Here is a 47,976-nt window from a genome sequence, read left to right on the forward strand (position 1 = left end):
GTGTATAAGAGACAGGCCCGCGGGTGCGCCGCGGCGCGCGCTGCTGGCGGCCTGCGTGCGCGGCGACGGCTCGCTGTGGGTGTGCGTGGCCGAGGGTGGGCGCTGGCGCGTGGCGCAGCTCACGCCGGGCGGCGAGCTGGCCGGCGGCTGGCAGTTGGGCGAGCCCGCTTCGGCGCTGGCCTGGGACGCGCGCGGCGGGCTCATCGCCGCGGCGCCGCAGTCCGGCACCTTGTACCGGCTGGAGGAGAGCGGCCTGAGTGGGGCGGGCGGCGGCGTGCGCCGGCTCACCACCGTGCCGCGCGCCTCGGGGCGGCTGTCGGGGCTGGCGCTGGATGCCGAGGGCGGCATCTGGTCGGCGCTGCGCGAGGGCTGGAGCGTGGTGCGCTTTGCCGAGGACGGCAGCGTGGACCGCGTGTTGGGCGTGCCCGTGCCCAGCCCGACGGACGTGGCTTTCGGCGGCCGCGGGCTGGGCACGCTCTACGTCACCAGCGCGCGCGACGGCGTGCCGCTGGAGGCGCTGTCCAACGCCCCGCTGTCGGGGCGGCTGTTCCAGTGCCAGCCCGGCGTGGCGGGGCTGGCGCTGCACGAGCTGGGCTGGCCGGCGCTTTGAATCGCCGATCGTGAGGCCGCGCCCGCGCGCGGGCATTCGGTCCCCTTGCAGGCCGAATTTCAGCCAGGTTGCAGCCGTGTTGCAGTCAAGCTGCAGCAGCTTTGCAACCGAACTGCAGCCGAATTGCATCCGGTCAATGGTTCAGCCCGCCAACGGGCTCAGGGCGAAACCCGCCGGCTGGCCGGGTTCTCGCGCACCGGAGACCGCGCAACGCGTGGCGGACAGCGCCCGGCGCTTGGATGGCGCCCGCGCGGCGCGGCATCATCGCGGGCATGCGTTCAAGCTGCGGCCGGCAGCGGCCGATGTCTTGTCACAGGCGGCCCGCGCCGCCGTCGCGGTGAAGTGCGGCCGCAGCCGGCGCTCAGGCGGACTGTTTTCAGCCCCGTGTGAACCATGCCCTTTTCCGTCCTGCCCCTGTCCGCACGCCTGACCCGTCCGCGCCCCGCGCGGCTGCTGGCGTTGGGCGTGCTGGTGATTGGGCTGGCGGTCTCGGCGCTGCTGGCGGCGTGGCTGCATCGCGGACTGGTCCTGCGGCTGCAGGAGCGCTTCGACCGCCATGCGGCGGAGCTGGAGGAGGACATCCGCCAGCGCCTGGAGCGCGCGGCCGACGGCCTCATCGACCTGCAGGCGCTGTTTGCCGCGCGGCCGGATGCCGACGAGCAGGCCTTTGCCCGCTTCGTCGAAGTGCAGTCGCGCATGGGCGCGCTCGAAAGCGGCGTGCGCGGCTACGCGCTGGCGCTGCCGCGTGGGCGCCTGGGCCCCGGCGCCGCGGACGGCGCCGTGCCGCTGGTGGTGCGCGACGCGCAGCCGCGACAGGCCCTGCAGCCGCTGCTGGGCCTGGACCTGGCGGCGCAGCCCGTGCTGCGCGAGGCCCTGGAGCGCTCGCTGCGCGACGGGCGCCCGGCGCTCACCGGTGCACTGGCGCTGCCCGGGGACACGCGGCTGTCGCTGTCGCTGCTGCTGCCGCTGTACCGGGGCGACGCCGCGCCGGCGTCCGAGCCGCGGCGCCGCGCGGAGTTGGCCGGCGTGCTGCTGGCGCCGCTGTCGGTGAACGAGCTGCTGGCAGGCATCGCCCAGACCTCGCCCGGGCGCGGCGACCTCGACTTCGACCTGCTGGACGGCACCCGTGCGCCCGCGCCGCACCTGCACGCCGGGCTGCAGCCGCCGCGCGTGCCGCGCTTTGCCGTCACGCGACGCCTGGAGGCGGGCGGGCGCGTCCTGGAGCTGCGCGTGGCCAGCAGCGCCCGCTTCGACGCCGACGCCGCCCTGGCCGTGCCCTGGTGGGTGGGCGGGGGCGGCGCCGCGCTGAGCGTGCTGCTGGCCTTCACCATGTGGCTGCTGGCGCGCGGGCGCGCCCGCGCGCTGGCGCTGGCCGGGCACATGACGGCCGAGCTCGACCGCCTGGCGCGCGTGGCGCAGCGCACCAGCAACGCCGTGCTCATCACCGACGCCGCCTGCGGCATCGAATGGGTCAACGAGGGCTTCACCCGGCTCTTCGGCTACCTGCCGCACGAGGCGCGGGGCCGCACCCCCATGGAGCTGCTGGGGGGCTCGGTGGAGGACATCACCGCGCTGCGCGCGTTGGCGCGCGAGGCGCCTGCCAGCGGGCGCGAGCTGTCGCTGCAACTGCGCCACCGTGACGGCTTGCCGCGCCCCGTGGCGCTGGAGCTGCAGGCCGTGCGCGACGCCGTCGGCGCGGTGCAGAGCTTCATGCTCATCTGCCACGACCGCAGCGCGCAGCACGCGCTGGAGCGCGAGCGGCTGCGGCTGGCCAACGTGCTCGAAGGCGCCGACGTGGGCACCTGGGAGTTCTCGCTGGGCGACCGGCGGCTGCACATCGACGAGCGCTGGGCCTCCATGCTGGGCCGGCGGCTGCAGGAGCTGCTGCCGGCCGACGAGCGGACCTGGCTGCGCCTGACGCACCCCGAGGACGCGGCGCGCGCGCTGTCGCTGCTGGAGCGCCACATCGCCGGCGAGCTGGGCTACTACGACGTCGAGATCCGCATGCGCCACCGCGAGGGCCACTGGGTGTGGATGCTGGCGCGCGGGCGCGTGGTCACGCGCGACGCGCAGGGCCGGCCGCTGACGGTGGCGGGCACGCACACCGACATCACGCGGCGCAAGCGGGCCGAGCAGGCGCTGCGCCGCGCGCGCGACCAGGCGCTGGCCGCTTCCAGCGCCAAGTCGGCCTTCCTGGCCAACATGAGCCACGAGATACGCACGCCCATGAACTCGGTGCTGGGCATGCTGGCGCTGCTGCGCCGCGGCGGCCTCACGCCCGTGCAGGACGACCGCGCGGCCAAGAGCGAGGCCGCGGCGCGCTCGTTGCTGGCGCTGCTGGACGACATCCTCGATCTCTCCAAGGTCGAGGCCGGGCGGCTGACGCTGGCGCCGCAGCCCTTCCGCCCGGCGCAGTTGTTCGAGGAGCTGCAGGTGCTGCTGCAGGGCAGCCTGGTGGGCAAGCCCGTGGCCTTGCGCATGGCGCTGGACCCGGCGCTGCCGCCGGTGCTGGTGGGCGATGCGCTGCGGCTGCGCCAGGTGCTGCTGAACCTGGGCGGCAACGCGGTGAAGTTCACGGCCGGGGGCGAGGTGGAGGTGGCGCTGCGGCTGCTGCAGCGCCGCGGCGGCTCGGTGCAGGTGGAGCTGTCGGTGCGCGACACGGGTTTGGGCATTGCGCCGTCGCAGCAGGCGCAGCTCTTTGAGCCCTTCACGCAGGCCGAGGCCTCCATCACGCGGCGCTTCGGCGGCACGGGTCTGGGTTTGGCGATCTCGCGCCGCCTGGTGCGGCTCATGGGCGGCGAGCTGCAGCTCGACAGCGCCGCCGGCGTGGGCAGCCGTTTCCATTGCCGGCTGGAGCTGGCGCTGGCCCGCCCGGAGCAACTGGCCGCGCTGCCGCCGCCCGCTGCGTCCGGCGCGCAGCGCGCGGCGGGCGCCGCGGGACAGGCGCTGGCGGGGCTGCGGCTGCTGGTGGCCGAGGACAACCCGCACAACCGCGAGGTGGCGCTGGAGCTGCTGCGCGGCGAGGGCGCGCTGGTGGAGCTGGCGGCCACGGGGCTGGAGGCCGTGGCCGCGGTGGCGGCCGGGCAGTTCGACGCCGTGCTGATGGACTTGCAGATGCCCGATATGGACGGCTTCACGGCCACGGCCCGCATCCGGCAGGCGCTTGGGCTGGATCGGCTGCCCATCATCGCCATGACGGCCAATGCCGCGCCGGCCGACCGCGCCGCCAGCCTGGCCGCGGGCATGAACGACCACGTGGGCAAGCCCTTCGAGCTGCGGCAGCTCGTGGCCGTGCTGCGCCGGCACACGGGGCGGGAGGGGGCGGCGCCGGCGGCGGCACCGGGCGCGGACGATGGCATGGACGCCGGCACGGACGTGGCCGCGCTGCCCGCGCTGGACCTGGACGGCGCGCTGCAGCGCTTCCAGGGCCGCGCCGGCCTGTACGCACGGCTGCTGGGCAACGCCTGCGCGCAGTTCGAGGCGCTGCTGCCGCAGTGCGCCGCGCTGCTGGGACAGGGCCAGCGCGATGCCGCCGCGCAAGCCCTGCACCGTTGCCGCAGCCTGGCCGGCACCTTGGGCGCGCGGCGGCTGGCCGCGGCGGCCCACGCGCTGGAGCGGCCCCTGTTGGCCGGCGAGGACGCGCCGGCGGCGCTGCTGGCTTCGCTGGAGGCGGCGGTGGAGCACACGCTGGCCGAGGCGGCGCTGCACGCGCCGTCGCTGGCCGGCCGCGGGCAGCCGGGGCTGGCGCAGGACGGCGGCGATGTGCCTGTGCCGGCGCTGAGCGAAGCGCCTGGCCGGGTGCACGAAGCGGGTGAGGCGGGCGATACGGCCGCTGTGGGCGAGGCGGGCGTTGTGGACGGCAGCCCTGCGGACGGGGCCGGCGCGGCAAGCCCGGCAGGCCTTGCCGCGGGGGCGGACGGCCACGCCGAGGAGGCCGGGGCCGCCGCAAGCCTTCCGTTGCCGGCATCGGCGCAGGGCCTGCTGCGCGAGCTGCTGGGGCTGCTGGCGCAGTCCGACCTGGCGGCGCTGCAGGCGCATGCGCGGCTGCAGTTGGCGTTGCCGGCGGCGCAGCGCCGGGAACTGGACGAGGCCATGGCCGTCCTGGACTTTCAGACCGCGCTGGCACACTGCCGGCGTCTCTTGGCGACCGAATGAACCACGACTTGAACCTACCCTTGCCGGGGCTGGCTCCGGACGCGCCGCCGCCCCGGCTGCTGCTGGTGGACGACCAGCCCGCCAACATCCATGCGCTGCACCAGGCGTTCCTGGGCAGCGGCTGGCAGATGCTGATGGCCACGCAGGGTGCGCAGGCCGTGGCCCTGTGCCGCGAGCGGCGGCCGGACCTGGTGCTGCTGGACCTGTTCCTGGCCGACCTGGACGGCTACGCCGTGTGCGCGCAGCTCAAGGCCGACCCGGCCACGCGCGACATCCCGGTGATCTTCGTCACCGCCTACGAGGACGCGCAATGCGAGATGCGGGCGCTGGAGGCGGGGGCGGTGGACTTCATCGTCAAGCCCTTTCACCCCGGCGTGGTGCGTGCGCGGGTGCGCTTGCACCTGTCGCTCAAGCTGCAGGCCGACCAGTTGCGCCACCAGGCGCTGGTGGACGGCCTCACCGGCGTCTACAACCGCCGCCATTTCGACGAGCGCTTCCAGCAGGAGTGGCGCCGCGCGCAGCGCGAGGGCAGCACGCTGGCGCTGCTGCTGGCCGACGCGGACCACTTCAAGCGCTTCAACGACCGCCACGGCCACCAGGCCGGTGACGAGTGCCTGCGCCGCGTCGCGCAGCAGTTGCACGCCGGCTTGCGCCGCCCGGCGGACCTGATCGCGCGCTGGGGCGGCGAGGAGTTCGCCTGCATCCTGCCGTGCACCACGGCCGAGGGTGCTCTGTACTTGGCGCGCGCGCTGGAGGAGGGCGTGCGTGCCCTGGCCATCGCGCACCCGGACGCGCCGCACGGCGTGATGACCATCAGCCTGGGCCTGGCCGCCGCCAGCCCCAAGCCCGGCCATGACGGTGTCGAGCTTTTCAAGCGCGCGGACGCGCAGCTCTATCGCGCCAAGTCGCTTGGGCGGGCGCGGGCCTGCGCGGAAGGGTTCAACTAGGCGGGCTTCACCCCGCGCCGCGCGGCCATGTCGCGCCCCATGTCCAGCCGCCGCTGCGCGGCGTCGGGGGCGGCGGCCTGCAGGTCGCGCGCGCCGGGGAAGGCCAGGCCGTCCTCCAGCTCCAGGTGGCCGTCGTGCACGTCCACGAAGTCCTGCGCCGCGGCGTCCAGCCCCGGCGGCATTTCGCCGGCCTGCAGCGCCTGCAGCAGCGGCTCCAGCGCGGCCCAGCTCGCGCGTATGCGCGTGTGGTCGGCCAGCATGCGCTGCGCGGCCTCGCGCAGCCGCGCATCGGCGCTGCCCAGCAGCGGCGGGATGACGTGGCGCTCCTCGTCCTCGTGGTGGGCGGGGGCGGCGACGTTGAAGTAGCGCGCCACGTCGCGCGCGGCGTCGCGGGCCTGGGTGTCGGCGCCGTGCGCGCGCACGTGGGCGGCCAGGCGCTGCAGCAGGTCCAGGCTGCGGCGCACGCGGTCGTGGCAAGCCGACAGCACCTCGAAGGGCTCGTCGAATCCGGCAGCCGGACTGTGCAATCCGGGAAAAGATGTATTGCGCATGCCGGAATTGTCGCGCCGCACCCGCCCCCCGGGCGGTTGATCTGACGCAAGCCCGACTCGCGAGGGCTGGGAGACCATGCATCCAATCCCGAGAACCCCACGACCGCATCCAACGGCCATGTCATCCCTTCCCGCTTCTTCGCTGGTCACGCCGGGCCTGGCCCGCAATGCCGTGCGCGCGGCCTCCCGTACCGCGGCTTCGCGCCGCCATTGGGCTGCGCTGCTGGACGCGCCCGCGCTCGGCACCTCCGAGGCGCAGGCACTGGACGCCATCGCCCAGGTGCGCAACGTCGCCGCCGGGCAGCTCATCTACACCCGGCGCGACACGGCGCAGACGCTGGTCGCGCTGGTCGAGGGCGACGCCGCCCTGGGCCTGCGCCAGTCGTCCGACGGCCAGTTCCGCATCGAGCGCATGCTGCACGCGCCGGGCTGGCTGGACCTGGCCTCGGCCTGGCTCTCCGGCACGCACTCGCTGGACGCGCAGGCCGTCTCCGACTGCACGCTGGTGGAACTGCCGCGCTCGGCGCTGAGCGCGCTGCTGGACGACGACGCCAACCTCGCCGGCCTGCTCATCCAGGCCCTGGCGCGCGAGGTGCGCACGCTCACGCTCAACACCCACGAGCTCATGCACAAGGACGCCCCGGCGCGCCTGGCCGCGTGGCTGCACCAGCGCTGCGCGCCCGTGCCGGAAGTGCCCGGGCAGGCGCAGGTGCTGCTGCGCGAGCGCAAGCGCGACATCGCCTCGCAACTGGCCATCACGCCGGAGACGCTCTCGCGGCTGATGCGCAGCTTCATGACGCAGGGCGTCATCGACGTGGCCGGCTACAACGTGCGCGTGCTGGACCTGAGCGCGCTGCGCAAGCTGGCACAGGACGAGATGGCCGCGGCCTGAGCCCGGCGCCTTCGCTGCATCCCGATGCGGCCCGCGCACTGCAAGGTGCACGGGCCGCTGTCTTTTCAGCGCGGCTGCGCAATACCCAGATTCCACAGCCGCAGCGCCATGTGAATTTCCAGGGCCCGGGTCGCCTGGCCTAAATGCCCGACCAATTCTTCAACTGTCGCCAACCGCTGGCGGACGGTATTGACGTGAATTTTCAGCCGCTGTGCCGTGGTGCGCGCATTCTGGTTGTTGTCAAAATAAGTCAACAGCGTGCGGGTGAGTTCCGAGCCGCGCTTCTGGTCATACGATAACAGCGGGCCCAAAGTGGCCTCCAGGAAATTGTCCAGGCTTTCGCGGTCGTGGGTTTCAAACAGCGTTGAATACAATGCCATTTCATTTTGGGCAATGATGCTGCCCTGGACGCCAATACGGGACAATACTGCCATTGCCCGCCTCAGCGTGGCGTAAACCGCCGGAACGCCTTGCGGACTGGATACGGGCTTGGAAATGACGCCCCGGTACGTTCTGCCAAATTCCGGTTGGCCCAGCGCCTGGAGGGTGCGCAGCTTGTCCTGCGCCTGCGTGGCGGCGCACAAGATCACGAGCAGGCCGTCGATTTCATCAAATATGGTATGGGCCAGCTCCGGCCGCGCCCGCAGCCGCCGGGCGGCATAGGCGGCCTTGGTCTCGTCCATTTCAATGGCGATCAGGCAAACCGGCTGTTCCAGGTCCAGGCCGAATCTGCGGGCCTGGTCGAGCAGCAAGGCCGGCGGGTCCTGCCGCAGCGAAACCAGGGAGCGCAGCAGTTGGGAAACGTCCCGGCTTTTTACCGCCTCGCTGCGTTCCTGGGACAGCAGGACAATGGCCATCAGATTGGCGCTGCGCTCCAAAATGCTGACGGCAGTTTCGTCCAGGATTTGCCGGTGAAACAGCAATACCGAGCCCAGCACGTCGTTGCCGCCCACCACGGCCATGACGGTGCAGGTTTCTCCCTGGGACTGGTAAGCCTGCCGCGAACGCCCGGCCAGGCGGCTTTGCCGCAGCGCCTGCGTGATTTCCAGGCTGTGCTCGCCCTGCAGCACAAAATGCCCGCCGGCCTGGCTGCCTGGATATTCGGCCGCACGCCCGTGGCTGATGACCTGGGCGCCTTCGTCCCAGACCACCACACCGGCATTCAAAGATTGGGCCAGTGCCTGGCACAGCGCGGACAACGGGGCGCCCTGGGCCAGCAGTGCCGTCATTTTCTCGTGCGCCTCCGCGGCCGATTTTACGCTCAATATATGCCGCTCCAATTCCAGGCGGGCCCGTCCCGCCTCGGCCAGGGCGGATTGCGCCTGCTCGAAGGCGCGGGCATTCTTGATGGCCACGGCGGCATGGGCAGCCAGCGCGCTCAATATCGAGGTATTGAGCGCTGTATGAGTGCGGTGATAACGGTCGGCCACGAACAGCAGGCCAACAATTTCCTCGTTCCATATCAAGGGTACGCCCGCCAGCGCGACAATGCCTTCGCCGCGCAGCGTGGCGTCCAGCTCCGGATCGTGCGTGAACCGGTTGTCATGCAAATAGTCGGGTGTTGAAAATGGCATGCGCGTGGCCATGATGACGCCGACCACGCCCGCTTGTTCCCGTGCCACCATGTGGGTCGTGTCCTGGAGCAGGGCGCCGTCATTGACGAGCACGTGAAATTCATGTTTCTCCGGGGCATAACTCGACAGCCACGCCAAATGCGCGCCCAGGAGATTGCGGGCCCGTGAAACGACGGCACGCAGCAAACCCGGCAAGTCGAGGTGGCTGGACAAGTCCTGGGCCGATTCGATCACGGCCCGCATACCCTGTTCGCGCTGCTGCAGCAAATCGAGCCGGTTTTGAATGGCCATGGCCATGCGGACCATTTCCGCGAGCGTGGATTTTTGGGGCAGGCCGGCGGGGAGTTTTTCCACCTGCGCCAGGCGGCTTGCGAATTCGTCCGCCGGCGCACCGCGATGCAGCAGTTTGACCAAATCCCGAACCATGTCCTCGGCACCGTGATTCTGGACAGCAAGCTTCATCGCACTTCCCTACTGACGACTGCGTAACCCGGACAGTATCCCGGCACGCCGGGCCCGCTTGAGCGTCGCGGGCGATGGTCAGCCCACACCGGGCCACTGCCGGCGGCATCCGCCGGGGCATCGCCCCCAGGCCGCACGCCGTATTCCCGCACCGAGCAGGGCCATGCTCAGGGTTATCCCGGCGTGCGGTGCTCACATGGATAGGGCGCGGACGATGTGGCCCGGCCACATAGGTTCCCGCCGGCACGCCGACCAAACTGCCGTCCAAGCACCACGCCCGCCGTATTGGCGAGCTGGGCATGAATATCGGGCCCCTGATCGAAATTTGGGCCCAAACAAGGACGGTTATTCCATGAGCATTTTGGATTCCCTGCGCCCGGCCGTGGGCCTGCGGGTATTGGTCACGGCCGGCGGCAGCGGTATCGGCGCCACGGTGGCGCGGGCATTTGCCGAAAGTGGCGCCCGCGTGCACGTTTGCGATATAGACCAGGCCGCGCTGCGGCGGCTGGCCAGCGAGGCCCCTTCCATGACCTCCAGCGTGGCCGACGCTTCAGTGCCCGGCGACGTGGACCGGGTTTTCGACGACGTGCGAACCACCTTGGGCGGCCTCGACGTGCTGGTGAACAACGCCGGTATTGCCGGCCCCACCGGGCCGATAGAAAACCTGGACGTGGAAGGCTGGGAGCGCACGGTTTCCGTCAATCTCAACAGCCAATATTACTTTGCACGCCGCGCGGTGCCGCTGCTGAAAAAATCGCAGCTCAATCCCTGCGTATTGGCCATGAGCTCCGTTGCGGGCCGGCTCGGGTATGCGCTGCGCACGCCTTATGCCGCGACCAAATGGGCCATCGTCGGCCTGATGAAATCGCTGGCCATCGAATTGGGGCCGCAGGGCGTGCGCGTCAATGCCATTTTGCCGGGCACGGTGGAGGGTGAGCGCATGAGCGGCGTGATCGGGGCGCGGGCCGCCGCCGCGGGTATCAGCGCCGAGGCCATGCGCGAGGAATACCTGCGCAAGATTTCCCTGCGCCGCATGGTCACGGCCGAGGACGTCGCAGCCATGGCGCTTTTCCTGTGCTCGCCGGCAGCCCGCAACGTGACCGGCCAGGCCATCAGCGTGGACGGCAATATGGAATATCTGTGAGCAACGGATTCACCGAGGAGACCAGCATGGAAAAACCCGCGAAAAAATCCCAGGACAAGGTCATCATCACCTGTGCGGTGACCGGCTCCGTGCACACGCCGACCATGTCGCCGTATTTGCCCTTGACGCCTGATGAAATTGCACGGCAATCCATCGAGGCGGCCGAGGCCGGTGCGGCCATCATTCACCTGCATGCCCGCGATCCCGAGGATGGGCGGCCGACGGCGGACCCGAAGATATTCGACCAGTTCGTGCCGCGCATCAAGGCTGAAACCGATGCGGTGATCAACATCACCACCGGCGGCAGCACGCGCATGACGCTGGAGGAGCGCCTGGCTTATCCGCTGCAAGCGAAGCCGGAAATGTGCTCGCTGAACATGGGGTCCATGAATTTTTCCATCCATCCTGCAGCGCGCCGGATTTCCGAGTGGCGCCACGACTGGGAAAAGCCGTATATCGAAGGGATGGAAGACCTCATCTTCCGCAATACCTTTCGTGACATCAAGCATATTCTTCAGGTATTGGGCGAGGGTTGCGGCACGCGCTTCGAATTCGAATGCTATGACGTCGGCCACCTTTACAACCTCGCCCATTTCGTGGACGAGGGTCTGATCCAGGGACCGCTTTTCATCCAGACGATTTACGGCGTGCTGGGCGGGCTGGGACCCGACCCGGAAAATCTGGTGCTGATGCGGACGACGGCGGACCGGCTGTTTGGCCGCGAGAATTACCGGTTTTCCATTTTGGGTGCCGGCCGCCATCAAATGCCCTTGTTGACCATGGGTGCGGTGATGGGCGGCAACGTCCGCGTTGGTCTGGAAGACAGCCTGTATCTCGGCAAGGGGCAGCTTGCGGCCTCGTGCGCGGAGCAGGTGCGCAAGATTCGTCGCATTTTGGAAGAGCTGTCGCTGGAGATTGCCACGCCTGACGAGGCGCGGGCCCTGCTGGGGCTCAAGGGCCGGGAGCGGGTCGCGTTCTGAATGTGTTTTCAGCGCGCCGCGAATTCATTCTTATATTGACAGGAGACATCATGGGAAATACCTCCCTGGCGCTGGGCGTGGACGACACGCACCAGGTCGCGACCCGAAAGGCCATGGCCAGGCTGCTTCCGCTGCTGTGCCTGATTTATTTCATGTCCTACGTGGACCGCACCAACGTGTCGCTGGCCAAGGCGCATCTGGCCGCCGACCTGGGCATCGGCGCGGCGGCTTACGGCTTGGGGGCGGGCATCTTCTTCCTGGGCTATGCGCTGCTGGAGGTGCCGAGCAACCTGCTGGCGCACCGCATTGGGCCGCGCCCGTGGATCGCCCGCATTGCGGTCACCTGGGGCGCGCTGTCGGCGGCCATGATGTTCGTGCAGGGCACGACCTCGTTTTACGTGCTGCGCGTGCTGCTGGGCATTGCCGAGGCCGGGCTGTTCCCGGCGCTGATGTACATGGTGACGCTGTGGTTCGCGCCCAAGGACCGCGCCGTGGCCGTGGGCTGGATCTACACCGCGCCGGCGCTGGGCCTGCTGGTGGGCAACCCGCTGGGCGGCGCGCTGATGCAGCTCGACGGGCTGGGCGGCCTGCGCGGCTGGCAGTGGATGTTCGTGCTGGAGGGGCTGCCGACCATCCTGGTGGGCGTGCTGCTGTACTTCAAGCTGCCTGAGCGGCCGCGCGACGCGCGCTGGCTCTCGCCCGCGGAGGCCGCCGCGCTGGAGCGCCGCGCCGTGCTGGAGGCCGACCCGCATTCGCACCTGTCCTCGCAGGACTGGACGGCGGCGATCCGGCGGCCAAGCACGGTGCTCATGGGCCTGATCTACTTCCTGAACCAGGTGGCCTTCGTCGGCCTGGTGTTCTTCACGCCGGCCATGATCCAGCAGATGAAGGACACCACGCCCTTCCAGGTTGGGCTGATGTCCAGCAGCGTGGGCCTGGGCTTCCTGCTGGGCGTGCTGGTGCTGCCACGCATCCACCGCCGCGTGAAGAGCGACTTCGTGTTCCTTGGCGTGCTGATGGCCGGCCTGCTGGCCAGCGCCTGGGCGTTCATCGCCACGGGCAGCCAGGGCGTGCAGATGGCGCTGTTCGTGGCGACGGCCTTCTTTGCCGGCGGCGTGCTGCCCTCGTACTGGGCTATCGCGATGAAGCGGCTGCAGGGCATACAGGCGGCCGCGGGCCTGGCCTTCATCAACACCATTGGCCTGTTGGGCGGCTTCGTGGGCCCCTACCTGTTCGGCATGGCGGAGTCGGCCACGGGGCGCAGCGCGGCGGGCTTCTCGGTGGTGATGGGCGCGGCGGCGCTTGGGCTGCTGCTGGTGCCGCTGCTGGCCAAGGCCTCGCGCGGCGATCAGCCGGCGGCGCAGGCCGGGGGCGGGGCGGCGCCGGTGGTGGGCCCGGCGTCCTGAGCCCGGCGGCGGGCGCTCAGAACAGCCCCGCCGCGATGTTCACGCTCAGCGCCAGCACGGTGGTGTTGAAGGCGAAGGCCAGCACGCAGTGCAGCGTGCCGATGCGGCGCAGCGCGGAGCTGGTGAAGGCGACGTCGGCCGTCTGGCCGGAGGTGCCGATGACGCAGGCGAAGTAGAAGAAGTCGCCGTAGTCGGGGTCCGGCGTGCTGGGGAAGTTGAGCACGTCCGGTTGCCCGCGCTCGCGCGCGGCATAGAAATCGTGCGCGTAGTCCAGGGCGAACGTGGTTTGCGTGAACAGCCAGGAACTCACCACGGTGAGCGCCGTGAGCGCCAGATGCGGCAGCCGGGCGGCCGCGGGCAAGGTCTTGACGGCGGCGAGCTGGCTGGCGATGGCCACCATCACCGCCACGGCGGCCAGCGCCACGCCGATGAGGATGATCAGTCGCCCCTCGTGCTGGCGCAGCGCGCGCTGTCCCATGGTGCCGGGGTGGGCGCCGCTCATCATGTCCCAGGCCAGCACGAAGTAGAGCAGGGCGCCGGCATTCCAGCCCACCAGCGCGCGCGAGGCCGGGTGCGAGGCCCAGGCGCTGGGCAGCAGCAGGGACACCAGCACGCCCACGGCCATGGAGCTCCACAGGCGGGGGCGGGCCCGCAGGGCACGCAGGGTACGGGGGATGGGCACGGGCGGTGGGGAGGGTGGCCAGGGGAGCTTGATTGTGCGAGCCCGCTCGTGCGCCATTGCGCTCGCCCGGGATGAGGCCTGGGGTAGACCCGTACACTTTTGGCCCCCAGGGTTCCAACAAACCATTCCCGAGGCGGCCCCCGGCCTCGATACACCGCAACCTGAGTCCCCATGAAGCAACAAGCACTCAAGCTCACCGTTTTGGCCGCGCTGGCGGCTGCCGCCCATGCCGCATCGGCGCAGGAGCTGGTCGTGAAGATCGGCCACGTGGCCGCCACCAGTGGCGGTGCCGCCCACCTGGGCAAGGACAACGAGAACGGCGTGCGCATGGCGCTGGACGAGCTCAACGCCAAGGGCCTGACCATTGGCGGCAAGAAGGCCAAGTTCGAGCTGCTGGCCGAGGACGACGCCGGCGATCCCAAGCAAGGCACCGCCGCCGCCCAGAAGCTCGTGGACGCCAAGGTCAACGGCGTGGTGGGCCACCTGCAGTCGGGCACCTCCATCCCGGCCTCCAAGGTGTACAGCGACGCCGGCATCCCGCAGATCGCGCCCTCGGTGACCAACCCCAAGTACACCGCCCAGGGCTTCAAGACCACCTTCCGCATGGTGGCCAACGACGCGCAGCTCGGCGGCACGCTAGGCCGCTACGCGGTGCAACAACTCAAGGCCAAGACGGTGGTGGTGATCGACGACCGCACGGCCTACGGCCAAGGCGTGGCCGCCGAGTTCGAGAAGGCCGCCAAGGCCGCGGGCGCCAACATCGCCAAGCACGAGTTCACCAGCGACAAGGCCACGGACTTCACCGCCATCCTGACCTCGGTGAAGGCGGCCAAGCCGGACGTGGTGTTCTTCGGCGGCATGGACGCCGTGGCCGGCCCCATGCTGCGCCAGATGAAGCAGCTCGGCGTGAAGGCCAAGCTCATGGGCGGCGACGGCGTGTGCTCGGTGGAGCTGCCCAAGCTCTCGGCCGGCTCCGTGGCCGACGACAGCGTGGTCTGCGCCAGCGCCGGCGGCGTAGAGGCCGCGCAGCGCGGCGCCATGGAGAAGTTCAAGGCCGACTACAAGAAGCGCTTCGGCACCGACGTGCAGATCTACGCCCCCTACACCTACGACGCCGCGATGGTGATGGCCGAAGCCATGGTCAAGGCAGGCTCTGCTGAACCGAGCAAATACCTGCCGGTGTTGGCGGGCATCTCCTACAAGGGCATCACCGGCCCGGTGGCCTTCGACAGCAAGGGCGACATCAAGAACGGCGCGCTGACGCTGTACACGTACCGCGCCGGGGAGCGCACGGAGCTGGGCGTGGTGCGCTAAGACCTTGAGTCTTGCCATGGCGCGAAAGCAGTGATTCGCGCCATGAATTTGGCGCGAATCGGGCTATTCGCGCCAGTTTGCGTGCCAGTTCCTGGGCAGTTGCGCGCCAGAATCGCGCCATGCCCAGGAAAACCGCGCCCAAACAAGGCCAGCTTGCCGAGTAATTCACCTCGCGGCAGGCGGCCAATTCGCCGCTGTTCCGCGCCAATCTTTGCCCGCTGACTTTTCTGGACGTTCCGCAAGCCGCCTACAGCCGCGCCGTGCTGGGCGTGTATGAAATGACGCGGGTGGAATTGCTGCGCGATCTCTACGTTTGGGCTTATGAGCGATCGACGCAGGAGTATCTGGCAATTCGTCAGGAATTGGCGCAGCCGGACCCACTGCGGCTGGCTTGGCGGGAACTCATTAAATCCACCGTGCGGGAAGTGGTGACGCGGCCGGGGGTGGACGCGGTTTCAATCGTTGAGGGGCGGGTGGCCGAGGCTGTGCCGGAATTGGAAAGGGAGGCGGTGCGGGCGTTGATCGTGGAGGAGTTGAGAAGGTTGCACGAGGGGGTGTTGGCGCGGTATGGGCTAAGGCTGATGGAATTTTAGAATTGGAAGTTTGCGCAGGCAAATTGAATTGTATTTGGCGATGACTGGAAATGGTTTGAGATATTGAGTTATTGGGTGAGGGTGGGGCTTGTTGTGGCAGATGGACTGCACATCGCGACCTGTAAGTCGATTTATTCCGCCTTCTACTTCGTCATGCCCGCGAAAGCAGGCATCCACGAATACCGATCCAGTACCTTGAAAACGGTGGCCTTGTGTGAGGCAATCCCAAGGCTGCACCTCTGCGCTCGTGGATGCCCGCCTTCGCGGGCATCACGGGTCGGGGTGCGAGGCGGGTTTGATCGATAGGATGTGTTAATACTCAATATCCAATTGATTGCCCAATTACTCAATTACTCAATGGTCACTTGCCGCTGGCTACCTGCAGCAACTGCCCCACCACAGCAATTGCCAGCACCTCAGGCTCCTTCCCCTCAATCCCCGGAATCCCAATCGGACAAGTCATGCGCGAAAGCGTTTCAGCCGGAATGCCGCGGGCCTCAAACCTGTGCAGGAATCTCGCCCGCTTGGTTTGCGAGCCGATCAGCCCCAGAAAACCGAAATCCCCGCGCCGCAACACCGCCTCGGTGATCCGCATATCCAGGTCGTGGTTGTGCGTGAGCACCAGATAAAAGGTGCCGGGCTCGGCAATATCAACTTCGCCCTCCACCGCATCCACGCAAACCTTTTCGATGTGCGGCGGCAGCGGCCCTTCGGGAAATTCCTCTTCGCGCTCGTCAATCCATTGCACCTTGCAGTCGATGCCGGAGAGCAAATGGACGATGGCCCGCCCAACGTGACCGGCGCCGTAAAGCTGCAAGTTGAAGCGCGGCTTGGGTGCCGGCCAGTTCGCCATGACGGCGTCCGTCAGCGGCTCGAAGGCCAGCGTCACCGCGCCGCCGCAACACTGGCCCAGCGCCGGGCCCAGGGGGAAATGCTTTTCGCGCGGCAGGGTTTCACCGGCCGCCAGCATGTCCCGGGCGATTTGAATGGCCTGCAATTCCAGGTGCCCGCCGCCCACCGTGCCGGCCACGCGGCGCGCGGCCACCAGCATGCGGGCGCCGGCCTCGCGCGGCGCGGAGCCGTGCGCCTCGGCCACGCGCACCTCGATGGCCGGCTCGCCGCGCGCGAGCCACTCGCGCGCCGTGGCCTGCAGCGCGGCGGTGCTCACTGGGCCTCCACGGCTTCCACGGCCGCCGCCACGGCAGCGGGGGTGGCGATGGCGGCGCGCACGGCGTCCACGGCATCCAGCACGGCCTCGGCCGTCGCGGGCGCGCGCAGGGGCGGGTCGACGCGGTGCTGGCCCACGGACGACACCGCGTCCCGTATGGCGTGCCACACGCTGAAGCCCAGCAGCAGCGGCGGTTCGCCCACGGCCTTGCTGCGGTGGATGCTGTCGGCCACGTTGCTGTTGTCGAACAGCCGCGTGTTGAACACGGCCGGCGCGTCATTGGCCGTCGGAATCTTGTAAGTGCTGGGCGCGTGGGTGAGCAGGGCGCCGGTCTTGGGGTGCCAAATCAACTCTTCCATGGTCAGCCAGCCCATGCCCTGCACGAAACCGCCTTCCACCTGGCCCAGGTCGATGGCCGGGTTCAGCGACTTGCCCACGTCGTGCAGCAGGTCCGTGCGCAAGAGCTTGGATTCGCCCGTGAGCGTGTCCACCACCACCTCGGACACGGCGGCGCCGAAGGCGTAGTAGTAGAAGGGCCGGCCCTTCATGGCCTTGGGGTCCCAGCTCAGGCCGGGCGTCGCATAGAAGCCGTCGCTCCAGAGCTGCACGCGGGAGAGGTAGGCCTCCAGGAGGAGGTCGTCCAGCGGCATGCGGCGCTCGGCGCCCAGGTGCACCTGGTCGTTGGCGAAGCGGATTTCAGCCGCGTCGCAGCCGTGCTTCTGCGCGGCGAAGGCGGTCAGGCGCTCGCGGATCTGGCGCGCGGCGTCCTGCGCGGCCTTGCCGTTGAGGTCGCTGCCGGTGGAGGCGGCCGTCGCGGACGTGTTGACCACCTTGAAGGTGTCCGTGGCCGTGACGCGGATGCGCTCAAAACTCAGGCCCAGCTCCTGCGCCACCACCTGCGCCACCTTGGTGTTGAGGCCTTGCCCCATCTCCGTGCCGCCGTGGTTCACCAGGCAGGAGCCGTCGCTGTAGAGGTGCACCAGCGCGCCGGCCTGGTTCAAATGCTGCACGTTGAAGCTGATGCCGAATTTCACCGGCGTGAGCGCGATGCCGCGCTTGAGCACCGGGCTGGTGGCGTTCCAGGCGGCGATGTCGGCGCGGCGGGCCTGGTAGTTGGACGTCGCCTCCAGCTCCGCCGCCAGCGGCGCCATGACGTTGCCTTCCACCGTCTGCCCGTAGGGCGTCACGTTGTGCTCGCCCACGCCGTAGAAGTTGGCGCGGCGCACGGCCAGCGGGTCGCGGCCCAGGCGCCGGGCCACGGTGTCCATGATGTGCTCCACGGCGTAGGCGCCCTGCGGGCCGCCAAAGCCGCGGAAGGCGGTGTTGCTCTGCGTGTTGGTGCGCGCGCAGTAGCCGTGCATGGCCACGTTGGGCAGCCAGTAGGCGTTGTCGAAGTGGCACAGCGCCCGGCCCATCACGGCGGAGGAGAGGTCCGCGCTCCAGCCGGCGTTGGTGAGCATGTCCACCTCCACGCCCAGGAGGCGGCCCTCGTCGTCGAAGCCCACGTCCACCGAGAACTCGAACGGATGCCGCCGCCCGGTGACCATGAAGTCGTCGTCGCGGTCAGGCCTCAGTTTTACAGGGCGGCCCAGCTTGAAGGCGGCCAGCGCGGCGACACCGGCGAACACCGCCGATTGCGATTCCTTGCCGCCGAAGCCGCCGCCCATGCGCCGGCACTCGACCTGCACGTGGTGCTTGGCCTTGCCCAGCATGTGCGCCACCACGTGCTGCATCTCGCTGGGGTGCTGGGTGGAGCAGTGGACCTTGAGGCAGCCGTCTTCCTGCGGCACGGCGTAGCTGATCTGCCCCTCCAGGTAGAACTGTTCCTGGCCGCCCAGCGTGAACGTGTCGCGCAGGCGGTGCGGGGCGGCGGCGATGGCGGCCTGGGCGTCGCCGCGCACCATGTGCATGGGCGGCACCACGTACTGGCCGCGGGCATGGGCCTCGCGGGCGGTGAGCACGGGCGCCAGCGGCGTGATGTCCAGCACCTTCTTGGCCAGCGCGGCGGCGCGGCGGGCCGACTCGCGGTCGGTGGCGATGACGGCGAACACGGCCTGGCCCAGGTACATCACCTGGCCGGCGGCGAGGATGGGCTCGTCGTGGTGGATGGCGCCGCAGTCGTTGACGCCGGGGATGTCGGCCGCGGTCAGCACGGCCACCACGCCCGGTTGCGAGCGCAGCGCCGCCACGTCCACGGCATTGAGCGTGCCGTGGGCGACGGGCGACAGGCCCAGCGCGGCGTGCAGCGTGCCGGCGACTTCGGGGATGTCGTCCACGTACTGCGCGGCGCCCGCGACGTGCAGGTGGGCGGATTCGTGCGCGCGGGGCACGCCCACGCGGGCGGCGGAGGCCGCGGCGGCGGCGGGGTCGGTGCTCAGGAAGCTTTCAACGGCTCGGTTCATGGTCTTGTCCTCCTGGCTCAGGCCGCGGCCCACACGCTGCCGGCTTGCACCGGAAGCGGCGCCGCATCGGTGCGCGTCTGCAGCCAGAGTTTGAGCAGCAGGTTTTGCGCCACGCGAAGCCGGTAGTCGGCGCTGGCGCGCTGGTCGGTGAGCGGGGTGAAGTCTTGCTTCAGCGCGGCCATGGCGGCGTGGGCGGTGGCTTCGGTCCATGGCTGGCCGATGACCGCCGCTTCAGCGCTGGCGGCGCGCTTGACGATGGCGGCCATGCCGCCGAAGACGAAGCGAGCGGCCTTCACGCGCTCGCCGTCCAGCTCCAGGTTGAAGGCGCCGCAGACGGCGGAGATGTCGCTGTCGTAGCGCTTGGCGATCTTCCACACGCGCACGGCCGCGGTGGGGGACAGCGGCGGCACCTCCATGGCCTGCAGCAGCTCGCCGGGCTCCAGGCGGTTCTTCATGTAGTCCACGTAGAAGTCTTCGATGGGCAGCCGGCGCTCGCGCGCGCCCTTGCGCAGCACCAGCGTGGCGCCCAGCGCCATGAGCACGGGCGCGCCGTCGCCGATGGGCGAGCCGTTGGCGACGTTGCCGCCCAGCGTGCCGGCGTGGCGCACGGGCGGCGAGGCGAAGCGCAGGTACACCTCGCGCAGCTCGGGGACGCGCTCGGCCAGGGCCGTCCAGGCGTCCTCCAGCGAGGCGCCGGCGCCGATGCGCAGCACGCCGCCGTCCAGTGCCTCGATGCGCTGGATTTCCTTGACGTCGCCGACGTAGAGCAATTCGGGGAGCGGGCGGAACTGCTTGTTGTTCCACAGGCCGATGTCGGTGGCGCCGGCCAGCAGCGTGGCTTGCGGGCGGGCTTCGCGCAGGGCGGCCAGGTCGTCCAGCGAGCGGGGCGCCTCGAAGCCGGGCAGGGACAGCGGCGGCTCGGCTTGCAACTGCTGCAGGGCCGCGACGATGGGCGCCGTGTCCAGGCGCACGGTGTCCAGGTCGAACATTTTTTGACCCGCGTCCAGGATGGGCCGGTAGCCCGTGCAGCGGCAGAGGTTGCCGGCCAGCTCATCGGCCAGCGCCTGGCGCGTGGGCCGGGTGCCGGCCTCGCAGTGGCGCTCGTAGCAGGCGGTGAGCGACATGGCAAAGCCGGGCGTGCAGAAGCCGCATTGCGAGCCGTGGCAGTCCACCAGCGCCTGCTGCACGGGGTGCAGGGTGCCGCCGGCGGCGGGCTTGAGGTCTTCCACCGTCAGCAGCGCCTTGCCGTCCAGCGTGGGCAGGAAGCGGATGCAGGCGTTGACGCTGCGCAGGCGCAGGCCGCGCACCACGTCCGGCCCCGGCGTGTCGGCCAGCTCGGCCACGACCACCGTGCAGGCGCCGCAGTCGCCCTCGTTGCACCCTTCCTTGGTGCCGGTGCAGGCGGCGTCTTCGCGCAGCCACTGCAGCACGCTGCGGGTAGGAGCGGACTGCACCGACACGATGCCGCCGCGATGGAAGAAACGGATGGGGCGCTGGGGGGTGTTCATGGCCGCAAAGGTACACGCTGGCCTGCCGCGGTGTATACGATGAAGCGCATGTTCTGTATGGGGATGGTCGTATGGCGCAAGCTTCGGCTTTGGACAAGATCGAGCTCCAACTCGTCAAGGTCCTGCACACCGTGATCACCGAACGCAGCGTCTCGCGCGCCGCCCTCAAGCTGGGCAGCACGCAACCCGCCGTCAGCGCGCAGCTGCGGCGGCTGCGCCATCTGGTGGGCGATCCGCTGTTGGTGCGCGCGGGCAGCGGCATGGTGGCCACGCCCCTGGCGCAGGAGCTGTTGGAACCGGCGGGCGAGCTGCTGCGGCACGCGGCGACGCTGTTCGGCGGCGCGGGGGCGCGGGCCTTCGAGCCGGCCACCGCGCGGCAGTCGTTCCGCATTGCCGCCAGCGACTACCTCGACCCGCTCTTCCTGCCAGCGCTGGTGGCGCGGCTGAAGGAGTCCGCGCCCAACGTGGACCTGGAGATCCACGCCCTCTCCGGCGCCTACGACTACCGCCGTGCGCTGGCCCGCGGCGAGGTCGAGCTGGTCATCGGCAACTGGCTGCAGCCCCCGGGCGAGCTGCACCTGGCGCGGCTCTTTGCCGACGAGGTCGTCTGCCTCGTCGCCGCGGACCACCCGGCCGTGCGTTACCCGGGCGCCTGGGACGCCGAGCGCTACCTCGCCGCCGAGCACGTGGCGCCCACGCCGCTGCACCCGGGGGCGCGCGGCGTGATCGACGAGTTCCTGGACGCCCAAGGGCTGTCGCGGCGCATCGCCGTGCGCAGCCCGTATTTCGGCCTGGCGCCGCTGATGGTGGCGCGCTCGCGCCTGGTGCTCACCACGGGGCGCCTCTTTTGCGCGCGCTATGCCGAGCGGCTGGCGGTGCGGGTGGTGGCTTGCCCCGTGGCCTTCCCGCCGCTGAGCTACTACCAGCTCTGGCACGACCGCACCCACGCCTCGCCCGCGGCGCGCTGGCTGCGCGAGCTGGTGCGCGACGTGGTGCGCGGGCTGGTCGCGCAGGCGCAGCCCAAGCCCGGCGCCGCGTCGGCGGCCGACGCTTCCTCTCTTCAACCCCTTCAGGACTCCCAGGAGGACTCCGCATGACTAACCGCCTGGCCCTGCGTGCCGATTTGCTGGACATCACGGCCGACCCCGGCCTTTCCTCGGTGGACGCGCCCTCGGTGCGCTTCGACCCCGACTGCTGGCTGCTGGTGGAGGACGGCCGCATCGCCGGCCGCACCCGCGAGACGCCGGGCGACGACTGGGACAAGCGCGATTTCAGCGGCCGGCTGCTGCTGCCCGGCTTCATAGACACGCACGTGCACTGCCCGCAGCTCGACGTGATCGCCAGCCACGGCGAGGCGCTGCTGCCCTGGCTGGAGCGCTACGTGTTTCCGGCCGAGCGGCGTTTTGAAGAGGCGGTGGCGGCGCGCGAGGGGGCGGACCGCTTCCTGGACCTGCTGCTGGCGCACGGGACGACCTCGGCCGTGGTCTTCCCCACGGTACACAAGGTGTCGGTGGAGGCGCTGTTCCAGGCCGCCGCCGGCCACGGCATGCGGCTCATCACCGGCAAGGTGCTGATGGACCGGCACGTGCCGGACTACTTGAGCGACGACGTGGTGTCGGCAAGGGCTGACTGCATCGAGCTGATCGAGCGCTGGCACGGCCGCGGCCGCGCCGCCTATGCGCTCACGCCTCGCTTCGCGCCCACCAGCACGCCCGCGCAATTGAGCATGGCCGGCGAGCTGCTCTCGCGCTACCCGGGCACCTACATGCACACGCACGTGGCCGAGAACCGCGACGAGGTGGGCTGGGTGGCGTCGCTCTTTCCCGAGGCGCGCAGCTACCTGGACGTGTACGCCTCGCACGGGCTGCTCAACGAGCGCTCGATGCTGGCGCACGGCATCTGGCTGGACGACGCCGACCGCGCGCTGCTGGCCGACAGCGGGGCGCAGGTCGCGCACTGTCCGACTTCGAACCTGTTCCTGGGCAGCGGGCTGCTGGATTGGGCCAGGCTGCAGGCGGCCGGCGTGGGCGTGTCGCTGGCCACCGACGTGGGCGCGGGAACGACGCTGTCCATGGTCCGCACGCTGGCCGAGGCCTACAAGGTGCAGGCGCTGCAGGGCGTGAAGCTCACGGCCTGGAAGGCGCTTTACGCCGCCACGCGCGGCGCGGCGCGGGCGCTGCAACTGGAGAGCGAGATCGGCTCGCTGGACGTGGGTGCCACGGCCGACCTGGCGCTGTGGGACTGGGCGCATGGCCCGCTGGCCCAACACCGCGACCGCCTGGCGCGCGAGCTGCACGAACGCGTGTTCGCCTGGATGACGCTGGGCGACGAGAGGAACCTGGTGTCCGCCTGGGTGGCGGGCACCGAGCGCTGGCGCCGCGCCTGACGGCCCAACGCCTTCCCATCAAAGCGCCACAGAAGCGCTTCAAACCTGTCCGCAAGGACTGAAAAAACCGGAGACAAACCATGGCCCTGTCCGATACCACCGTGCCCGGTGGGCGCATCGTCACGCCTGTAGACATCCCACCGGAGGCCGCAGCCATGCCCGACCCCGCTGCCGTTGGCGCCAACCGCTCCCTGGTGGAGCGAATGTTCAAGTTGAGGGAGCACGGCACCAACGTGCGCACCGAGCTCATCGCCGGGCTCACCACCTTCCTGACGATGGCCTACATCGTCTTCGTCAACCCCAGCATCCTGGGCGACGCCGGCATGCCGCGCGAGGCGGTGTTCGTCGCCACCTGCCTGATCGCGGCCTTCGGCACGCTGGTGATGGGGCTGTTCGCCAACTACCCCATCGCGCTGGCGCCGGGCATGGGGCTCAACGCCTACTTTGCCTACGTGGTGGTGGGCGGCATGGGCTACCCGTGGCAGGTGGCGCTGGGGGCCGTCTTCATCTCCGGCTGCCTGTTCCTGTTGGTGACGGTGCTGCGGCTGCGGGAGTGGATCATCCGCGGCATTCCGCACTCCTTGCGCGTGGCCATCACGGTGGGCATTGGCATGTTCCTGGCGCTGATCGCGCTCAAGAGCGCGGGCATCGTCGCCCCGTCCAAGGCCACCTTCGTGACGCTGGGCGACGTGCACCAGACGCCGGTGCTGCTGGCGGTGCTGGGCTTCTTGTTGATCGTGGTGCTGGACCGCTTCCAGGTGCGCGGCGCCATCCTGATTGGCATCGTGGCGGTGACGGCGCTGTCCTTCCTGGTGGGCGGCAACCACTTCAAGGGCGTGTTCTCGGCGCCGCCGTCCATCGCGCCGACCTTCATGCAGCTGGACGTCAAGGGCGCGCTGGCCGGTGGCGTGCTCAACGTGGTGCTGGTGTTCTTCCTGGTCGAGCTGTTCGACGCCACGGGCACGCTCATGGGCGTGGCCAAGCGCGCCGGTCTGCTCAAGGAAGGCAAGATGGACCGCATGAACAAGGCGCTGCTGGCCGACAGCGGCGCCATCTTCGCCGGTTCCATGCTGGGCACGTCCAGCACCACGGCCTACATCGAGAGCGCCACGGGCGTGCAGGCCGGCGGCCGCACGGGCCTCACGGCGGTGACGGTGGCGGTGCTGTTCCTGGCCTGCCTGTTCATCGCGCCGCTGGCCGGCGCCGTACCCGCGTATGCGACGGCGCCGGCCCTGTTCTTCGTGGCCTGCCTGATGCTGCGCGAGCTCACCGAGCTGAACTGGGACGACAGCACCGAGGTCATCCCCGCCGCCGTCACGGCGCTGGCCATGCCCTTCACGTACTCCATCGCCAACGGGCTGGCCTTCGGCTTCATCACCTACGCCGTGTTGAAACTGCTGACGGGGCAGGCTAGGCAGGTGCACTTCATGAGCTGGCTGATCGCGGGCGTGTTCCTGCTGCGGTTTGCGCTGCTGGGAGGGCATTGAATACAGGGATTGCCGGCACGAAAGCTGCAAGTTGTATACGGCCGGGCCGGTACCGCGTCACGCGCGGACCGGCCCGTGCACCGTGCTGGGGCTGGAGCCTCGTGCGGCCATAGCACAATTACACCTTTTGCCGGTCCCCCTTTGCCGGCATCCCTGGGAGTTCAGCGTCCATGTTGCGCCTGGAGCTGGTGGGCATCAGCAAGCAGTACCCGGCCGTCAAGGCCAACGATGGCGTCAGCCTCCGCGTCGCACCCGGCCAGATACACGCCGTGCTGGGTGAGAACGGCGCCGGCAAGTCGACGCTCATGAAAATCATCTACGGGGCCGTGCGTCCGGACGAAGGAGAAATCCGCTGGAACGGCCGCCCCGTGCAGGTGCGAAATCCGCACGAGGCCAGGGCGCTGGGCATCTCCATGGTGTTCCAGCACTTCTCGCTCTTCGACACCCTCACCGCCGCCGAGAACGTCTGGCTGGGCCTGGACAAGTCCATGGCGCTGCCGGAGGTGGTTTCGCGCATGCGCGAGGTGTCCAAGGAGTACGGGTTGGAAGTGGACCCGCTGCGTCCCGTGCACAGCCTCTCGGTGGGCGAGCGCCAGCGCGTGGAGATCGTGCGCGCGCTCATGGGCCGGCCGCAGTTGCTCATCCTCGACGAGCCGACCTCGGTGCTCACGCCGCAGGCGGTCGAGAAGCTGTTCGTGACGCTGCGCCAGCTCGCGGCGCAGGGCTGCTCCATCCTCTACATCAGCCACAAGCTCGACGAGATCCGCAGCCTCTGCCACCACTGCACGGTGCTGCGCGGCGGCAAGGTCACGGGCGAGGTGGACCCGTCGAAGGAGACCAACGCCTCGCTGTCGCGCCTGATGATAGGCAGCGAGCCGCCGCAGTTGCGCCACGCCGCCTCCACGCCGGGCGTGGTGGCGCTGGACGTGCAGCGCCTGAAGCTGGAGCGCCAGGACGTGTTCGGCACCACGCTGCAGGACATCGCGCTGCAGGTGCGCGCGGGCGAGATCGTCGGCGTGGCCGGCGTCTCCGGCAACGGGCAGCAGGAGCTCATGGCGGCCCTCTCCGGCGAGGACCGCCGCGCCGGGCGCGGCAGCATCGCGCTGTTCGGCCAGGACATCGCCCAAGCCTCGCCGCGCAAGCGCCGCAGGCTGGGCCTGCACTTCGTCCCCGAGGAGCGCTTGGGCCGCGGCGCGGTGCCCACGCTCTCGCTGGCTGAAAACGTGCTGCTCACCCGCACCGAGCCCGTGGGCGCCGCGGGCTGGCTGCGCAAGGGGCAGGTGAGGGCGCTGGCGCAGTCGCTGATAGAGCGCTTCAACGTCAAGGCCGGCGGGCCGCATTCGGCGGCCAAGAGCCTGTCGGGCGGCAACCTGCAGAAATTCATCGTGGGCCGCGAAATCGACGCGAAGCCCAAGCTCCTGATCGTCTCGCAGCCCACCTGGGGCGTGGACGTGGGCGCGGCGGCACAGATCCGCGGGGAGCTGCTGAAGCTGCGCGACGCGGGCTGCGCGCTGCTGGTGGTGAGCGAGGAGCTCGACGAGCTGTTCGAGATCAGCGACCGGCTGGTCGTCATCGCCCAAGGGCGCCTGAGCCCAAGCATTCCCACCGCGCAGGCCACGATCGAACAGATCGGGGCCTGGATGAGCGGGCTGTGGCCCAAGTCCGAGTCCGAGTCCGGGTCCGTCGCGGCCTGACCTTCGCCTGAACACATTCATGTTGAAACTCGAAGCCCGGCCGCAACCGTCCGGCCTCATGTCCTGGGCCTCTCCGCTGCTGGCGCTGGCCCTCACGGTGCTCATAGGCGTGGGCCTGTTCGTCATGCTGGGCAAGGACCCGGTGCGCGGCCTGCAACTCTTCTTCCTGGAACCGGTCAAGGACGCGCGCGCCTGGGCCGAGCTCAGCATCAAGGCCGTGCCGCTGGTGCTCATCGCGCTGGGCCTGGCGGTGTGCTTCCGCTCCAACGTCTGGAACATCGGCGCCGAAGGCCAGTTCATCCTGGGCGCGCTGGGCGCGGGCTGGGTGGCCATGCAGGCCGGACCGGACAGCAGCGGCTGGATCGTCCTGCCCATCCTGGCCGCCGGCGTGTTGGGCGGCATGTTCTGGGCGGCCCTCACCGCGCTGCTGCGCGACCGCTTCAACGCCAATGAGATCCTGGTGAGCCTGATGCTGGTCTACGTGGCCGAGCTGCTGCTGGGCTACCTGGTCTACGGCCCGTGGAAAGACCCGCAAGGGTTCAACTTCCCGCAGACCATCACCTTCGCCGCGGCCACCAAGCTGCCGCGGCTGGTGGCCGGGCTGCGCGCCAACATCGGCGTGCTGATCGCGCTGGGCGCGGTGGCGCTGACGTGGCTGTTCATGTTCCGCACCTACGCGGGCTTCCAGCTGCAGGTCGGCGGGCTGGCGCCGCTGGCCGCGCGCTACGCGGGCTTCTCGTCGCGCGGCGCGCTGTGGACGGCGCTGCTGCTGTCCGGCGGCATGGCGGGCCTGGCCGGCGCCCTGGAGGCCGTTGGGCCGCTGGGCCAGCTCACGCCGCACGTGCCCGCGGGCTACGGCTTCGCGGCCATCATCGTCGCCTTCGTTGGGCGGCTGCATCCGGGCGGCATCGCGCTGTCCGCCATCCTGATGAGCATGTTCTACATCGGCGGGGAGCTGGCGCAGTCGCGGCTGGGCCTGCCCAAATCCATCACCGGCGTGTTCCAGGGCCTGCTGCTGTTCAGCCTGCTGGCCTGCGACACGCTCATCCATTACCGCTTGCGCTGGCAGCGCGGCGCCCGCGCCGCGGCGGCGTCTTCCGCCGTGGCGGCGACCGTGGAAAGGAAGGCCTGAGATGGAAGCGCTTGCCCTGCTGCTGGCCGCCACGTTCAACGCCGGCACCGTGCTGGCCATCGCGGCCCTCGGTCTCCTGATCAACGAACGCGCCGGCATCGTCAACCTCGGCGCCGAAGGCCTGATGCTGGTGGCCGCCATCGCCGGCTTCGCCACCGCCGTGCACACCGGCTCGGACACGCTGGCCTTTGCCGCCGGCGCCGCGGCCGGGGCGCTTTTGGCCGCGGCCTTTGGCGCGCTGGTCATCTGGCTCAACACCAACCAGTACGCCACGGGCCTGGCGCTGAGCCTCTTCGGCGCGGGCTTCTCGGCCTTCGCGGGCATCCGCTACACGCAGGAAAAGCTGCCGGAGCGCACGCGCTTCGAGATCCCGGGCCTGGCGGACATTCCCTTCGTGGGGCCGGCCTTCTTCAAGCAGCACCCCATGGTCTACATCGCCATCGTGCTGGCGGTGGCCTTGAGCTGGTTCCTGTACCGCTCGCGCGCCGGGCTGGTGCTGCGCGCGGTGGGCGAGTCGCCGGAGTCGGCGCATGCGCTGGGCTACCCGGTGCGGCGCATCCGGCTGGCCGCGGTGATGGCCGGCGGCGCGCTGTGCGGCGTGGCCGGCGCCTACGTCTCCGTCATCTACACGCCGCTGTGGGTGGAGGGGATGATTGCCGGCAAGGGCTGGATCGCGCTGGCGCTCACGACGTTTGCCACCTGGCGCCCCGCGCGCGTGCTGCTGGGCGCCTACCTCTTCGGCGGCGTGACCATGCTGCAGTTCCACCTGCAGGGCGAGGGCGTGGAAGTGGCCAGCCAGTTGCTGACCATGCTGCCCTACCTCGCCACCATCGCCGTGCTGGTGCTCATCTCGCGCAACCCGACCTGGATCCGCGCCAACATGCCGGCCTCGCTCGGCAAACCCTTCTTTCCGGGCTCATGATGCGTGCGGCTGCGCGCGCAACCAGGGCTGCGAACGACACGTCTTCCCCCAACAACCTCGCATACCCCAAGAGAGGACATTCATGACGATTTCCAAGCGATCGCTGCTGCGCCTGACGGGCATGGCTTCGCTGGCGGCCACCGCGGCCCTGGTGGGCTGCGGCAAGAAGGAAGAGGCCGCGCCCGCGGCCGCTTCCGCGCCGGCAGCCGCCTCGGCCCCGGCCGCGGCCAAGCCCGAGCCGCTGAAGGTGGCCTTCGCCTACGTCGGCCCGGTGGGCGACGCGGGCTGGACCTTCGCCCACGACCGCGCGCGCCTGGAAGTGCAAAAGGAGTTCGGTGACCGCATCGTCACCAGCTTCGTGGAGAACGTGCCCGAGGCGGCGGACGCCGAGCGGGTGATCCGCGACATGGTGGGGCAGGGCAACAAGCTCGTCTTCGGCACCACCTTCGGCTACATGGAGCAGATGCTCAAGGTGGCCGCCGACTCGCCGGACGTGAAGTTCGAGCACGCCACCGGCTACAAGAGCGCCGAGAACCTGCGCACCTACGACAGCCGCACCTACGAGGGCGCCTACATGGCCGGCGTGATCGCCGGCAAGATGACCAAGAGCAACACGCTGGGCGTGGTCGCCTCCATTCCCATCCCCGAGGTCATCCGCAACATCAACGCCTTCACGCTGGGCGCGCAGTCGGTCAACGCGGCCGCCAAGACCAAGGTGGTGTGGGTCAACAAGTGGTTCGATCCGCCCAAGGAAGGCGAGGCCGCGCAAAGCCTGATCAACCAGGGCGCCGACGTGCTGATGCAGAACACCGACTCCTCGGCCGTGCTGCAGACCGCCGAGAAGGCCGGCAAGTACGGCTTCGGCTGGGATTCGGACATGAGCAAGTTCGGTCCCAGCGCGCACCTGGGCTCGGCCGTCATCAATTGGGCGCCGTACTACAAGAAGGCCGTGGGCGAGATGCTCGAAGGCAGCTGGAAGACCGGCCCCAACACCTGGTGGGGCGTCAAGGAAGGCGCCATCGACCTGGTGGCGCTGTCCGACAAGGTGCCCGCCGACGCCAAGGAGGCGCTGGAGAAGGTCAAGTCCGGCCTCAAGGACGGCAGCTTCGCCATCTGGAAGGGCCCCATCGCCGGCCAGGACGGCAAGCCCGTGCTCAAGGACGGCGAGACCGCCGACGACGACTTCCTGCACAAGATCAACTTCTACGTGAAGGGCGTCGAGGGCAAGCTGCCCAGCGCCAAGTAAAGCGCACCACGCCGGGGCCGCGAGCGTCGCCGCCCCGATGTTGACAAGCCGCCGCGGCCGCCAGCCACGGTGGCTTTTTTTTGCGTCGTGCCGTCTCCGGGCGTGACAAGTGGTGAGGCGGCGTGAGGGCCGCCACGGTGGTTGCGGCCTCTCCTGTTTCCAAAGCCATCCCCGGCTCGCGTTAGGGAGCGGTCCTCGCGCGGGTGCGGCGCCTCTACAGTGACTTTCGCGCCACGGCGCCGCGCGGGCTTGTGACCGGCCTTGCGCGCGCTGCCGCGTCGCCGCCACGCAACCGCAGCTCTCCCGCGGCCTCAAGCCGGACGGTGCCGTGGGCGGTTGCGGGTGGCCGACGTCCGGCCATCGCTGACGAGGGGACTTTCATGAACAACGTCAGAACGATTCACGCCGCGGCCGCCACCGCGCTGTTGCTGGGCGTTTCCTGCGCCCATGCCAGTTGCAGCGCCTTGCCGGGCTGGGGGGCACTCAAGGCGGCGCTGCAGGGCGCCGTGGCCGCCGAGGGCAGCGGGCTGGATTTGCAGATGTGGGCCACGCTGGTGGACCGCGACGGCGTGGTCTGCGCCGTCGCCTTCTCCGGCAGCGACCGCGGCGCGCAGTGGCCGGGCAGCCGCGTCATCTCGGCGCAAAAGGCCAACACCGCCAACGCCTTCAGCCTGGACAGCCTGGCGCTGTCCACGGCCAACCTGTACTCGGCCGTGCAGCCCGGCGGCAGCCTCTTCGGCCTTCAGGAGAGCAACCCGGTGGACACCAGCGTGGCCTACGGCGGCGAGCCCGCGCAGTACGGCACGCCCAGCGACCCGATGACGGGCAAGCGCATCGGCGGCGTCAACGTCTTCGGCGGCGGGCTGGCGCTGTACGACAGCAACCGCAAGGTCATAGGCGCCGTGGGCCTGAGCGGCGACACCTCCTGCGCCGACCACATGATGGCCTGGCGCGTGCGCAACCGCCTGAACCTGGACAACCTGGCCGGCGTCGGCGGCGTCTCCGGCGACGCGCAGCGCCCCGACAACATCATCTATGACATCAACCCCGCCACCGACAAGAGCGCCGGCGGCTTTGGCCATCCGCGCTGCATCAACACCACCAGCCCAAAGAGCCTGATCGCGGTGCAGTGAGCGCCATGCCGGGCCGCCCCGCACGCGGCCCGCCCTGGAGCGGCAAGGGCCAAAATCCGGTCATCACCCCGTATGACGAAAGGCTCTTGCCGCCATGACCACCCCCGCCACCCCCAGCACCCACGAACCGCTCAACGCGCTGCTGCGCCGCATGCCCAAGGCGGAGCTGCACATCCACATCGAAGGCTCGCTGGAGCCTGAGCTCATCTTCAGGCTCGCGCAGCGCAACGGCGTGGCGCTCAAGTACGACAGCGTGGAAGCGCTGCGCACGGCCTACGCCTTCTCGGACCTGCAAAGCTTCCTCGACATCTACTACGCCGGCGCCAGCGTGCTGCTCAAGGAGGAAGACTTCTTCGACATGGCCTGGGCCTACTTCGAGCGCGCCGCGGCCGACAACGTGGTGCATGCCGAGCTGTTCTTCGACCCGCAGACGCACACCGAGCGTGGCGTGCCTTTCGAAACCGTGGTGCGCGGGCTGCACCACGCCTGCCAGCGCGCGCACCAGGAGCTGGGCATCAGCAGCCGGCTGATCATGTGCTTCCTGCGCCACCTCAGCGAAGAGGACGCCTTCAAGACGCTGGAGCAGGCGCTGCCCTGGCGCCAGTACTTCGTGGGCGTGGGCCTGGACAGCAGCGAGCGCGGCCATCCGCCCTCCAAGTTCGAGCGCGTGTTCGCCAAGTGCCGCGAGCTGGGCCTGCACATCGTGGCCCACGCGGGCGAGGAGGGGCCGCCGGCCTACATCGAGGAGGCACTGGACCTGCTCAAGGCCGAGCGCATAGACCACGGCGTGCGCTGCGTCGAGAAGCCTGAGCTCGTGCAGCGCCTGGCACGCGAGCGCGTGCCGCTGACGGTGTGCCCGCTGTCCAACGTCAAGCTGTGCGTGTTCAAGCACTTGGGCGAGCACAACATCGCCGCGCTGCTGCAGCAGGGGCTGGTGGTGACGGTCAACTCCGACGACCCGGCCTACTTCGGCGGCTACCTGAACCAGAACTTCGTGGAGCTGTTCGAGGCGCTGCCGCAACTGGGCGCGCGCGAGGCGTATCAACTTGCGCTCAACAGCTTCGAAGCCAGCTTCGTGGACCAGGCCACCAAGGACGGCTGGAAGCGCCAGCTCGACGCCGTGTTCGGCGCGGCGCTGTAAACGCGCGGTTTCACTCCTCCCTCAAGCCGGTGGGCAGAGCCGGCACGGCCCACCGCATCCCCCAAGAGGGCGATGACTTTTCGTTGCCTTTTCGGGGCCGCCCACTCACTTATTCAGGGTTAGGCAAGGCCTTCATGGGGCGCCGCCCGCCGCGGATACTCGGCGCCTGGCCTCAGATCCCCTGACTTTCATCAAGTGGGCTGGCCGGGGTTGTGCGGGTGGCCGGCGCCCCGCGCGGGCCTCCTTGCAACTCCTGGAGGTGACGTGAACAAGATCCTGTCTAGCCTGGCACTGATGGCGGCGCTGGCCGTGCCCCTGTCCGCGTCGGCCTACGTGCTTGGGCCCACCAGCCCGGGCAAGTGGGGCAGCCCCGAGTACGGCACCGGCGCCACCGTGACCTGGAGCGTGATGGGCGGCGGCGTGAGCTGCGAGGCGGCCTTCCTGGGCTGCTCCACCACGGCGCTGAGCGCCTTCCTGCCCGGGGGCTTCCTCACGGAAATCCGCAGCGCCTTCGACGCCTGGTCCAAGGTCGCCAACATCAAGTTCGTGCAGGTCGCCGACGACGGCGCCGCCTTCAACGCCGCCACGCGCTCCGGCGACATCCGCATCGGCGCGCACTTCGTGGACGGCAGCGCCGGCACGCTGGCCTACAGCTACTTCCCGCCGGTCAACGGCCTGAGCGCTGCGGGCGACATCTTCATGGACACGGCCGAGCGCTGGAAAATTGGTTTCGGCGGCAACGGCTACGACGTCTTCCAGGTCGTGACGCACGAGATAGGCCACTCGCTGGGCCTGGAGCACACGCCGCGCACCGACGCGCTGATGAACGCGTTCTACACCGAGCGCTTCCGCGGCCTGCAGGCCGACGACATCGCCGGCGCGCGCTTCCTCTACGGCGTGCGGCCCATCCCCGAGCCCTCCGCGCTGGCGCTGTTCGGCCTGGGCGTGGTGGGCGTGGCGCTGCGGCGCCGTCAGGCGCAGCGCCGCGCCGGCTGAAGCGGCCTTCAGTCCGCCGAGATTCTGGACGCCTTGACCACCTGGCCCCAGCGCGCGAGCTCGGCGCGGCTGTAGTCGCCCAACTGTTGCGGGCTCATGTAATCGGCCGCCGCGCCCTGCTCGGCGGCCTTTTGCTTGAAGGCGGGTGTGGCGACGATCCTGGCGATCTCGGCGCTGAGCTTGTCCACCACGGCCTGCGGCGTCTTGGCCGGGGCGAAGACGGCGAACCAGGAGGTGGCGTCCAGCTTGGGCAGCCCGGCCTCGGCGGCGGTGGGCACATTGGGCAGCGAGGGCAGCCGCGCCTTGCCCGTGACGGCCAGCGCGCGCAGCTTGCCCGTGGCGATGTGGGGCATGTAGGGCGGCGGGGTGCCGAAAGTGAGGTCCACCTGGCCGCCCAGCAGGTCCTGCAGCGCCGGGCCCGTGCCCTTGTAGGGGATGTGGTTCATCTGAATGCCGGCCTGCTGCTCCAGCATCGCGCCCGTGACGTGCTGCAGCGAGCCGTTGCCCGAGGAGGCGTAGGCCAGCTTGCCCGGATGGGCCTTGGCGTAGGCGGCAAGCTCGGCCATGGACTTCACCGGCAGGCCCTCGCGCACCACGATGACCTGCGGCGCGCTGAGCACGTTGGCCACGGGGCGCAGGTCGTCGAAGGTCCACTGCGGCGGCTGGCTGCTCACGTGCGGCGTGATGACGTGGTAGCCCGAGTACTGCATGAGCAGCGTGTAGCCGTCGGCTTCGGCGCGCTTGACGGCCACGGCCGCCACCGCGCCGTTGGCGCCGCCGCGGTTGTCCACGATCACCGTCTGCCCAAGCGCCTTGCCCAGCGGCTCGGCCAGCATGCGCGCGGCGATGTCGGTGGTGCCGCCCGGGGCGGTGGGGACGATCAGCGTGATGGGTTTATTCGGGTAGCCGCCCTGGGCGGCGGCAGGGCCGGCGGCAACGGCGGCCACGGCCGCCAGGGCCAGCAGGGTGAAATGGCGCTTGTGCTTGTTCATGCTTGTCTCCGGTTGTGTTGTGGAATGCGGCGATGCCGCGTTTGCTGATGGAGGCTGAAGCCTTCCCTCGTCATGCCCGCGAAAGCGGGCATCCACGCAGGCCACGATGCGGCCCGGTGTTCGTGGACACCCGCCTTCGCGGGTGTGACGAAGACGTTTTGGTCGCTGCAGCGAGGCGGCTCAGCCGCGTGCCAGCGCCCGCTCGCGAATCGCGTCGAAGTCGGCGGGCAGCGGGTGCAAATCCAGCCGGCGGCCGGCGGCCACGAGCTGGCTGGGCACGGCGTGGCCCACCAGCGCAGGCAGCCGGTGCGCGGCCTCCAGCAGTTGCTCCAGGTCCACGCCGGTGTCGTAGCCCATGAGCTGCAGGGCGTGGACGATTTCCTCGCTGCACACGTTGCCCGTGGCGCCCGGCGCGTAGGGGCAGCCGCCCAAGCCGCCCAACGAGGCATCGAAGCGGTCGGCGCCCGCGTCGATGGCGGCCAGCACGTTGGCCAGGCCCATGCCGCGCGTGTTGTGGAAGTGCAGCGTCAGCTCCGTGTCCGGCCAGCGGCGCTTGAAGCCGCGCACCAGGGCCGCGACCTGGCCGGGGTAGGCCATGCCGGTGGTGTCGCACAGCGTCACGCCGCGCGCGCCCAAGGCCTCCACGTAGCGCGCGCACCAGTCCCACACGGTGTCCTGCGGCACGTCGCCTTCCATGGGGCAGCCGAAGCTGCACGACAGCGACACGTTCACGGCGGTGCCGGCCTGGCGCGCGATGGCGCTCACCGCGGACAGCGCCTGGAAGGACTGCGCCCGCGTCATGCGCAGGTTGGCCAGGTTGTGGCTCTCGCTGGCCGACATCACGAGGTTCAGCTCATCGGCGCGGGCGTCGATGGCACGCTCGGCGCCGCGCACGTTGGGCACCAGGGCGCTGTAGACCACGCCGGGCGCGCGCTCGATCTCGCGCAGCACCTGTTCGGCGTCGCGCAGCGCGGGAATGGCCTGCGGCGAGACGAAGGCCGTCACCTCGATCTTGGCCAGCCCGGCGCGCGACAGCGCGTTGACCAGGGCGATCTTGTCCCCGGTGGGGACGAAGCAGGGCTCCACCTGCAGCCCGTCGCGCGTGCCCACCTCCTGCATGTGGATGCGGCGGCCCGCGCCGTTCCAGACGTTCGTGCCCATGTTCGTGCTCATGCCACCACCTTGCGCGCGCGCAGCGCGGCGATTTGTTCCTCGGTCAGGCCGATCTCGCGCAGCACCGCGTCGGTGTCGTCGCCCAGCTTCGGAGCCGGCGTGCGCAGGCTGCCCGGCGTGCCCATGAGCTTGGGCACGATGCCGGGCACTTGCACCTCGTGGCCGTCGCGCGTGCGCTGCGTGAGGAGCATGTCGCGGGCGCGGTAGTGCGGGTCCTCGGCGATGTCGCGCGCGGTGTAGACCTTGCCCACGGGCACGCGCGCGGCGTTGAGTGCTTCCAGCACGTCGGCCACGCGGCGCTGGCTGGTCCAGGCCTCGATGGCGGCGTCTATCTCGGCTACGCGCTTGACGCGGCCCGCGTTGTCGCCCAGTGCCGGATCGTTGCCCAGGTCGTCGCGGCCAATCGTGGACATGAGCCTTTTGAAAATGCTGTCGCCGTTGCCGGCCACGAGCACGTAGCCGTCCTCGCAGCGGTAGGCGTTGGACGGGGCGATGCCCGGCAGCGCGCTGCCCGCGGCCTCGCGCACCGCGCCGAAGGCGCTGTACTCGGGGATGAGGCTTTCCATCACGTTGAACACCGCCTCGTGCAGCGCCACGTCGATGACCTGGCCGCGCCCGCCGTGCGCCTGGCGGTGGTAGAGCGCCATGAGCACGCCGATGGTCCCGTGCAGCGCGGCCAGCGTGTCGCCGATGGAGATGCCGCAGCGCACCGGCACGCGGCCGGGCTCGCCGGTGAGGTGGCGCAAGCCCCCCATGGCCTCGCCGATGGCGCCGAAGCCGGGCAGGTCGCGGTAGGGGCCGGTCTGCCCGTAGCCGGAGATGCGCAGCATGACCAGGCCGGGGTTGATCTCGCTGAGCTGCTCGTAGCCCATGCCCCAGCCCTCCAGCGTGCCGGGGCGGAAGTTCTCGATCAGCACGTCGGCTTCCTTGATGAGCTGGCGGGCGATGTCCTGGCCCTCGGCGCTGCGCAGGTCCAGCGCGATGGAGCGCTTGTTGCGCGATTGCACCTGCCACCACACGGAGGTGCCGTCCTGGATGAGGCGCCAGTTGCGCAGCGGGTCGCCGCTGCCGGGTGCTTCGATCTTGATGACCTCGGCGCCGAAGTCGGCCAGCGTCTTGCCGGCAAAGGGGCCGGCGATGAGCTGGCCCATCTCTATGACCCGCACGCCCTGCAGCGCGCTGGTCGGGAGGTTGATCGGGGTCATGGGGCGTCTCCTGCAAGCGTTTCCTTGGGTGGCCGCCATTGTGTTCAGCGCGGCTTGGGCAAGGAATGACGGCGGGCAGCAACGAGCTTTCGCGGAACGCGAAAGCCGCAGGTCGCGCGGGCGATTCAGGGCGCGGGCGGACGCAGGGCGTGGAGCTGGCGCGAGCGGCCTTGCAGCAGGTGGTCCATGAGCAGCCGGGCCGGGCGGGGCAGGGCGGCGAAGTCGCGCGCGCCCAGCAGCAGCTCGCGCGTCACCCAGGCGTCGCGCAGCTCCAGCTTGCGCAGGCCCATGGACACCAGGTGCGGCTGCACCGCGGCTTGCGGCAGCACCGCCACGCCCAGGCCCGCGGCCACCATGTGGCACATGGCGTCGAAGCTGCGCACCTGGATGCGCAGCTTCAGGCGCCGGCCCAGCGCGGCGGACTCCAGTTGCAGCCGCTGCGCCAGCGAGGTGCCGGCCGAGAGGCTGACGAACTCGAAGTCGGTGGCCTCCACGAAGTCCAGCGACTCGCGCGCGGCCAGCGGGTGGTCGTGGCGGACGACCAGCACCAGCCTGTCCTGCCGGTAGGGCAGCGACTGCAGGCCCAGCGGCGCGGTGCGCTCGGCGTAGATGCACAGGTCGGCGCGGCCGTCGGCCACGGCCAGCACCACGTCGGCGCTGTCGCGCTCTTCCAGCTCGATGCGGATGCCGGGGTTGTCCGCCACGAAGGCGGCGATGTCGGCGGGCAGGAACTGGATGACGGCCGAGGTGTTGGCCCACAGCCGCACCACGCCGACCACGCCGGCGGCGAAGTCCGACAGCTCCGCGGCGAGCTGGTCGACGTCGCCCAGGATGCGCTGCGCGTGCCGCTGCAGCGCCTGGCCCGCGGGCGTGAGCGTCACGCCGCGCGAGTGCCGCTCCAGCAGCGGCGCGCCCACGGCGGCCTCCAGGTCGGAGATGCGCTTGCTGGCTGCGCCCACCGCCAGGTGGGCCAGCTCCGCGCCGCGGCTGATGCTGCCGCTGCGGGCCACGAAGCCGAACAGGGCGAGGGAGACGAGGTCCAGGCGGTGCAGGTTCAAGGCGGACAGGGTCAGGCGGGCGATGGGCCCATTGTCCGCCGGCTACGCAGGCCCGCGGGCGTTGCCCCGGGGCCCTGAAGCCGCCGCGCGGACGCCTGTGCAGGGCCGCGCGCGGCGTGCCGTGGCGTCAGCCCCCGGCCGTCAGGACGATGCGGCCGTTGAGCGGCTGCACCGGGCGGGCGTTCATCGGGTAGAGCTTGCGGAAGGTCGCGAGCTGCGCCTTGGACAGTTCCACCGGCGTCTGCAGCACCTGCCACTTCACGCCCTCGCTGCAGGGCGGCGTGGTCAGCGAGCCCTTGAAGGACCAGTAGGTTTGCGTCTTGGGCAGCAGCGCCGCGGGATCGAAGCCGCCGTCCAGCGCGGCCTTGCCGCCTTCTTCCTTGGGCATGGCGGCGAACACCTTGGCCAGCGCGGCGTTTTCCTTGCCTTCGCGGAACAGCACGCCCACCACGGCCAGCTCGCCCGCGTCGTTCTTGTGCACCATGTGCGCCACCAGCGGGTAGGCGTGGCCGTTGACCTTCTCCTCGCTGGGCGTGTGGAAGTGGAACTGCAGCAGCTTGTAGTCGCCGGAAGCCAGCTTCACCATGCCGCCCGCGGGCAGGTTGACCTGGATGGTGTGGCCGTTGTTGACCACTTCGGCGTCGCCGGCCGTGTAGCCGAAGCCGATGGCGGGCAGCTCGCCGCTCTTCTTGGCCGCACGGATGTCGATGGGCGACTGCTCGGAGCCGAGCTTGCAGGTCTCGAAGGCCTTGTCCAGCTCGGCCCAATGCGTGGCGCCGGCGTGGCCTTTGTATTCCCAGTGGGCGTGGTCGCCCGCGTGGGCGGCACCGCAGGCGTACAGGGCGCCGGCCAGGGCCAGCAGGGACAGGGAACGGGTGGGGGTCGGCATCGGGGGGTCTCCGGCAGCGCGTTGCTGCATGTAAACGGATGTGATGCTAGGGAGCCTCCCCACTCAATTGGGTGTCTGGATTGTGGATGCGTGTACTGATCTCCGATGGGGTGCGAGTTATTTCACGCATGACGCCAGCGCTGGATGGCGCGCTGCGCCAGGGGGATGAAGCGCTGTCGCCGCGAAGGCCTGCTCAGGCCGCGGCGCGGGTCGGCAGCGGCTTGCGGCGCAGCAGCTTGACCGCCAGGGTCAGCAGCGCCGCGCCGCCCAGGACGAAGAAGGCGCACAGCGCGAAGACGATCCAGGCCACCACGGGCGCGGCCGCGCCGGCCCAGCCCAGCATCCAGTGCGCGGTGTCCACCGCCCAGCCCAGCAAGCCTTGCCAGCCGGGAAAGGCGTGGTTCAGCCACTCCTGCATGGGCAGGCGCTGCGCTAGGCCGGGCAGGTCGTTGAGCCAGGCCGGATCCATGCGCAGCAGCGCGTACAGGGCCCAGGCCAGCAGCGCGCAAAACGCCAGGCCCAGGGCGGCCAGGGACCAGATCAGAAGCAGCATGGAAAGTCTCCCAGGAGGTGGATGCGGGCTTGGAAGCGCCCGCGGCCCTCCGGGTTCCCCCTCACTACAATCCCGCCCTTTCGCGCGCGCCGGACGCCACCGCCGGCGCGTTGATTTTTGGTGGCCATGTCGAGGACAACCATGTTCAAAAACCTCTTGCGCGGCGCGCTGCCTGCCGCGTGCCTTGCCGCTTTTTCCGCTGCGGCGCCTGCCCAAGCCCCGTCCGCGCCGCCGCTCAAGGTCGGCTTCGTCTACGTCACGCCCGTGGGCCAGGCCGGCTGGACCTTCCAGCACGACTTGGGCCGCCAGGCCATGGAAAAGGCGCTGGGCGCCGGCGTGAAGAGCACGGTGGTGGAAGCCGTGGCCGAGGGGCCGGACAGCGAGCGCGTGATGCGCGACCTGGCCGCGCAGGGCCACCAGTTGATCTTCGCCACCAGCTTCGGCTACCTGGAGCCCGCGCTGCACGTGGCGGCCGACTTCCCGAACGTGAAGTTCGAGCACGCGGGCGGCTACAAGACCGCGGCCAACCTGGGCACCTACAACGCCCGCTTCTACGAGGGCCGCTGGCTGGCCGGCTACCTGGCGGGCAAATCCAGCAAGAGCGGCACGGCCGGCTACGTGGCCGGCTTCCCGGTGCCGGAGGTGATCCAGGGCATCAATGCCTTCACCCTGGGCATGCAGGCCGCCAACCCCAAGGCGCAGGTGAAAGTGCGGTGGCTCAACGCGTGGTTCGACCCGGCCCGCGAGCGCGAGGCGGCGCTGTCGCTCGTCAGTGCCGGGGCCGACGTGCTCACCAACCACAGCGCCTCGCCCGCCGTGCCGCAGGCCGCCGAGGAGAAGGGCGTGCAGCTCGTGGCCTACCACAGCGACATGAGCCGCTTCGCTCCCCACGCGCAGCTCGCCGCCGTGGTCGCCAACTGGGGCGGCTTTTATACGCAGGCGGCCCAAGCGGTGATGGCGCAGCGCTGGAGGCCGGCGGCCACCCTGGGCGGCTTCAAGGACGGCATGGTCGAGCTGGCCGCGCTCAACCCCAGGCTGCCCAAGGCGCTGCGCGAGGATGTGCTCGCGCGCCAGCGCGACATCGCCGCGGGCAAGCTGCTGCCCTTCGGCGGGCGCCTGGTGGACCAGGCCGGCCGCGTGCGGCAGGACAAGGGGGCGCTCGGCGACGAGGCCATCGCGCACATGGACTGGTTCGTCCAGGGCGTGCAGGGCACGCTGCCGGCGGCGGCCAAGTAAGCCCAGGCCCCGGGGCGAGCCCGGAACACCTCTTGCCGCGCCGCGGCATGGACACCCTGGCCGCCCCCTCCCACGCCGCTGCGCCCCGCGCCGCCTCGCTGCTGCGCATCCAGACCATCTACATGGAGCCGGCCGTGGAGGACTACGCCCGCGGCCGGGAAATCCTCGCGCGCTTTCCCGACGCGCAGCGGATCGAGGTGCCCTCGCACTGGAACATCCCCGGCCTGCACGGCAACGAGGGCTTGGTCGGCGAATGGCTGCGCACCAAGCGCGACGTGCTGGTGCTGGGCGTGCGCAAGTCGCTCTCGTGCCGCCACAACGGCCGCAGCGCGGACTGGATCGCCCCCGGCACCTCCAACGGCTGCGCCATGGCCTGCGCCTATTGCTACGTGCCCCGGCGCAAGGGCTACGCCAACCCGGTCACCGTCTTCGTCAACATCGAGCAGGTGTGCGACGCGCTGCAGCGCCACGCGGTCAGGCTGGGGCCCAAGCCGGAGCCCAACCAGGTCGATCCGGTGTACTGGGTCTACGACCTGGGCGAGAACGGCGACCTCTCGGCCGACGCGCTGGTGTCGGACAACGTGCGCGACCTCGTGGCCCTGTACCGCCGCATTCCCAACGCCAAGGGTTCGTTCGCCACCAAGTATGTCAACCGCGAGCTGCTGGACTACGACCCGCAGGGCAAGACGCGCATCCGCTTCTCGCTCATGCCCCAGCGCACGGCCAAGCTGGTGGACGTGCGCACCTCGCCGGTGGCCGAGCGCATCGCGGCCATCAACGATTTCGTGGACGCGGGCTACGAGGTGCACCTCAACTTCAGCCCGGTGATCGTCCACGAGGGCTGGCGCGCGGACTACGCCGAGCTGTTCGCGCAGGTGGCCGATGCGCTGTCGCCGCGGGCCCGCGCGCAGATCGCCGCCGAGGTGATTTTCCTGACCCACAACGAGGCCCTGCACGAGGTCAACCTCGGCTGGCATCCCAAGGCCGAGGAGATCCTGTGGGTGCCGCGGCTGCAGGAGACCAAGCGCAGCGAGAACGGCGCGGACAACGTGCGCTACCGCAGCGGCACCAAGGGGCGGATGGTGGCCATCTTCAAGGCGCTGCTGGAAGAGGGACTGCCGGGGTGTGCGGTGAGGTATGCGTTTTGAGGCGGCTTCGTTCAGGCGTTGGCCGGAAGCTGGACCGCAGCGTCCCCCGAGTCGTCATTCCCGCGAAGGCGGGAATCCAGGCGGTCCCCAAGTCGGCCGTCAGTCCGTGGGCCGGCACACCGAAGTGCAACATCGCGGTGGTCCTACGCCACCTCTACGCTTTGGCGTGGGGCTGCCTGGATTCCCGCCTTCGCGGGAATGACGAATCAGGGGGCGGAGCCGTTGGGCATCACGAGATGCCAATAGCAGCCAGTCATCCTGCTCACTGCGCCGCCAGGGCCTCCCGCAGCCGCCGCGCCTCCTCGCCAAACCCATACGCATCCATCCCCAGCGCCCCATAGGTATGGCTCTGGTGCAGCCGCAGCGGCGCCACGTCGCGCCCGCCCGCGCCGGCGGCCACGTACCAGGGCAGCAGGTGCTCATCGGTCGGGTGCATCAGCGCCGCATGGGGCGCTTGGGCGCGGTAGTCGAACAAGGTCTCCCAGTCGCGCGCCGCCGCGCGCTCGGCGAACCATTGGCGGAAGGCCGCGCTCTCCGGCTTCTCCGGCGCGTCCATGGGGGCGCGGCCGGTGAAGGTGGAGAGCAGGCGCAGGTTGTGCGTGATGGAGCCGCTGCCCATCACCAGCACGCCGCTTTCCCGCAGCCGGGCCAGCGCCTGGCCCATCGCGAACTGCTGCGCCGGCGGGGCCATGGGCATCCAGGCCAGCGGCAGCACGGGCACGTCGGCCTGCGGGTAGAGGTAGCGCAGCGGCGTCCAGATGCCGTGGTCCAGTCCGCCTTCGCCCAGCACGTGGGCGGTGACGCCGGACGCCGCCAGCAGCGCCTTCACCTCTTGCGCCAGCGCGGGCGCGCCCGGCGCGTCGTAGCGCATTTCGTACAGCGCCTGCGGGAAGCCGCCGAAGTCCGGTACCGCGGCGTGGCGCTCGGCGGCCAGCAGCACGGGCTCGCGCGTGAGCGTGTGGGCCGAGACGGCCAGGATGGCGCGCGGGCGGCCGAAGGTGGCGTCGATCGCCGGGCCCAGGCGCTGCATGAAGGCGCCGGCCGCGCCGGGCTCCAGCGCGATCATGGGCGAGCCGTGGGAGAGGAACAGGGCGGGAAGGGCGGGAAGGGCGGGCAGGGTGTCCATGCCGCCCATTGAAGCAGCGCGCCGCCACGGTGGCGTTGCAGGGGTTTGCACCCGGCATTCAGGCGCTTGACAAGCCTCGGGTATCGTCCCCGGCCATGAGCACCGACGCCCCGTCCTCCCCGACCGCCGCCGTCCCGCCGCGGCCCGCCGCCGCCGGCCGGCCGCTGTCGCCGTCCATCGTGAAGCTCGCGTGGCGCCAGACCTGGCGCGACCTGCGCGCGGGCGAGCTGCGGCTGCTGGTGGTGGCCGTGCTGCTGGCCGTGGCGGCGCTCACCGCCGTGGGCTTCTTTGCCAACCGGCTCAACGCGGGCCTGGCGCGCGACGCCGGGGCGCTGTTGGGCGGCGACGCGCTGGTGGCGGCCGACCAGCCGCTGCCCGCCGCGTTCGAGCACCAGGCGCGCGCGCTGGGCCTGCGCGTCACGCGCCACGCGGCCTTTCCCAGCATGGCGCTGGCGCCGCAGGCGCAGGGCGGCGCCACGCGGCTGGTGGCCGTCAAAGGCGTGGCCGAGGGCTACCCGCTGCGCGGCCAGGTCAGCGTGCGCGAGTCGCCGGACGGCCCGGCGCGCGCGGCCGAGGCCATCCCCGAGCCCGGCACGGCCTGGGTGGACGCCGCCGTGCTGGACGCGCTGCAGTTGCGCGTGGGCGATGAGCTGCTGTTGGGCGACGCCACGCTGCGCATCGCCCGCGTGATCGCGCTGGAGCCCGACCGCGGCGCCGGCTTCCTGAGCTTCGCCCCGCGGGTGATGGTGAGGGAATCCGACCTGGCGGCGACGAACCTGATCCAGCCGGCCAGCCGCGTCACCTACCGCCTGGCCGTGGCGGCCACCGGCGAGGGCGGCGCGGCCGTGCGCCGCTTCATCGATTGGGCGCAGGACGAGATCCGCAAGGGCGAGCTGCGCGGCGTGCGCGTGGAGTCGCTGGAGACGGGCCGCCCGGAAATGCGCCAGACGCTGGACCGCGCCAACAAGTTCCTCAACCTCGTGGCGCTGCTGGCGGCGCTGCTGGCCGCGGTGGCGGTGGCCATCGCCGCGCGCGACTTCGCCCAACGCCACCTGGACGACTGCGCGCTGCTGCGCGTGCTTGGGCTGCCGCAGCGCGCCATCGCCTCGGCCTACGTGCTGGAGTTCGGTGCCGTGGGCGTGCTGGCCAGCGCGCTGGGCGTGGCCGCCGGCTGGGCCGTCCACTTCGTGTTCGTCCTGCTGCTGGGCTCGCTGGTGGAAACCTCGCTGCCGGCGCCGGGCTGGATGCCCGCGGCCTTCGGCTTGGGCGTGGGCCTCACGCTGCTGCTGGGCTTTGGCTTGCCGCCGGTGCTGCAACTCGCCCGCGTGCCGGCGCTGCGCGTCATCCGGCGTGACGTCGGCCAGTTGAAGGCCGCTTCGGTCGCGGTGTTGGCCGCCGGCGCCCTGGGCTTTGCCGGGCTGCTGGTGGCCGCGGCGTCGGATCTGAAGGTGGGGCTGATCGCCGTGGGCGGCTTCGCCGTTGCGGTGGCGCTCTTTGCCCTGTGCGCCTGGGGCACCGTGGTCGCCCTGCGCCGGGCCGTGCCGCGCGCCCGGCGCGCGCCGCGCTGGCTGGTGCTGGCCACGCGGCAGGTGGCGGCGCGCCCGGGCTTTGCGGTGCTGCAGGTGTCGGCCCTGGCCGTTGGGCTGCTGGCGCTGGTGCTGCTGGTGCTGCTGCGCACGGACCTCATCAACAGCTGGCGCCAGGCCACGCCGCCGGATGCGCCCAACCGCTTCGTCATCAACCTGCAGCCCGACCAGGCGCAGCCGTTCAGGCAGTTGCTGGATGGGGCGGGCGTGCAGGGCTACGACTGGTATCCCATGTTCCGCGGCCGGCTGGTGGCCATCAACGGCCGCAGCATCAAGGGCGAGGAGTGGAGCGAGGAGCGCGCGCAGCGCCTGGCCGAGCGCGAGTTCAACTTGAGCTTCGACGCGCAGATGCCGCGCCACAACCAGCTCGCCGGCGGGCAGTGGACGCCCAACGAGCCGGACGCCGTGAGCGTGGAGGAGGGCCTGGCCAAGACGCTGGGCCTGAAGCTGGGCGACCGGCTGCGCTTTGACGTGGCCGGCCAGCCGCACGAGGCGCGCATCACCAGCCTGCGCAAGGTGGACTGGGGCTCCATGCGGGTGAACTTCTTCGTCATGTTCCCGCGCGAGCGCATGGACGAGGTGCCCGCCACCTACATCTCCGCCTTCCGCGCGCCGGCCGTGCCCGGCTTCGACAACCGGCTGGTGCGCGAATTTCCCAACGTCACCAACATCGACGTCTCGGCCTCGCTGGGCCAGGTGCAGGCGGTGCTGGACCAGGTGATACGCGCCGTGGAGTTCCTCTTCGGCTTCACCCTGGCCGCCGGGCTGGTGGTGCTGTTCGCCGCCGTCACGGCCACGCGCGAGGCGCGCGAGCGCGAGTACGCCGTGATGCGCGCGTTGGGCGCGGGCCGCGCGCTGCTGCAGCGCGTGCAGCGCGCGGAGCTGTTGGGCGTGGGGGCGCTGGCGGGCTTTCTGGCCTCCATCGCGGCGGTGGCCGTGGGCTGGGCGTTGGCGAAGTACGCGTTCGACTTCGCCTGGAGCGGTTCCTGGACGGTGCCGCTGGCCGGCACGGCGGCCGGTGCGCTGCTGGCGCTGGCCGCGGGCTGGTGGGGTTTGAGAGGCGTGCTCAGGCGGCCGGTGGTGCAGACGCTGCGGCGCGCGGCCGAGTAAGCCGTCCCGGCCCGGCCCGGCCGCCGCGCTGTCCCCATGAGTGGGCGCCGCCGTGCGCCCGCCGCTTGCTCCGTCGCGGTGCATGAAGCCCAAGCTCCGCTCTCGCCTTCCCGCCGGCAAGCGCCCATCGGCCGTGCCGCTCGCCTGTCCGCCCGCGCTGGACGAGGCCTCTCTCCACTCGCCGGCCTGCGTGCTCTCGCATGCCGACGCCTACCCCGGCGAGGCCGAGCCGGACGACGAGGGGGCGGGCCTCGCGGCCGAGGCCGACGCCTTGGCCCCCGCCGACGCCGACCACCTGCTCAGCGGCTACGCGGGCACGGATTACTTCGTCGCGGGGCTGGCGCAGCCGCTGCACCCGGGCGAGCGCAACGCCGCGCTGGACGCTTTCCTGGGCGGGCACGGCGCGCGCTGCCTGGCGCTGCTGACGGCCTGCAACCCGCACAGCGACATGCTGGAGCCGCAGGAGAACGCCCGCCGCCAGGGCGAGCTGCGCGCGCGGCTGCAGGCCGAGGGTTTGAGCTTCGTGGAGGCCGAGGGCCGCGCCCGCGACGGCGGCGTGCGCCCGGCGGAGCCGCTGCTGGCCGTGCTGGACGCGCCGCCGCTGCTGCTGCAGCGGCTGATGGAGGAGTTCGGCCAGAACGCCGTGGTGCTGGCCCAAGCCGGCGCCGCGCCACGCCTCTGGCTGCGCCCGGCCTTCATGCGCGAGCTGGCGCGCGAGGAGTACGCGGCGGGTTGAGGCGGGCCGCCGGACAGGCGGCCGCCCCATGGACGGCCGCCGCTGGGGCTCAGCGCCTCAGAAGCTGGTCCATTCGTCGTCGTCCTTGCCCGCGCTGCTCTGCAGGTGCGGGGCCGGGGCGGACGGGGCCGGCGGCGCGTAAGCCGGGTTGGCCGGCTTGGCGGCCAGGCGGCGGGCGCCGGCCGGGGGCAGCGGCTTGGCCGCGGGCGCCGACGCGAGGGCGCTCACCGGCTGCACGGGCGTGAAGCCCATGGACTGCTGCACGGCCACGGCGCGGTGGTCCAACCGGAAGGCGCCCACCACCTCGGCCAGCCGCGAGGCCTGCTGGCGCAGGCTCTCGGCGGCCGCGGCGCTTTCTTCCACCAGCGCCGCGTTCTGCTGCGTCACCTGGTCGAGCTGCTCCACGGCTTCGCCCACCTGGTTGATGCCCTGGCTCTGCTCATGGCTGGCGGCGCTGATCTCGTTGATGAGGTCGCTCACGCGCTTGACCTGCATCACGATGTCGCCCATGTTGCGGCCGGCCTCGTCCACCAGCTTGGAGCCGCTTTCCACGTTGGCCACGCTGTGGCCGATGAGGTTCTTGATCTCCTTGGCCGCCTCGGCGCTGCGCTGCGCCAGGCTGCGCACCTCGCCGGCCACCACCGCGAAGCCGCGGCCGGCCTCGCCGGCGCGGGCGGCTTCCACCGCGGCGTTCAGGGCCAGGATGTTGGTCTGGAAGGCGATGCCGTCGATCACGCCGATGATGTCAGAGATCTTGCGCGAGCCCGCGCTGATCTCCTCCATGGTGGACACCACGCGGTTCATCACGTCGCCACCCTGCTCGGCGGCCTGGCTGGCGCTGGTGGCCAGTTGCGTGGCGGCGGCGGCGGTGTCGGCGTTCTGCTTCACGGTGGAGGTGAGCTGCTCCATGGAGGCGGCCGTTTCCTCCAGGTTGGAGGCCTGCTCCTCGGTGCGCTGGCTCAGGTCGGCGTTGCCGCTGGCGATCTGCTGGCTGCCCGTGGCGATGGAGTCGCTGCTCTGGCGCACCTGGGTGACGATGCGCACCAGGCTGTGGTTCATGTCGTCCAGCGCGCGCAGCAGCTCGCCGGTCTCGTCCTGCATCGTGACGTTGATGTTGGACGTCAGGTCGCCCGCGGCCACGGTGCGTGCCACCTGCACCGCCTGGTGCACGGGCACGGTGATGGAGTGCGTGAGCGCCCAGGCCATGCCCGCGCCCACCAGCAGCGCCACCATGCCCAGCGCGATCATGGCGATGCGCGAGAAGTCGATGTCGTCGGCCAAGGCCTTGGCGCTGGTCGTGCTGAGCTGCTTCTGCAGCGTGTCCAGCCCTTCTACGTCGGCTTGCAGCGCGTCCAGGCTCGGCAGTGTCTCGGCCAGCAACTGCTTGGAGGCCTCCTCGCGCTGGCCGTCGGCCAGCAGCTTGTCCACTTTGGCGATGGAGGCGGCAAAGGCGTCGCGCCGCTCCTTGGTCTTGGCGATCATCGCCTTGCCCGCCTCGGTGTAGGCCAGCCGCTCCAGCGTGCTCAGCGATTCGTCCACCCTCTGCGCGTTGATGCCGATCATCTGCCGGACCTTGTCGCCGTGGGTCTTGTCCTCGGCGAAGAACAGCTCCATGGTTCGCCGCGCATTGGCGCGGGTGTAGGTGTTGAGCGTGGCCACGGCCTCGGACTTCACCATGTCCACTTCCAGGGTGCGGCGCGAGGCGGCATCGACCTTGTTGAGGCTGAACACGGCGGTGGCTACAGCCAGCAGCATCAGCACCAACACCGCGGAGAAGCCAAGGGCCAGCCGCGGACCGAGACGGAGCTTGTTCAAGACGTTCATGTATGGATTGCTGGCCAGGCGGCGGCCCGCCCGGGAAGTGGGCAGGCGGTACGGGGCTGGCCGTCAGTTGGAGGACTCAAAGAGGGTTCATCGGGTAGTTGAAACGTTTATGAAACAGTTGGGGGTGGTGGAGGGCCATAGCCGCACCAGCGGCGTGCATCACTTCACGCATTGCCTGCATGGAGCCAGGCCGCCGGCAGCGCCGGGCGAGCCGGCGAGGGGCCCGCCGGGCTGGTCGCAGCCGGCATGCAGAATGCGCGGGCCGCGGGGCGGCGGTCGTGCATGCGCCGATGCGACCGCCCCCGGCTCCCCTGCAACCGCCCGCCTGCCGCCATGTCCGCTGCCCCTTCTTCGCCGTCCACCGACCCGCTGGCCATAGAGCTGTATGACCAGCCGGGGCACCTGATACGGCGCGCGCAGCAGATCGCGGTGTCGGTGTTCTACGAGGAGGTTGGGCGCGAGGTGACGCCCATCCAGTACGCGGTGCTGCGCATGCTGCAGGAGAAGCCGGGGCTGGACCAGGTGACGCTGGCGCAGGAGGTGGCGTTGGACACCTCCACCGCCGCCGAGATCGCCGCGCGGCTGGAAACCAAGGGCTGGATCGTGCGCGAGGTGCTGCCGCGCCGCCAGCGCCGGCTGCTGCTCACCGCCGAGGGCGAGGCCGTGCTCACGCGCACGGTGCCGGGCGTGCGGCGCATGCAGCAGTCGCTGCTGTCGCAACTGGAGCCGGCCGAGCAGCAGGAGTTCATGCGGCTGCTGCGCAAGTTCGTCCACCTGGGCAACGAGCAAAGCCGCGCGCCGCTGCGCCCGGGCGC

At 70.5% G+C, this 47,976-nt stretch carries 38 protein-coding genes; 24 read left to right on the forward strand and 14 right to left on the reverse strand.

Features of this window, described 5'->3' with window-relative positions:
- The 3 genes from SM757_RS25440 to SM757_RS25450 all read left to right on the forward strand — a co-directional run.
- Positions 1-610, forward strand: a 610-nt coding sequence (locus SM757_RS25440; protein WP_322467538.1) for an SMP-30/gluconolactonase/LRE family protein, incomplete at its 5' end; no start/stop codon positions are given.
- 393 nt (positions 611-1,003) lie between these two features.
- A complete protein-coding gene (locus SM757_RS25445) occupies positions 1,004-4,765 on the forward strand; it encodes an ATP-binding protein (RefSeq protein ID WP_322467539.1) in 3,762 nt (1,253 codons plus the stop codon).
- Complete coding sequence (locus SM757_RS25450) at positions 4,762-5,712, forward strand: GGDEF domain-containing response regulator (RefSeq protein ID WP_322467540.1); 951 nt, start codon at positions 4,762-4,764, stop codon at positions 5,710-5,712. Before SM757_RS25445 ends, SM757_RS25450 begins: the two co-directional genes overlap by 4 nt.
- Here SM757_RS25450 and SM757_RS25455 read toward each other — a convergent pair.
- Complete coding sequence (locus SM757_RS25455) at positions 5,709-6,263, reverse strand: hemerythrin domain-containing protein (protein ID WP_322467541.1); 555 nt, start codon at positions 6,261-6,263, stop codon at positions 5,709-5,711. The two genes, SM757_RS25450 and SM757_RS25455, sit on opposite strands and share 4 nt — an antisense overlap.
- 118 nt (positions 6,264-6,381) lie before the next feature.
- On the opposite strand from SM757_RS25455, the gene SM757_RS25460 reads away from it, so the two are divergent.
- Positions 6,382-7,155, forward strand: coding sequence for a Crp/Fnr family transcriptional regulator (locus SM757_RS25460; protein WP_322467542.1), 774 nt, complete (start codon positions 6,382-6,384; stop codon positions 7,153-7,155).
- A 65-nt stretch (positions 7,156-7,220) separates the two neighbouring features.
- Here SM757_RS25460 and SM757_RS25465 read toward each other — a convergent pair whose 3' ends face one another.
- Positions 7,221-9,191 (reverse strand): helix-turn-helix domain-containing protein, encoded by a 1,971-nt coding sequence (locus SM757_RS25465; RefSeq protein ID WP_322467543.1) that lies wholly within the window; start codon positions 9,189-9,191, stop codon positions 7,221-7,223.
- Between the two features lie 352 nt (positions 9,192-9,543).
- Here SM757_RS25465 and SM757_RS25470 point away from each other — a divergent pair, with 352 nt between their 5' ends.
- Genes SM757_RS25470 through SM757_RS25480 form a run of 3 tightly spaced genes read left to right on the forward strand, consistent with a single transcriptional unit; the run spans position 9,544 to position 12,721 of the window.
- Positions 9,544-10,335, forward strand: coding sequence for an SDR family oxidoreductase (locus SM757_RS25470; RefSeq protein ID WP_322467544.1), 792 nt, complete (start codon positions 9,544-9,546; stop codon positions 10,333-10,335).
- Between the two features lie 26 nt (positions 10,336-10,361).
- Entirely contained in the window at positions 10,362-11,315 is a 954-nt protein-coding gene (locus SM757_RS25475) for a BKACE family enzyme (protein WP_322467545.1), read from the forward strand.
- Positions 11,316-11,365: 50 nt separating this feature from the next.
- On the forward strand, positions 11,366-12,721 hold the full coding sequence (locus tag SM757_RS25480) for an MFS transporter (RefSeq protein ID WP_322467546.1): 1,356 nt from the start codon (positions 11,366-11,368) through the stop codon (positions 12,719-12,721).
- A 16-nt stretch (positions 12,722-12,737) separates the two neighbouring features.
- Here the strand turns inward: SM757_RS25480 and SM757_RS25485 are convergent, their stop codons facing one another.
- A complete protein-coding gene (locus tag SM757_RS25485) occupies positions 12,738-13,403 on the reverse strand; it encodes a DUF1345 domain-containing protein (RefSeq protein ID WP_066342292.1) in 666 nt (221 codons plus the stop codon).
- Positions 13,404-13,574: 171 nt separating this feature from the next.
- Here SM757_RS25485 and SM757_RS25490 point away from each other — a divergent pair, with 171 nt between their 5' ends.
- Entirely contained in the window at positions 13,575-14,717 is a 1,143-nt protein-coding gene (locus tag SM757_RS25490) for a branched-chain amino acid ABC transporter substrate-binding protein (RefSeq protein WP_322467547.1), read from the forward strand.
- Between the two features lie 260 nt (positions 14,718-14,977).
- Positions 14,978-15,310, forward strand: coding sequence for a hypothetical protein (locus tag SM757_RS25495; protein WP_322467548.1), 333 nt, complete (start codon positions 14,978-14,980; stop codon positions 15,308-15,310).
- A gap of 361 nt (positions 15,311-15,671) precedes the next feature.
- Here SM757_RS25495 and xdhC read toward each other — a convergent pair whose 3' ends face one another.
- Genes xdhC through xdhA form a run of 3 tightly spaced genes read right to left on the reverse strand, consistent with a single transcriptional unit; the run spans position 15,672 to position 20,388 of the window.
- Positions 15,672-16,478, reverse strand: coding sequence for a xanthine dehydrogenase accessory protein XdhC (gene xdhC / locus SM757_RS25500; protein WP_322467549.1), 807 nt, complete (start codon positions 16,476-16,478; stop codon positions 15,672-15,674).
- Positions 16,475-18,880, reverse strand: a complete 2,406-nt coding sequence (gene xdhB / locus SM757_RS25505; protein ID WP_322467550.1) for a xanthine dehydrogenase molybdopterin binding subunit — start codon at positions 18,878-18,880, stop codon at positions 16,475-16,477. The genes xdhC and xdhB overlap by 4 nt, the downstream gene beginning before the upstream one ends.
- Positions 18,881-18,897: 17 nt before the next feature.
- A complete protein-coding gene (gene xdhA / locus SM757_RS25510) occupies positions 18,898-20,388 on the reverse strand; it encodes a xanthine dehydrogenase small subunit (RefSeq protein WP_322467551.1) in 1,491 nt (496 codons plus the stop codon).
- Positions 20,389-20,459: 71 nt separating this feature from the next.
- Between xdhA and SM757_RS25515 the strand changes: the two genes are divergently transcribed.
- The 10 genes from SM757_RS25515 to SM757_RS25560 all read left to right on the forward strand — a co-directional run bounded on the left by SM757_RS25515 (position 20,460) and on the right by SM757_RS25560 (position 32,525).
- Positions 20,460-21,485: a LysR family transcriptional regulator gene (locus SM757_RS25515; RefSeq protein ID WP_322467552.1), complete on the forward strand. Its 1,026-nt coding sequence runs from the start codon at positions 20,460-20,462 to the stop codon at positions 21,483-21,485.
- On the forward strand, positions 21,482-22,774 hold the full coding sequence (gene guaD / locus SM757_RS25520; protein ID WP_322467553.1) for a guanine deaminase: 1,293 nt from the start codon (positions 21,482-21,484) through the stop codon (positions 22,772-22,774). Before SM757_RS25515 ends, guaD begins: the two co-directional genes overlap by 4 nt.
- A gap of 155 nt (positions 22,775-22,929) precedes the next feature.
- Entirely contained in the window at positions 22,930-24,261 is a 1,332-nt protein-coding gene (locus tag SM757_RS25525; RefSeq protein ID WP_066341080.1) for an NCS2 family permease, read from the forward strand.
- 170 nt (positions 24,262-24,431) lie between these two features.
- On the forward strand, positions 24,432-25,955 hold the full coding sequence (locus SM757_RS25530) for an ABC transporter ATP-binding protein (RefSeq protein ID WP_322467554.1): 1,524 nt from the start codon (positions 24,432-24,434) through the stop codon (positions 25,953-25,955).
- Between the two features lie 19 nt (positions 25,956-25,974).
- Positions 25,975-27,087 (forward strand): ABC transporter permease, encoded by a 1,113-nt coding sequence (locus SM757_RS25535; RefSeq protein WP_066341041.1) that lies wholly within the window; start codon positions 25,975-25,977, stop codon positions 27,085-27,087.
- Position 27,088: 1 nt separating this feature from the next.
- Positions 27,089-28,009 (forward strand): ABC transporter permease, encoded by a 921-nt coding sequence (locus SM757_RS25540; protein ID WP_066341043.1) that lies wholly within the window; start codon positions 27,089-27,091, stop codon positions 28,007-28,009.
- An 82-nt stretch (positions 28,010-28,091) separates the two neighbouring features.
- A complete protein-coding gene (locus SM757_RS25545) occupies positions 28,092-29,255 on the forward strand; it encodes a BMP family ABC transporter substrate-binding protein (RefSeq protein ID WP_066341045.1) in 1,164 nt (387 codons plus the stop codon).
- Positions 29,256-29,635: 380 nt separating this feature from the next.
- Complete coding sequence (locus SM757_RS25550) at positions 29,636-30,388, forward strand: GlcG/HbpS family heme-binding protein (protein WP_322467555.1); 753 nt, start codon at positions 29,636-29,638, stop codon at positions 30,386-30,388.
- Positions 30,389-30,482: 94 nt separating this feature from the next.
- Positions 30,483-31,529: an adenosine deaminase gene (locus SM757_RS25555; RefSeq protein WP_322467556.1), complete on the forward strand. Its 1,047-nt coding sequence runs from the start codon at positions 30,483-30,485 to the stop codon at positions 31,527-31,529.
- 264 nt (positions 31,530-31,793) lie between these two features.
- On the forward strand, positions 31,794-32,525 hold the full coding sequence (locus SM757_RS25560) for a matrixin family metalloprotease (protein WP_322467557.1): 732 nt from the start codon (positions 31,794-31,796) through the stop codon (positions 32,523-32,525).
- An 8-nt stretch (positions 32,526-32,533) separates the two neighbouring features.
- Here SM757_RS25560 and SM757_RS25565 read toward each other — a convergent pair whose 3' ends face one another.
- From SM757_RS25565 to SM757_RS25590, 6 genes are all read right to left on the reverse strand, one after another.
- On the reverse strand, positions 32,534-33,517 hold the full coding sequence (locus SM757_RS25565; RefSeq protein WP_322467558.1) for a Bug family tripartite tricarboxylate transporter substrate binding protein: 984 nt from the start codon (positions 33,515-33,517) through the stop codon (positions 32,534-32,536).
- 180 nt (positions 33,518-33,697) lie between these two features.
- Positions 33,698-34,678 (reverse strand): hydroxymethylglutaryl-CoA lyase, encoded by a 981-nt coding sequence (locus tag SM757_RS25570; protein WP_322467559.1) that lies wholly within the window; start codon positions 34,676-34,678, stop codon positions 33,698-33,700.
- Between the two features lie 8 nt (positions 34,679-34,686).
- Positions 34,687-35,895: a CaiB/BaiF CoA transferase family protein gene (locus tag SM757_RS25575; protein ID WP_066341058.1), complete on the reverse strand. Its 1,209-nt coding sequence runs from the start codon at positions 35,893-35,895 to the stop codon at positions 34,687-34,689.
- 125 nt (positions 35,896-36,020) lie between these two features.
- The gene (locus tag SM757_RS25580; protein ID WP_066341060.1) at positions 36,021-36,953 is read right to left on the reverse strand and encodes a LysR substrate-binding domain-containing protein; all 933 of its coding nucleotides are present in this window, start codon (positions 36,951-36,953) and stop codon (positions 36,021-36,023) included.
- 127 nt (positions 36,954-37,080) lie between these two features.
- Entirely contained in the window at positions 37,081-37,842 is a 762-nt protein-coding gene (locus SM757_RS25585; RefSeq protein ID WP_322467560.1) for a carbonic anhydrase, read from the reverse strand.
- 193 nt (positions 37,843-38,035) lie between these two features.
- Entirely contained in the window at positions 38,036-38,395 is a 360-nt protein-coding gene (locus SM757_RS25590) for a hypothetical protein (protein ID WP_322467561.1), read from the reverse strand.
- A gap of 141 nt (positions 38,396-38,536) precedes the next feature.
- On the opposite strand from SM757_RS25590, the gene SM757_RS25595 reads away from it, so the two are divergent.
- Both SM757_RS25595 and SM757_RS25600 read left to right on the forward strand, forming a co-directional pair.
- On the forward strand, positions 38,537-39,631 hold the full coding sequence (locus tag SM757_RS25595; RefSeq protein ID WP_322467562.1) for a BMP family ABC transporter substrate-binding protein: 1,095 nt from the start codon (positions 38,537-38,539) through the stop codon (positions 39,629-39,631).
- 47 nt (positions 39,632-39,678) lie between these two features.
- Positions 39,679-40,779 (forward strand): spore photoproduct lyase family protein, encoded by a 1,101-nt coding sequence (locus SM757_RS25600; protein WP_322467563.1) that lies wholly within the window; start codon positions 39,679-39,681, stop codon positions 40,777-40,779.
- A gap of 262 nt (positions 40,780-41,041) precedes the next feature.
- Here SM757_RS25600 and SM757_RS25605 read toward each other — a convergent pair whose 3' ends face one another.
- On the reverse strand, positions 41,042-41,905 hold the full coding sequence (locus SM757_RS25605; RefSeq protein WP_322467564.1) for a dioxygenase family protein: 864 nt from the start codon (positions 41,903-41,905) through the stop codon (positions 41,042-41,044).
- Between the two features lie 95 nt (positions 41,906-42,000).
- Here SM757_RS25605 and SM757_RS25610 point away from each other — a divergent pair, with 95 nt between their 5' ends.
- On the forward strand, positions 42,001-44,601 hold the full coding sequence (locus tag SM757_RS25610) for an ABC transporter permease (protein ID WP_322467565.1): 2,601 nt from the start codon (positions 42,001-42,003) through the stop codon (positions 44,599-44,601).
- A gap of 82 nt (positions 44,602-44,683) precedes the next feature.
- Complete coding sequence (locus SM757_RS25615) at positions 44,684-45,337, forward strand: DUF3293 domain-containing protein (RefSeq protein WP_322467566.1); 654 nt, start codon at positions 44,684-44,686, stop codon at positions 45,335-45,337.
- A 57-nt stretch (positions 45,338-45,394) separates the two neighbouring features.
- On the opposite strand, the gene SM757_RS25620 is transcribed toward SM757_RS25615, so the two are convergent.
- A complete protein-coding gene (locus SM757_RS25620; protein ID WP_322467567.1) occupies positions 45,395-47,161 on the reverse strand; it encodes a methyl-accepting chemotaxis protein in 1,767 nt (588 codons plus the stop codon).
- A 333-nt stretch (positions 47,162-47,494) separates the two neighbouring features.
- On the opposite strand from SM757_RS25620, the gene SM757_RS25625 reads away from it, so the two are divergent.
- Positions 47,495-47,976 (forward strand): MarR family winged helix-turn-helix transcriptional regulator (locus tag SM757_RS25625; protein WP_322467568.1); only part of this gene is annotated, 482 nt, incomplete at its 3' end.

Origin of the sequence: Azohydromonas lata, from assembly GCF_034427735.1 — a bacterium.
GTDB lineage: Bacteria > Pseudomonadota > Gammaproteobacteria > Burkholderiales > Burkholderiaceae_C > Azohydromonas > Azohydromonas lata.

What these genes read in the sequence shown, in the direction of transcription:
- SM757_RS25445 (WP_322467539.1), top strand. Translation starts at nt 1,004, where the DNA reads ATGCCCTTTTCCGTCCTGCCCCTGTCCGCACGCCTGACCCGTCCGCGC.
- SM757_RS25450 (WP_322467540.1), top strand. Translation starts at nt 4,762, where the DNA reads ATGAACCACGACTTGAACCTACCCTTGCCGGGGCTGGCTCCGGACGCG.
- SM757_RS25455 (WP_322467541.1), bottom strand. Translation starts at nt 6,263, where the DNA reads ATGCGCAATACATCTTTTCCCGGATTGCACAGTCCGGCTGCCGGATTC.
- SM757_RS25460 (WP_322467542.1), top strand. Translation starts at nt 6,382, where the DNA reads ATGTCATCCCTTCCCGCTTCTTCGCTGGTCACGCCGGGCCTGGCCCGC.
- SM757_RS25465 (WP_322467543.1), bottom strand. Translation starts at nt 9,191, where the DNA reads ATGAAGCTTGCTGTCCAGAATCACGGTGCCGAGGACATGGTTCGGGAT.
- SM757_RS25470 (WP_322467544.1), top strand. Translation starts at nt 9,544, where the DNA reads ATGAGCATTTTGGATTCCCTGCGCCCGGCCGTGGGCCTGCGGGTATTG.
- SM757_RS25475 (WP_322467545.1), top strand. Translation starts at nt 10,362, where the DNA reads ATGGAAAAACCCGCGAAAAAATCCCAGGACAAGGTCATCATCACCTGT.
- SM757_RS25480 (WP_322467546.1), top strand. Translation starts at nt 11,366, where the DNA reads ATGGGAAATACCTCCCTGGCGCTGGGCGTGGACGACACGCACCAGGTC.
- SM757_RS25490 (WP_322467547.1), top strand. Translation starts at nt 13,575, where the DNA reads ATGAAGCAACAAGCACTCAAGCTCACCGTTTTGGCCGCGCTGGCGGCT.
- xdhB (WP_322467550.1), bottom strand. Translation starts at nt 18,880, where the DNA reads ATGAACCGAGCCGTTGAAAGCTTCCTGAGCACCGACCCCGCCGCCGCC.
- xdhA (WP_322467551.1), bottom strand. Translation starts at nt 20,388, where the DNA reads ATGAACACCCCCCAGCGCCCCATCCGTTTCTTCCATCGCGGCGGCATC.
- SM757_RS25515 (WP_322467552.1), top strand. Translation starts at nt 20,460, where the DNA reads ATGGCGCAAGCTTCGGCTTTGGACAAGATCGAGCTCCAACTCGTCAAG.
- guaD (WP_322467553.1), top strand. Translation starts at nt 21,482, where the DNA reads ATGACTAACCGCCTGGCCCTGCGTGCCGATTTGCTGGACATCACGGCC.
- SM757_RS25525 (WP_066341080.1), top strand. Translation starts at nt 22,930, where the DNA reads ATGCCCGACCCCGCTGCCGTTGGCGCCAACCGCTCCCTGGTGGAGCGA.
- SM757_RS25530 (WP_322467554.1), top strand. Translation starts at nt 24,432, where the DNA reads ATGTTGCGCCTGGAGCTGGTGGGCATCAGCAAGCAGTACCCGGCCGTC.
- SM757_RS25535 (WP_066341041.1), top strand. Translation starts at nt 25,975, where the DNA reads ATGTTGAAACTCGAAGCCCGGCCGCAACCGTCCGGCCTCATGTCCTGG.
- SM757_RS25540 (WP_066341043.1), top strand. Translation starts at nt 27,089, where the DNA reads ATGGAAGCGCTTGCCCTGCTGCTGGCCGCCACGTTCAACGCCGGCACC.
- SM757_RS25545 (WP_066341045.1), top strand. Translation starts at nt 28,092, where the DNA reads ATGACGATTTCCAAGCGATCGCTGCTGCGCCTGACGGGCATGGCTTCG.
- SM757_RS25550 (WP_322467555.1), top strand. Translation starts at nt 29,636, where the DNA reads ATGAACAACGTCAGAACGATTCACGCCGCGGCCGCCACCGCGCTGTTG.
- SM757_RS25555 (WP_322467556.1), top strand. Translation starts at nt 30,483, where the DNA reads ATGACCACCCCCGCCACCCCCAGCACCCACGAACCGCTCAACGCGCTG.
- SM757_RS25565 (WP_322467558.1), bottom strand. Translation starts at nt 33,517, where the DNA reads ATGAACAAGCACAAGCGCCATTTCACCCTGCTGGCCCTGGCGGCCGTG.
- SM757_RS25570 (WP_322467559.1), bottom strand. Translation starts at nt 34,678, where the DNA reads ATGGGCACGAACGTCTGGAACGGCGCGGGCCGCCGCATCCACATGCAG.
- SM757_RS25575 (WP_066341058.1), bottom strand. Translation starts at nt 35,895, where the DNA reads ATGACCCCGATCAACCTCCCGACCAGCGCGCTGCAGGGCGTGCGGGTC.
- SM757_RS25585 (WP_322467560.1), bottom strand. Translation starts at nt 37,842, where the DNA reads ATGCCGACCCCCACCCGTTCCCTGTCCCTGCTGGCCCTGGCCGGCGCC.
- SM757_RS25590 (WP_322467561.1), bottom strand. Translation starts at nt 38,395, where the DNA reads ATGCTGCTTCTGATCTGGTCCCTGGCCGCCCTGGGCCTGGCGTTTTGC.
- SM757_RS25595 (WP_322467562.1), top strand. Translation starts at nt 38,537, where the DNA reads ATGTTCAAAAACCTCTTGCGCGGCGCGCTGCCTGCCGCGTGCCTTGCC.
- SM757_RS25600 (WP_322467563.1), top strand. Translation starts at nt 39,679, where the DNA reads ATGGACACCCTGGCCGCCCCCTCCCACGCCGCTGCGCCCCGCGCCGCC.
- SM757_RS25605 (WP_322467564.1), bottom strand. Translation starts at nt 41,905, where the DNA reads ATGGACACCCTGCCCGCCCTTCCCGCCCTTCCCGCCCTGTTCCTCTCC.
- SM757_RS25610 (WP_322467565.1), top strand. Translation starts at nt 42,001, where the DNA reads ATGAGCACCGACGCCCCGTCCTCCCCGACCGCCGCCGTCCCGCCGCGG.
- SM757_RS25615 (WP_322467566.1), top strand. Translation starts at nt 44,684, where the DNA reads ATGAAGCCCAAGCTCCGCTCTCGCCTTCCCGCCGGCAAGCGCCCATCG.
- SM757_RS25620 (WP_322467567.1), bottom strand. Translation starts at nt 47,161, where the DNA reads ATGAACGTCTTGAACAAGCTCCGTCTCGGTCCGCGGCTGGCCCTTGGC.